General features: G+C 61.5%; 57 protein-coding genes (1 of these 57 cut by a window edge). 21 read left to right on the top strand and 36 right to left on the bottom strand.

The annotated features are described in order from the left end of the window. Together recG and JET17_RS00810 are read left to right on the top strand one after the other, a co-directional pair. Positions 1 to 1,562, top strand: partial view of an ATP-dependent DNA helicase RecG gene (recG, locus tag JET17_RS00815; RefSeq protein ID WP_012312114.1) — the 3' portion only. It extends 517 nt beyond the left edge of the window; only the last 1,562 of its 2,079 coding nucleotides appear in the window; the start codon falls outside the window, past its left edge; it ends in the stop codon at positions 1,560 to 1,562. A gap of 78 nt (positions 1,563 to 1,640) precedes the next feature. Next, positions 1,641 to 3,044 (top strand): aminoacyl-tRNA deacylase and HDOD domain-containing protein, encoded by a 1,404-nt coding sequence (locus tag JET17_RS00810; protein WP_012312113.1) that lies wholly within the window; start codon positions 1,641 to 1,643, stop codon positions 3,042 to 3,044. Between the two features lie 32 nt (positions 3,045 to 3,076). Here the strand turns inward: JET17_RS00810 and JET17_RS00805 are convergent, their stop codons facing one another. The 4 genes from JET17_RS00805 to JET17_RS00790 form a co-directional block, all read right to left on the bottom strand. Continuing rightward, positions 3,077 to 3,454 (bottom strand): helicase, encoded by a 378-nt coding sequence (locus tag JET17_RS00805; RefSeq protein WP_012312112.1) that lies wholly within the window; start codon positions 3,452 to 3,454, stop codon positions 3,077 to 3,079. A gap of 146 nt (positions 3,455 to 3,600) precedes the next feature. Next, complete coding sequence (locus JET17_RS00800; RefSeq protein WP_012312111.1) at positions 3,601 to 3,900, bottom strand: HU family DNA-binding protein; 300 nt, start codon at positions 3,898 to 3,900, stop codon at positions 3,601 to 3,603. A gap of 188 nt (positions 3,901 to 4,088) precedes the next feature. Further along, on the bottom strand, positions 4,089 to 5,237 hold the full coding sequence (locus JET17_RS00795; RefSeq protein ID WP_012312110.1) for an NAD(P)/FAD-dependent oxidoreductase: 1,149 nt from the start codon (positions 5,235 to 5,237) through the stop codon (positions 4,089 to 4,091). Positions 5,238 to 5,271: 34 nt separating this feature from the next. Next, positions 5,272 to 5,439 (bottom strand): rubredoxin, encoded by a 168-nt coding sequence (locus JET17_RS00790; RefSeq protein ID WP_012312109.1) that lies wholly within the window; start codon positions 5,437 to 5,439, stop codon positions 5,272 to 5,274. Between the two features lie 131 nt (positions 5,440 to 5,570). Between JET17_RS00790 and JET17_RS00785 the strand changes: the two genes are divergently transcribed. Together JET17_RS00785 and ubiA are read left to right on the top strand one after the other, a co-directional pair. Continuing rightward, positions 5,571 to 6,128 carry a chorismate--pyruvate lyase family protein gene (locus JET17_RS00785; RefSeq protein ID WP_012312108.1) on the top strand — a complete coding sequence of 186 codons (558 nt, stop codon included), beginning with the start codon at positions 5,571 to 5,573 and terminating at the stop codon, positions 6,126 to 6,128. Further along, a complete protein-coding gene (gene ubiA / locus JET17_RS00780) occupies positions 6,128 to 7,018 on the top strand; it encodes a 4-hydroxybenzoate octaprenyltransferase (protein WP_012312107.1) in 891 nt (296 codons plus the stop codon). Before JET17_RS00785 ends, ubiA begins: the two co-directional genes overlap by 1 nt. Before the next feature lie 72 nt (positions 7,019 to 7,090). Here the strand turns inward: ubiA and JET17_RS00775 are convergent, their stop codons facing one another. Further along, a complete protein-coding gene (locus JET17_RS00775; protein WP_012312106.1) occupies positions 7,091 to 7,462 on the bottom strand; it encodes a hypothetical protein in 372 nt (123 codons plus the stop codon). A gap of 174 nt (positions 7,463 to 7,636) precedes the next feature. Between JET17_RS00775 and phoB the strand changes: the two genes are divergently transcribed. The 3 genes from phoB to JET17_RS00760 all read left to right on the top strand — a co-directional run bounded on the left by phoB (position 7,637) and on the right by JET17_RS00760 (position 11,227). Next, a complete protein-coding gene (gene phoB, locus JET17_RS00770) occupies positions 7,637 to 8,326 on the top strand; it encodes a phosphate regulon transcriptional regulator PhoB (RefSeq protein ID WP_012312105.1) in 690 nt (229 codons plus the stop codon). A gap of 136 nt (positions 8,327 to 8,462) precedes the next feature. After that, positions 8,463 to 9,770 (top strand): phosphate regulon sensor histidine kinase PhoR, encoded by a 1,308-nt coding sequence (gene phoR, locus JET17_RS00765; RefSeq protein ID WP_012312104.1) that lies wholly within the window; start codon positions 8,463 to 8,465, stop codon positions 9,768 to 9,770. A 116-nt stretch (positions 9,771 to 9,886) separates the two neighbouring features. Further along, the gene (locus JET17_RS00760) at positions 9,887 to 11,227 is read left to right on the top strand and encodes a hemolysin family protein (protein WP_012312103.1); all 1,341 of its coding nucleotides are present in this window, start codon (positions 9,887 to 9,889) and stop codon (positions 11,225 to 11,227) included. Between the two features lie 33 nt (positions 11,228 to 11,260). Here the strand turns inward: JET17_RS00760 and JET17_RS00755 are convergent, their stop codons facing one another. The 8 genes from JET17_RS00755 to JET17_RS00720 form a co-directional block, all read right to left on the bottom strand. Beyond that, positions 11,261 to 12,163: a peptidoglycan DD-metalloendopeptidase family protein gene (locus JET17_RS00755; RefSeq protein WP_012312102.1), complete on the bottom strand. Its 903-nt coding sequence runs from the start codon at positions 12,161 to 12,163 to the stop codon at positions 11,261 to 11,263. 225 nt (positions 12,164 to 12,388) lie between these two features. Next, positions 12,389 to 13,291: a response regulator gene (locus JET17_RS00750; RefSeq protein ID WP_012312101.1), complete on the bottom strand. Its 903-nt coding sequence runs from the start codon at positions 13,289 to 13,291 to the stop codon at positions 12,389 to 12,391. Between the two features lie 165 nt (positions 13,292 to 13,456). Continuing rightward, entirely contained in the window at positions 13,457 to 14,227 is a 771-nt protein-coding gene (gene phoU / locus JET17_RS00745) for a phosphate signaling complex protein PhoU (protein WP_012312100.1), read from the bottom strand. Between the two features lie 131 nt (positions 14,228 to 14,358). After that, positions 14,359 to 15,192, bottom strand: coding sequence for a phosphate ABC transporter ATP-binding protein PstB (pstB, locus tag JET17_RS00740; RefSeq protein WP_012312099.1), 834 nt, complete (start codon positions 15,190 to 15,192; stop codon positions 14,359 to 14,361). Positions 15,193 to 15,294: 102 nt separating this feature from the next. Next, positions 15,295 to 16,965, bottom strand: coding sequence for a phosphate ABC transporter permease PstA (gene pstA, locus JET17_RS00735; protein ID WP_012312098.1), 1,671 nt, complete (start codon positions 16,963 to 16,965; stop codon positions 15,295 to 15,297). Positions 16,966 to 16,982: 17 nt separating this feature from the next. Continuing rightward, positions 16,983 to 19,271, bottom strand: coding sequence for an ABC transporter permease subunit (locus JET17_RS00730; RefSeq protein WP_012312097.1), 2,289 nt, complete (start codon positions 19,269 to 19,271; stop codon positions 16,983 to 16,985). Positions 19,272 to 19,409: 138 nt separating this feature from the next. Further along, positions 19,410 to 20,408, bottom strand: a complete 999-nt coding sequence (locus tag JET17_RS00725) for a phosphate ABC transporter substrate-binding protein PstS (protein WP_012312096.1) — start codon at positions 20,406 to 20,408, stop codon at positions 19,410 to 19,412. Positions 20,409 to 20,573: 165 nt separating this feature from the next. Next, on the bottom strand, positions 20,574 to 21,863 hold the full coding sequence (locus JET17_RS00720; RefSeq protein WP_012312095.1) for an MFS transporter: 1,290 nt from the start codon (positions 21,861 to 21,863) through the stop codon (positions 20,574 to 20,576). 357 nt (positions 21,864 to 22,220) lie between these two features. Between JET17_RS00720 and JET17_RS00715 the strand changes: the two genes are divergently transcribed. After that, positions 22,221 to 22,619, top strand: a complete 399-nt coding sequence (locus JET17_RS00715; RefSeq protein WP_003253317.1) for an acyl-CoA thioesterase — start codon at positions 22,221 to 22,223, stop codon at positions 22,617 to 22,619. A 71-nt stretch (positions 22,620 to 22,690) separates the two neighbouring features. Next, positions 22,691 to 23,587 carry a D-hexose-6-phosphate mutarotase gene (locus JET17_RS00710; RefSeq protein ID WP_012312094.1) on the top strand — a complete coding sequence of 299 codons (897 nt, stop codon included), beginning with the start codon at positions 22,691 to 22,693 and terminating at the stop codon, positions 23,585 to 23,587. Between the two features lie 86 nt (positions 23,588 to 23,673). Here the strand turns inward: JET17_RS00710 and JET17_RS00705 are convergent, their stop codons facing one another. From JET17_RS00705 to purE, 4 genes are all read right to left on the bottom strand, one after another. After that, positions 23,674 to 24,207, bottom strand: coding sequence for a DUF3299 domain-containing protein (locus JET17_RS00705; protein WP_012312093.1), 534 nt, complete (start codon positions 24,205 to 24,207; stop codon positions 23,674 to 23,676). A 48-nt stretch (positions 24,208 to 24,255) separates the two neighbouring features. Further along, positions 24,256 to 24,501: a GlsB/YeaQ/YmgE family stress response membrane protein gene (locus JET17_RS00700; RefSeq protein ID WP_012312092.1), complete on the bottom strand. Its 246-nt coding sequence runs from the start codon at positions 24,499 to 24,501 to the stop codon at positions 24,256 to 24,258. 108 nt (positions 24,502 to 24,609) lie between these two features. Beyond that, complete coding sequence (locus JET17_RS00695) at positions 24,610 to 25,692, bottom strand: 5-(carboxyamino)imidazole ribonucleotide synthase (protein WP_012312091.1); 1,083 nt, start codon at positions 25,690 to 25,692, stop codon at positions 24,610 to 24,612. A 10-nt stretch (positions 25,693 to 25,702) separates the two neighbouring features. After that, the gene (gene purE, locus JET17_RS00690) at positions 25,703 to 26,194 is read right to left on the bottom strand and encodes a 5-(carboxyamino)imidazole ribonucleotide mutase (protein ID WP_012312090.1); all 492 of its coding nucleotides are present in this window, start codon (positions 26,192 to 26,194) and stop codon (positions 25,703 to 25,705) included. A 269-nt stretch (positions 26,195 to 26,463) separates the two neighbouring features. Between purE and JET17_RS00685 the strand changes: the two genes are divergently transcribed. Continuing rightward, entirely contained in the window at positions 26,464 to 27,084 is a 621-nt protein-coding gene (locus JET17_RS00685) for a hypothetical protein (protein ID WP_012312089.1), read from the top strand. Here JET17_RS00685 and JET17_RS00680 read toward each other — a convergent pair. Beyond that, entirely contained in the window at positions 27,076 to 27,993 is a 918-nt protein-coding gene (locus tag JET17_RS00680; RefSeq protein ID WP_012312088.1) for a LysR substrate-binding domain-containing protein, read from the bottom strand. The two genes, JET17_RS00685 and JET17_RS00680, sit on opposite strands and share 9 nt — an antisense overlap. A gap of 182 nt (positions 27,994 to 28,175) precedes the next feature. On the opposite strand from JET17_RS00680, the gene aspA reads away from it, so the two are divergent. The 4 genes from aspA to JET17_RS00660 all read left to right on the top strand — a co-directional run bounded on the left by aspA (position 28,176) and on the right by JET17_RS00660 (position 33,007). Continuing rightward, positions 28,176 to 29,600 (top strand): aspartate ammonia-lyase, encoded by a 1,425-nt coding sequence (aspA, locus tag JET17_RS00675; RefSeq protein ID WP_042111854.1) that lies wholly within the window; start codon positions 28,176 to 28,178, stop codon positions 29,598 to 29,600. A 156-nt stretch (positions 29,601 to 29,756) separates the two neighbouring features. Then, entirely contained in the window at positions 29,757 to 30,749 is a 993-nt protein-coding gene (locus tag JET17_RS00670) for an AraC family transcriptional regulator (protein WP_012312086.1), read from the top strand. Positions 30,750 to 30,860: 111 nt separating this feature from the next. After that, on the top strand, positions 30,861 to 31,904 hold the full coding sequence (locus JET17_RS00665) for a histone deacetylase family protein (RefSeq protein ID WP_012312085.1): 1,044 nt from the start codon (positions 30,861 to 30,863) through the stop codon (positions 31,902 to 31,904). Continuing rightward, entirely contained in the window at positions 31,904 to 33,007 is a 1,104-nt protein-coding gene (locus JET17_RS00660; RefSeq protein ID WP_012312084.1) for a polyamine ABC transporter substrate-binding protein, read from the top strand. Before JET17_RS00665 ends, JET17_RS00660 begins: the two co-directional genes overlap by 1 nt. A 97-nt stretch (positions 33,008 to 33,104) precedes the next feature. Here JET17_RS00660 and JET17_RS00655 read toward each other — a convergent pair whose 3' ends face one another. From JET17_RS00655 to JET17_RS00635, 5 genes are read right to left on the bottom strand one after another with little or no spacing between them, the layout of a single operon-like run. Continuing rightward, positions 33,105 to 33,737, bottom strand: coding sequence for an SCO family protein (locus JET17_RS00655; protein WP_012312083.1), 633 nt, complete (start codon positions 33,735 to 33,737; stop codon positions 33,105 to 33,107). Then, positions 33,734 to 34,627, bottom strand: coding sequence for a heme o synthase (cyoE, locus tag JET17_RS00650; RefSeq protein ID WP_012312082.1), 894 nt, complete (start codon positions 34,625 to 34,627; stop codon positions 33,734 to 33,736). Before cyoE ends, JET17_RS00655 begins: the two co-directional genes overlap by 4 nt. Further along, positions 34,612 to 35,685 carry a COX15/CtaA family protein gene (locus tag JET17_RS00645; RefSeq protein WP_012312081.1) on the bottom strand — a complete coding sequence of 358 codons (1,074 nt, stop codon included), beginning with the start codon at positions 35,683 to 35,685 and terminating at the stop codon, positions 34,612 to 34,614. Before JET17_RS00645 ends, cyoE begins: the two co-directional genes overlap by 16 nt. Before the next feature lie 10 nt (positions 35,686 to 35,695). Next, on the bottom strand, positions 35,696 to 36,280 hold the full coding sequence (locus tag JET17_RS00640; RefSeq protein ID WP_012312080.1) for a hypothetical protein: 585 nt from the start codon (positions 36,278 to 36,280) through the stop codon (positions 35,696 to 35,698). After that, positions 36,246 to 36,986, bottom strand: coding sequence for an SURF1 family protein (locus JET17_RS00635; RefSeq protein ID WP_042111038.1), 741 nt, complete (start codon positions 36,984 to 36,986; stop codon positions 36,246 to 36,248). Before JET17_RS00635 ends, JET17_RS00640 begins: the two co-directional genes overlap by 35 nt. A gap of 51 nt (positions 36,987 to 37,037) precedes the next feature. Between JET17_RS00635 and JET17_RS00630 the strand changes: the two genes are divergently transcribed. Beyond that, positions 37,038 to 37,241 (top strand): twin transmembrane helix small protein, encoded by a 204-nt coding sequence (locus JET17_RS00630; protein ID WP_012312078.1) that lies wholly within the window; start codon positions 37,038 to 37,040, stop codon positions 37,239 to 37,241. Positions 37,242 to 37,376: 135 nt separating this feature from the next. On the opposite strand, the gene JET17_RS00625 is transcribed toward JET17_RS00630, so the two are convergent. From JET17_RS00625 to coxB, 4 genes are read right to left on the bottom strand one after another with little or no spacing between them, the layout of a single operon-like run. After that, positions 37,377 to 38,264, bottom strand: a complete 888-nt coding sequence (locus JET17_RS00625) for a cytochrome c oxidase subunit 3 (RefSeq protein WP_012312077.1) — start codon at positions 38,262 to 38,264, stop codon at positions 37,377 to 37,379. A gap of 16 nt (positions 38,265 to 38,280) precedes the next feature. Continuing rightward, positions 38,281 to 38,847 carry a cytochrome c oxidase assembly protein gene (locus JET17_RS00620; protein WP_012312076.1) on the bottom strand — a complete coding sequence of 189 codons (567 nt, stop codon included), beginning with the start codon at positions 38,845 to 38,847 and terminating at the stop codon, positions 38,281 to 38,283. 10 nt (positions 38,848 to 38,857) lie between these two features. Next, positions 38,858 to 40,447, bottom strand: a complete 1,590-nt coding sequence (gene ctaD / locus JET17_RS00615) for a cytochrome c oxidase subunit I (RefSeq protein ID WP_012312075.1) — start codon at positions 40,445 to 40,447, stop codon at positions 38,858 to 38,860. Between the two features lie 43 nt (positions 40,448 to 40,490). Beyond that, a complete protein-coding gene (gene coxB, locus JET17_RS00610; protein WP_012312074.1) occupies positions 40,491 to 41,618 on the bottom strand; it encodes a cytochrome c oxidase subunit II in 1,128 nt (375 codons plus the stop codon). 369 nt (positions 41,619 to 41,987) lie between these two features. Between coxB and JET17_RS00605 the strand changes: the two genes are divergently transcribed. Further along, complete coding sequence (locus JET17_RS00605) at positions 41,988 to 42,629, top strand: hypothetical protein (RefSeq protein ID WP_012312073.1); 642 nt, start codon at positions 41,988 to 41,990, stop codon at positions 42,627 to 42,629. A 116-nt stretch (positions 42,630 to 42,745) separates the two neighbouring features. Further along, complete coding sequence (locus JET17_RS00600; protein ID WP_012312072.1) at positions 42,746 to 43,834, top strand: hypothetical protein; 1,089 nt, start codon at positions 42,746 to 42,748, stop codon at positions 43,832 to 43,834. 2 nt (positions 43,835 to 43,836) lie between these two features. Here JET17_RS00600 and JET17_RS00595 read toward each other — a convergent pair whose 3' ends face one another. The 6 genes from JET17_RS00595 to prlC form a co-directional block, all read right to left on the bottom strand. After that, a complete protein-coding gene (locus tag JET17_RS00595; RefSeq protein ID WP_012312071.1) occupies positions 43,837 to 45,363 on the bottom strand; it encodes a SulP family inorganic anion transporter in 1,527 nt (508 codons plus the stop codon). Between the two features lie 192 nt (positions 45,364 to 45,555). After that, positions 45,556 to 46,275, bottom strand: a complete 720-nt coding sequence (locus JET17_RS00590; RefSeq protein ID WP_012312070.1) for a carbonic anhydrase — start codon at positions 46,273 to 46,275, stop codon at positions 45,556 to 45,558. 271 nt (positions 46,276 to 46,546) lie between these two features. Then, complete coding sequence (locus JET17_RS00585; protein ID WP_012312069.1) at positions 46,547 to 47,605, bottom strand: PA0069 family radical SAM protein; 1,059 nt, start codon at positions 47,603 to 47,605, stop codon at positions 46,547 to 46,549. Between the two features lie 65 nt (positions 47,606 to 47,670). Further along, positions 47,671 to 49,665 (bottom strand): M3 family metallopeptidase, encoded by a 1,995-nt coding sequence (locus tag JET17_RS00580; protein WP_012312068.1) that lies wholly within the window; start codon positions 49,663 to 49,665, stop codon positions 47,671 to 47,673. 98 nt (positions 49,666 to 49,763) lie between these two features. Next, complete coding sequence (locus JET17_RS00575) at positions 49,764 to 50,045, bottom strand: YheV family putative zinc ribbon protein (protein WP_012312067.1); 282 nt, start codon at positions 50,043 to 50,045, stop codon at positions 49,764 to 49,766. Beyond that, positions 50,042 to 52,129 (bottom strand): oligopeptidase A, encoded by a 2,088-nt coding sequence (prlC, locus tag JET17_RS00570; RefSeq protein WP_012312066.1) that lies wholly within the window; start codon positions 52,127 to 52,129, stop codon positions 50,042 to 50,044. Before prlC ends, JET17_RS00575 begins: the two co-directional genes overlap by 4 nt. A 66-nt stretch (positions 52,130 to 52,195) precedes the next feature. Here prlC and JET17_RS00565 point away from each other — a divergent pair, with 66 nt between their 5' ends. Further along, positions 52,196 to 52,744, top strand: a complete 549-nt coding sequence (locus tag JET17_RS00565) for a gamma carbonic anhydrase family protein (RefSeq protein ID WP_012312065.1) — start codon at positions 52,196 to 52,198, stop codon at positions 52,742 to 52,744. Between the two features lie 20 nt (positions 52,745 to 52,764). Further along, positions 52,765 to 53,415 carry an HAD family hydrolase gene (locus JET17_RS00560; RefSeq protein ID WP_042111853.1) on the top strand — a complete coding sequence of 217 codons (651 nt, stop codon included), beginning with the start codon at positions 52,765 to 52,767 and terminating at the stop codon, positions 53,413 to 53,415. A 55-nt stretch (positions 53,416 to 53,470) separates the two neighbouring features. On the opposite strand, the gene JET17_RS00555 is transcribed toward JET17_RS00560, so the two are convergent. Further along, complete coding sequence (locus JET17_RS00555) at positions 53,471 to 54,544, bottom strand: aminopeptidase (protein WP_042111852.1); 1,074 nt, start codon at positions 54,542 to 54,544, stop codon at positions 53,471 to 53,473. Between the two features lie 84 nt (positions 54,545 to 54,628). Between JET17_RS00555 and JET17_RS00550 the strand changes: the two genes are divergently transcribed. Then, the gene (locus tag JET17_RS00550; RefSeq protein WP_012312062.1) at positions 54,629 to 55,042 is read left to right on the top strand and encodes a hypothetical protein; all 414 of its coding nucleotides are present in this window, start codon (positions 54,629 to 54,631) and stop codon (positions 55,040 to 55,042) included. A gap of 55 nt (positions 55,043 to 55,097) precedes the next feature. Continuing rightward, entirely contained in the window at positions 55,098 to 55,511 is a 414-nt protein-coding gene (locus tag JET17_RS00545; RefSeq protein ID WP_012312061.1) for a hypothetical protein, read from the top strand. A 39-nt stretch (positions 55,512 to 55,550) separates the two neighbouring features. Here JET17_RS00545 and JET17_RS00540 read toward each other — a convergent pair whose 3' ends face one another. Together JET17_RS00540 and JET17_RS00535 are read right to left on the bottom strand one after the other, a co-directional pair. Then, positions 55,551 to 55,781, bottom strand: coding sequence for a DUF1161 domain-containing protein (locus JET17_RS00540; RefSeq protein WP_012312060.1), 231 nt, complete (start codon positions 55,779 to 55,781; stop codon positions 55,551 to 55,553). 73 nt (positions 55,782 to 55,854) lie between these two features. Continuing rightward, the gene (locus JET17_RS00535) at positions 55,855 to 56,280 is read right to left on the bottom strand and encodes an OsmC family protein (protein ID WP_012312059.1); all 426 of its coding nucleotides are present in this window, start codon (positions 56,278 to 56,280) and stop codon (positions 55,855 to 55,857) included.

Genomic DNA, 56,280 nt, shown 5'->3' with positions numbered 1-56,280 from the left:
TTGGCCCACGCAGCCTGCCGGATTGGTTGCCGGACGAACTGGCCCGGGACTACCACCTGGCACCGCTGGACGATGCCATCCGCTACCTGCACAACCCGCCGGCCGATGCCGACCTTGATGAGCTCGCCGAAGGCCAGCACTGGGCCCAGCACCGCCTTGCCTTCGAAGAGCTGCTCACCCACCAGCTGTCGCAACAGCGCCTGCGTGAAAGCCTGCGCAGCTTGCGCGCACCGGTTCTGCCCAAGGCCAAGCGCCTGCAGTTGCAATACCTGGCCAACCTGGGCTTCAAGCCGACGGGCGCACAGCAGCGGGTAGCCGATGAAATCGCCTACGACCTGAGCCAGGCCGAGCCGATGATGCGCCTGGTACAGGGTGATGTCGGCGCCGGCAAGACCGTAGTTGCCGCACTGGCGGCGCTGCAGGCACTGGAGGCCGGCTACCAGGTGGCGCTGATGGCGCCCACCGAGATTCTCGCCGAGCAGCACTACATCACCTTCAAGCGCTGGCTGGAGCCGCTGGGCCTGGAAGTCGCCTGGCTGGCCGGCAAGCTCAAGGGCAAGGCCCGCGCCAGCGCCCTGGAACAGATCGCCAACGGTGCGCCGATGGTGGTGGGTACCCACGCGTTGTTCCAAGAAGAAGTGCAATTCAAGCACCTGGCCTTGGCGATCATCGACGAACAGCACCGTTTTGGTGTGCAACAACGTCTGGCCCTGCGCAAGAAGGGTGTCGCAGGCGAACTGTGCCCGCACCAGCTGATCATGACCGCCACCCCGATCCCGCGCACGCTGGCGATGAGCGCCTATGCCGACCTCGACACCTCGGTGCTCGACGAATTACCGCCAGGGCGCACGCCGGTAAATACCGTGCTGGTGGCCGACAGCCGGCGTTTCGAAGTGGTCGAGCGGGTGCGCGCCGCTTGCGCCGAAGGGCGCCAAGCCTATTGGGTCTGCACCCTGATCGAAGAGTCCGAAGAACTTACCTGCCAGGCAGCCGAGAGCACCTACGAGGAGCTGGGCAGCGCCTTGGGGGAACTGCGCGTGGGCCTGATCCACGGGCGCATGAAACCCGCGGAAAAGGCCGCGGTGATGGCCGAATTCAAGCAAGGCGACCTGCAACTGCTGGTCGCAACCACGGTGATCGAAGTGGGTGTGGACGTCCCTAACGCCAGCCTGATGATCATCGAAAACCCTGAACGCCTGGGCCTTGCCCAACTGCACCAGTTGCGCGGCCGGGTAGGCAGGGGCAGCGCGGTGAGCCACTGCGTGCTGCTGTATCACCCGCCGCTGTCGCAGATCGGCCGCGAACGCCTGGGAATCATGCGCGAAACCAACGACGGCTTCGTCATCGCTGAAAAGGACCTGGAGCTGCGCGGCCCGGGCGAGATGCTCGGGACGCGCCAGACCGGCTTGTTACAATTCAAGGTCGCCGACCTGATGCGCGATGCCGACCTGTTGCCAGCCGTGCGCGACGCCGCACAAGCCCTCATTGCACGCTGGCCCGAGCACGTCAGCCCGCTGCTCGACCGCTGGCTGCGCCACGGCCAGCAATATGGCCAAGTGTGACGTCAGTACCAGAATGGATCCAGCTTTGCGACCAGACTGGTTATACTTCGCGTTTAAAAGAATCAGTGGATACGGACCATGACTGAAGCTGCCCTGGACACCGCAACCCCACACGCACCGTCTGTTATCCGGCTGTTGCTCGAAAAACTGGGCGTTGCCTATCGCGAGGTGCCAGAGCATACGCAACTGCCGGCTGCTTCACGGGTACAGGCGATCCTGCTCGATGACGAAATCGGCGCATTGATGGTGCTGTTCCCGCAGAGCAAGCTGCTGGACCTCAATCGTCTGGAAGAGCTGACGGGCCGCAAGCTCAAAGCCGTGCCGGTACAACGCCTGAAGCAGATGCTCGACAAGCACCATCTGAAGGCCTTGCCTGCGATTCCGGCACTGACCAGCTCGCCCTGCCTCTATGAAGGCAAGTTGCTCGATGCCGAACGCCTGTTGATCCAGTCCGGCGAAGCCGGTCTGTTGCTGGAAATCCAGCGTGACGACTTCAAGCGCATGATGCAAAAGGCCAGCGCTGGCACTTTCGGCCAACCCGTAAGGGAAATCCGCCCCAATCTCGACCGCCCGGATGATGACTCCAGGGAGATTACCCTTGCAGTGCAGGCATTCACCGCCCGCCGCATCCAGAAGCGCCTGGAAGAAACCATAGAGATCCCGCCACTGGCCGATACGGCGCAGAAAATCATCAAGCTGCGGGTCGACCCCAACGCCAGCATCGACGACATCACCGGTGTGGTCGAAACCGACCCGGCTCTGGCCGCACAAGTCGTCAGCTGGGCAGCCTCGCCCTATTACGCTTCCCCAGGCAAGATCCGCTCGGTGGAAGATGCCATCGTCCGCGTCCTTGGCTTCGATCTGGTGATCAACCTGGCCCTGGGCCTGGCATTGGGCAAGACGTTGAGCCTGCCCAAGGACCATCCGCAACAGGCGACGCCGTACTGGCAACAGTCGATCTACACCGCGGCGATCATCGAAGGCCTGACCCGGGCCATGCCCCGTGCCGAACGCCCTGAGGCCGGCCTGACTTACCTGGCCGGGCTGCTGCACAACTTCGGCTATCTACTGCTGGCCCATGTGTTCCCGCCGCACTTCTCGCTGATCTGCCGCCATCTGGAGGTCAACCCGCACCTGTGCCACACCTATGTGGAGCAGCACCTGCTGGGTATCAGCCGCGAGCAGATTGGCGCCTGGCTGATGAAGCTGTGGGACATGCCCGAAGAGCTGTCGACCGCGCTGCGCTTCCAGCATGATCCTGCCTATGACGGCGAATACTCGGCGTACCCCAACCTGGTGTGCCTGGCGACCCGTCTGCTGCGCTGCCGCGGCATCGGCTCGGGGCCGCAGGAGGCGATCCCTGACGAGTTGCTGGAGCGCCTGGGCGTTACCCGGGAGAAGGCTGAGGACGTCGTGAACAAGGTGCTCGAGGCCGAGAGTTTGCTGCGCGAACTGGCGTCGCAGTTCAACGCACCGCACTGAAAACTTTGGGGCTGCACTGCAGCCCCAGCTATTCAGCCTTTTTTCTTCTTCGGTTTCAGGTATTTCATCAAACCCTGGAACCACATCACCAGTGCCGGATTGCCCTTGATCTGGATGCTCTTGTCCTGAATGCCCTGCATGAACGCCAACTGCTTGTTGCCCGCCTGCATCGTGGCGAAGCCATAGGCAGCGTCCTTGAAGGCAATAGCAAAGGCTGGCTGCGGATGAGCGCCGCCTTTGCTGCTGATGCGCTCGCCATTGACGATGAAGTGCCGGGCAACCTTGCCATCGAGCGTCTGCATCTGGAACACCAGGTCCTTGTCCTTGAGTTGCTGCTGAAAAGCCGGGTTGTTACGGCTGGCCCGGGCCATCAACAGCCCCAAGGCCCAGAGAAGAAAGCGGAACTTCATCAACGCGCCTCGAATAAAAAATGACTGAGCTGCGCAGTTTATCCGTTTCCTGAACTATTTACGCAGACTCGCAGCACGATGCTTTCCGAAAGCACAACGGGCGCCCTGAGGCGCCCGTTGACCAGAGGCTGCAAGTCAAACGTCGGTCATTTGGCTTTCTTGGCCGGCTTGGCGGGCACATTGACGCTCTCACGCAGGTTTTTGCCAGGCTTGAAGGCCACAGTATTGCTGGCCTTGATTTTCACCGGCTCACCGGTCTGAGGATTCTTGCCGGTACGGGCGCCGCGATGCCGTTTTTCAAAAGTGCCGAAGCCGACGAGGGTCACGGTGTCTTTGTCCAGCGCACCGGTGATGCTGTCGAGAATGGCATTGAGCACCTGATTGGCCTTTTCCTTGGTCAGATCGGCCTTTTCGGCGATGACGGCGGCGAGTTCTGGTTTACGCATAATGAAGCCTCTTTGACGGGAATTCTTGTTGTTATTGCCGTGCTGCCCGTGAGGCAGCGTTCAAGGCACCGCAGGCTCTAATCTGCGGCAGACGGAAGTGAGAATGGCACGCCGACCGGGGCCGCGCCAGTATCTGGGCGGCCATTGTGCGGTCAACTACAGGATAAATCCGACAGAACGCCCGCTGTTTACGCCATCAGCGCAGGCAGCTGCCGGTTCAGGGCCAGTTTTTCCGTGACGGCGCTGCCTGTCAGGGCATAGCCCAGCAGCTGGCCGTCAGCAGCGTGACAGAGCACTTTCAGGTCACTGCCCTGCCCTTGCACCTGCCAGTTACCTTCACGACCAGGTGGCAGTGGCGAAACCACCAAAGGGCAAGCAGGTGTTTTCACAGTAATGGGCATCGGCCCGTAACTGACCTGCGTCGGGTTGCCTGTCAGCGTCTGGGCCAAGGCTCGCGCGCAGGCCATCAACGGCATCACATAGAGCAGGTTGATGCCTTCGACCTCTGCGCAGTCGCCCAGCGCGAAAATGTTGCCGTGGGAGGTGCGCAGTTGGCGGTCCACGACTACGCCGCGGTTGGTCTGCAGGCCGGCTGCAGCGGCAAGGTCGGTGCGTGGGCGCAGGCCGATGGCCGATACCACCAGGTCGCAGGCGATCACGCTGCCGTCGGACAAGTGCGCCTCAAGGCCTTCGCTAACCCGCTGCAGGCGAGTGAGTACGGGGCCCAGGTGAAAACGCACGCCCAGCCCTTGCAACCCGCTCTGAACGGCAGCGGCAGCGGCAGGATGCAACAGGGTCGGCATGACCTGCTCGCACGGTGCCACCACATCGACCTCAAAACCACCCAGGCGCATGTCATTGGCGAACTCGCAGCCGATCAGGCCGGCTCCGAGGATCAGAACACGCTGCTTGCCAGCTGCGGCAGCACGCAAACGTGCGTAGTCTTCCAGATCATTGACCGGGAACACATGATCAGCCCCGTCGCCCTCGACCGGCACTTGCACGGTCTGCGCACCCCAGGCCAGCACCAGATCGCGATACTCCACCGCTTCTTCGCCAATCCACAGGCGCTTGTGGCCAGGGTCGATACCGCTGATACGCGTGTGGGTGCGGATAACCGCCTTGAGTTGCTCGGCCATGGCCCCCGGCTCGGCCATGCACAGGCCATCCGCGTCCTTTTGCTTGGCGAAGCCAGTGGAGAGCATGGGCTTGGAATAGGAGCGACCGTCGTCGGCCGTAATCAGCAGCAGCGGCGTCTCGCCATCGAGCTTGCGAAACTCACGGGCCAGGTTGTAGCCGGCCAGGCCGGTCCCAATGATGACCACGGGGGACGTCATTTCGTGCTTTCCTCTTGGTTGAACAGCATTGCGATCAGCCGATGGCGATCATTTCAAAGTCGCTTTTGCCAACGCCGCAATCGGGGCACAGCCAATCTTGCGGCACATCCTCCCAGCGGGTACCCGGCGCGATGCCGTCATCCGGCCATCCTTGGGCCTCGTCGTAGATCAGGCCACAGACAATACACTGCCACTTCTTCATGATTTGTCGTTCCTCGGTACAGGCTCAGGCTTTGTCATGCGGGCTCAGGGCCCTTACGCGGGCATTATGCAAGCAGTTGGGGCAATCATGCTAAGCTCGCCGCCTCTCTGGCTGTAATCAAGCATATCGACGTGTCGTACGAATCCCCGCAAGCAGCCGCTGTCGCGTGGCTGGCGTATCCACAACTGGCGGTCGATACCGACCAGCCTGCCCTCGACTGGCTGTTCGACGAAGGTTCCCTGACTCGCCGCCTTACCCGACTGTCTCACGATCATTTCAGCGTGACTCCGCTGTTCGAGGGCTGGCAGGCGCTGCGCGATGACGAATGCCTGGCGCTGGGTATCGCGCCAGGCGCTGAAGGCTGGGTGCGCGAGGTGTACTTGCGCGGCCATGGTCAGCCTTGGGTCTTCGCCCGCAGCGTGGCCAGCCGTAGCGCCCTGGAACGCGGCGGTTTGCACCTGGAAACCTTGGGCAGCCGTTCGCTGGGCGAGTTGTTGTTCTGCGACCAGGCGTTCATCCGTCACCCCATTGAAGTGTGCACTTATCCACAGCAGTGGTTACCTGTCGAAGCGGCCCATGCAGGGTTGTGGGGGCGGCGCTCGCGCTTCGAGCGCGATGGCCTCGATCTGCTGGTGGCCGAAGTATTCCTGCCGGCACTGTGGCAAGCAGCCAAGGAGGAAAACTGCTGATGTACCTGCAACTGCTCAAGTCGCTCAACCGCGTGCACCCGCGCGCCTGGGACTTCATCCAGCTCAGCCGCATGGACCGGCCGATCGGCATCTACCTGCTGCTGTGGCCGACCCTGACGGCGGTGTGGATTGCAGGCCTTGGTTCGCCCACCTTGGCCAACGTGCTGATCTTCGGCCTAGGCGTGGTGCTGATGCGTGCCGCTGGCTGCTGCATCAATGACTTCGCCGATCGCAAGGTCGATGGCCACGTCAAACGCACCGCCGACCGCCCGCTGGCCAGTGGGCGGGTCAAGCCACGCGAGGCGCTGGCGCTGTTCGGGATCCTGGTGGCGGTGAGCTTCCTGCTGGTGCTGTGTACCAACAGCAAGACCGTGTGGCTGTCATTCGGCGCGGTGGCTTTGGCGTTCTGTTACCCGTTCATGAAGCGCTACACCTATTACCCGCAGGTGGTGCTGGGGGCTGCGTATTCCTGGGGTATCCCCATGGCCTTCACTGCCGCCGGCGGCGAGTTGCCGGCCAGCGCCTGGCTGCTGTACATCGCCAACCTGCTGTGGACGGTGGGCTACGATACCTACTACGCCATGGTCGACCGGGACGATGACCTGAAAATCGGGGTGAAATCGACCGCGATCCTGTTCGGCGAATCCGACCGGATGATCATCCTGACCCTGCAGATGCTGTCGCTGGGCTGCCTGTTGCTGGCGGGGAGCCGCTTCGAGCTGGGTGGCTGGTTCCATCTTGGGCTGCTGGGCGCCGCCCTGTGCTTTGCCTGGGAGTACTGGTCGACGCGCAAGCTGGACAGAGAGTCGTGCTTCAAGGCGTTTCTTCACAACCACTGGGCGGGGCTGCTGGTGTTCATGGGTGTGGTGCTCGATTACGCCCTGCGCTGAACACAACCCCGGCAAGCCACCCTGTGGGAGCTGGCTTGCCGGCGATCGGGTCGCAAATCGGGCCCAGCCATCTCAAGGCTTGGCGACGTGCCAGACGTCTTTCAAGCCATCACCTGTCATGTCCCCAGCCTTTTTGTCCTTCACAAAGGTATAAAGAGGCTTGCCGTCATAAGCCCACTGTTTCTTGCCGTCGTCGCGCATCACCACCGACCACTTGTCCTTGGCAGGCTCGTCATCGGCCTTGACCAGCAGCGGCGGCCAGTTGGCGGCGCACTCACCGTTGCACATCGACTTGCCGCCAGCATCCTTGTCGAAGGTGTACAACGTCATACCCGCATGGTCGACCCACATGCCGTCCTTCTCCATGGCATGGTGGGCCGACGCTACCCCGGGCAGTGCCATTGCAGCACAAAGGGCCATCCAGCTCAGCGTGTGTCGTGTCATTGGAATCACCGTGAATTCGGGGGTGGAGTGAGTTCGAACAGCCGCCGCGGCAGCCCCTTCTAGCCTAGCCCAGTCATGCAATGTCGCCAGAATGGCCAACGCCCTGTCACACAGCTGCAATAATTCCGTTATCTAATGCGGGCCAGACACGACATTCCAGGAGAGGTTTACAGCATGGTTGGCAGAAACATTCTGATCGTCGACGACGAAGCGCCCATTCGCGAGATGATCGCCGTTGCATTGGAAATGGCCGGCTATGACTGCCTGGAAGCCGAGAACTCCCAACAGGCCCACGCAATCATTGTCGACCGTAAACCGGATCTGATCCTGCTCGACTGGATGCTGCCGGGCACCTCCGGCATCGAGTTGGCTCGCCGCCTCAAGCGCGATGAGCTCACCGGCGATATCCCGATCATCATGCTCACCGCCAAGGGCGAAGAGGACAACAAGATCCAGGGCCTGGAAGTCGGCGCCGACGACTACATCACCAAACCCTTTTCGCCTCGGGAACTGGTGGCGCGCCTGAAAGCCGTACTGCGCCGCGCTGGCCCGAGCGACAGCGAAGCCCCGATCGAAGTCGGCGGCCTGCTGCTCGACCCGATCAGCCACCGCGTGACCATCGACGGCAAACCGGCCGAAATGGGTCCCACCGAATACCGCCTGCTGCAGTTCTTCATGACCCACCAGGAACGCGCCTACACCCGGGGCCAGTTGCTCGACCAAGTCTGGGGCGGCAACGTCTACGTCGAGGAGCGCACCGTCGATGTGCACATCCGCCGCCTGCGCAAGGCACTGGGTGAAGCCTACGAAAATCTGGTACAAACCGTCCGGGGCACTGGCTACCGCTTCTCGACCAAAAGCTAGCTGCGAGCTTCAAGCCTCAAGCTGCAAGGAAAACAAGCAGCATCCAGGCTAGACAAAGGACTATCAGCATCACCGATCCGCTTCATCTTGCAGCTTATCGCTTGCAGCCTGCGGCTGGATCCGAAGGATCTGTCAATTGAACCAGAACTGGCACGCAACCCTCATTCGCCACCTGCTCCTGCTGATCACTGTCTGCTTGATAGGCGGCCTGGTCAGCGGTTTTTACGGATGGAGCCTGGCCATCGGCCTGGGCTTCTACCTGGGCTGGACCCTCAAACAGTTGCTGCGCCTGCATGACTGGCTGCGCAACCATCAGCCCGACGAGGCACCGCCCGACGGCTATGGCCTGTGGGGCGAGGTGTTCGACAGCATCTACCACCTGCAACGACGCGACCAGCGCGTACGCGGCCGTCTGCAGGCAGTGATCGACCGGGTGCAGGAGTCCACCGCCGCACTGCGCGACGCGGTGATCATGCTCGACAGCGACGGTAACCTGGAATGGTGGAACCGCGCCGCAGAAACCCTGTTGGGCTTCAAGACGCCGCAGGATGGCGGCCAGCCGGTCACCAACCTGGTACGCCACCCACGCTTCAAGGAATACTTCGAGTCGCAAAACTTTGCCGAACCGCTGGAAATTCCCTCCCCCATCAATGACCGCATGCGCGTGCAACTGCACCTCACCCGCTACGGCAACAACGAACACCTGATGCTGGTGCGCGACGTTACTCGCATCCATCAGCTCGAACAGATGCGCAAGGACTTCGTGGCTAACGTCTCGCACGAGTTGCGTACACCGCTGACGGTGATTGCCGGCTACCTGGAAACCCTGCTGGATAACGTCGAAGACGTTAACCCCCGCTGGAACCGGGCGTTGCAGCAGATGAGTCAGCAAGGTTCGCGCATGCAGACGTTGCTCAACGACCTGCTGCTGCTGGCCAAGCTGGAAGCGACCGATTACCCGTCGGACAACCAGCCGGTGGCAGTCGACACCCTGCTCGGCGCGATCATGAACGACGCCCAGGCGCTGTCCGGGCCGCGCAACCAGCGCATTACCCTGGAGGCCGCGCCGGGCCTTCGCCTCAAAGGCAGCGAGTCAGAGTTGCGCAGCGCTTTCTCCAACTTGGTGTTCAACGCGGTGAAGTACACCCGGGACGAAGGCAACATCCGTATCCGCTGGTGGGCCGACGACCAGGGCGCCCACCTGTCAGTGCAGGACTCGGGAGTCGGTATCGACGCCAAGCACCTGCCGCGGCTGACCGAACGTTTCTACCGCGTCGACTCCAGCCGCGCCTCCAACACCGGAGGTACCGGCCTGGGGCTGGCGATCGTCAAGCATGTGCTCATGCGCCATCGCGGGCGCCTTGAGATCAGCAGCGTACCGGGCCATGGCAGTACCTTCACCTGTCACTTTGCCCCCGCACAACTGGCTAACGGTGACGCTTGATTCCAAGGGCCACTTTGCTTTTGCTGCCCCAGCCGCTACATTGACCCCCCTGTGCCAGCAAAAGCTGGCACTTTTTTTCTACCTTTCCCAAAGACGGACCCCGTAAAAAATCCATCATGGACCCTTCCCCTGGTATCAGCCTCACCTCGTTATTCGCCGATTTCGGCATGATTCTCTTTGCCCTGTTCCTGGTGCTGCTCAACGGCTTTTTCGTAGCCGCCGAGTTCGCCATGGTCAAGCTGCGCTCAACGCGTGTCGAATCCATTGCAGAGCAGCACGGCTGGCGCGGCAGCATCCTGCGCAAGGTACATAACCAGCTCGACGCCTACCTGTCGGCCTGCCAGCTGGGTATCACCCTCGCCTCTCTGGGCCTTGGCTGGGTCGGTGAGCCGGCATTCGCCCACCTGCTAGAGCCGCTGCTGGCGTACCTGGGCGTGGACACGCCAGAGTTGATCAAGGGTGTCTCGTTCTTCGTCGCCTTCTTCGTCATCTCGTACCTGCACATCGTGGTCGGTGAGCTGGCGCCCAAATCCTGGGCGATCCGCAAGCCCGAACTGTTGTCGCTGTGGACTGCGGTGCCGCTTTACCTGTTCTACTGGCTGATGTACCCGGCCATCTACCTGCTCAACGCCAGTGCCAACACCATCCTGCGCTTTGCCGGCCAGGGCGAGCCTGGCCCGCACCACGAGCACCATTACAGCCGTGAAGAGCTCAAGCTGATCCTGCACTCCAGCCGTGGCCAGGACCCGAGCGACCAGGGTATGCGTGTACTGGCCTCGGCCGTGGAAATGGGCGAGCTGGAAGTAGTCGACTGGGCCAACTCGCGCGAAGACATGGTCAGCATCGACGCCCATGCGCCACTCAAGGAAATCCTGGCTCTGGTGCGCCGCCACAAGTTCAGCCGCTATCCGCTGTACGACGCCGAGCGTGAGGAGTTCACCGGGCTTTTGCACATCAAGGATCTGCTGCTGGAACTGGCCGAGCTCGAGCACCTGCCCGAAACCGTCGACCTCGAAGACCTGGCCCGCCCACTGGAGCGTGTATCGCGGCACATGCCGTTGTCCCAGCTGCTGGAGCAGTTCCGCAAGGGCGGTGCGCACTTCGTGCTGGTCGAGGAAGCCGATGGCAAGGTGATCGGCTACCTGACCATGGAAGATGTGCTGGAAGTGCTGGTGGGCGACATTCAGGACGAACACCGCAAGACCGAGCGCGGCATCCTGGCCTACCAGCCAGGCAAACTGCTGGTGCGTGGCGACACGCCGCTGTTCAAGGTGGAGCGCCTGCTGGGCATCGACCTTGACCACATCGAAGCGGAAACTCTGGCCGGGCTTATCTACGAAACGCTCAAGCGCGTGCCTGAGGAAGAGGAAGTGCTGGAAGTCGAAGGCCTGCGCATCATCATCAAGAAGATGAAAGGGCCCAAGATCGTGCTGGCCAAGGTGCTCAAGCTCGACTGAACTGGCGGGGCCGCTTGGCGGCCCCTGACAATTTCAGGGATTACCCGCAGTAAAGTTCGGCAAACCGCCAATCGGCCGGTCGAACTGGAAGGGGATCGACTCCAGCGCCAAGCCGACGTTGCGCTGCACCACGAAATGCAGGTGGGGGCCAGTGCTGTTGCCAGTATTGCCCGACTTGGCCAACGCCTGCCCCAATGCCACCTGCTGCCCCTCGGCCACTACCACTGAACCGCGCATCAGGTGCAGATACACTCCCATCGTGCCGTCCGGGTGAAGAATGCGCACGAAATTGCCTGAGGGGTTGGTACCTCGTCCGCTCTGGTTGTTCTCGATCTTCACCACCATCCCACCCCTCGCCGCAATGATCGGGGTGCCCTCCGGCATGGCGATGTCCATGGCATGACGGCCCTTGGGACCGTAATGGCTGAAGCGGCCGTTGGGCCCTTGAGTCAGGCGGAAAGGGCCGCCTTTCCATGGGAAAGGATAACGATAAGCCTGCGAGCGCTGACCGGGGTCACCCATGGCGTACTGAAATTTGCTGGCATAACGGAGCGGCCCGCCGGGTGCCGCCAGCACCGAGCTGAGCACCTTGGTCGAGCGTGGCCCGACTACGGCCCGCACGATCCGCGGGCCGTTGCCGCCGAAGGCATTGGCCAACTGATCGACGCGCAGTTCAACCTGCATGGGCACGTACAGCTCATTGCGCACCAGGAAGCGTACGCCGCCAGGAAACGGCTCGGTTTGCAGGCGTACCTGACCCTCTAACTGCTCGAACATCGGCTCGCGCAGCTCCAGCGCTTTGGCACCTGGGCTAGGGCGCTCGGAATAGGAAGCCACGCCGAAATTGTCGGTGGTCTTGTAAATGGTCATGCCCAGGCTCGACGCCGAGGCCGTGAGCAAGGCACAGAACAGCAGCAAGCGGGCGGCGGCGGGCATGATGGTGGCTTTTTGACAGTGGCGTTCTGTCGAAGCCTAGCAGTGGGATCCGGGAGCGGTATGACAGTTGGTCGGAAGACCGCCGCAGCCCTGTAGGAGCGGCCTTGCGTCGCGAAAGGGCTGCAGCGCAGCCCCAGCCATGCTTGCCGCGCCGCAAAACGGGGGACGCTGTACAGCGCTTTCGCGGACGCAAGGCCGCCCCTACAGAATCGGAGTACGACGAAACTAGGCGCCGGGGGTGAAGTGCTTCTGCGTGGTGCCGCGGGCAATCAGCCGCGACAGGTAGTCGAGCTTCTGCGCATCTTGGTCGACGAATTTGAAGGTCAGTTGCAGCCAGTCGCTTTCAGGTTTCGGCTCCAATGCCGCAATGGCATGCAGGTAACCGTTCAGGCGAGCAACTTCAGCGCTCTCGCCCTGCTCAAGGTCCAGTACAGCGCCTTCGAGCACCTGTGGCAGCACTGCACTGCGTCGTACCACCAGCAGCGCCTCCTTGAGGCTCAGCGCCTTGATCACACAAGGCTGAGTACCACTGGAAAGGCGCAGCTGGCCTTGTCCACGCCCGGTCTGCGCAGCGGCTGCGGCGGCCGTCTGCGGTTTCGGTGCATTGATCAACGGCTTGGCCGGCACAGCCGCAGCAGGCGGGGCCTTGACCGCTTCTGGTTTGCCCCCGGTCAGCGCGCTCAACGAATCGTTGGCGAACGCCGAATTCACCCGCGCCTGGCCACCGGCGACCAAACTTTCAAGCTTGCCGATCTTGGTCAGGGCTTTCTTCACCTTGGTCAGCAACTGCTCGTTGGTAAATGGCTTGCCAACGAAATCGGAGACGCCCGCCTGAATGGCCTGGATGACATTTTCCTTATCGCCGCGGCTGGTCACCATGATGAACTGCAGGTTCTTCATCTCTGGCTGCTGTCGGCACCAGGTCAGCAGTTCAAGGCCGGACATTTCGGGCATTTCCCAGTCGCACAGCACCAGGTCGAAGGTTTCCTTGCCCAGCATGGTCATGGCCTTGCGGCCGTTGACCGCATCCTCGATGACCATGCCCGGGAAGGCATTACGCAGGCACTTCCTCACCAGATCACGGATGAACGGGGCGTCATCCACGACCAGCACATTGACTTTACTCATCGATACTCCTCTTGAATCCCGTCTAGCCTACCGTCGATTGGTGGCCATTTGCCAACACCTAGATCACGCCGGGATCTCTTTGCATCGTTCGCGGGTGCCTGCTGACTGCTCAAGCGCAAACGAAAACGCCCGGCGAAGGCCGGGCGTCGATGCTCGGGAGCAATCTTATTTATCGTCCGGTTCAGCCGGAACATTAGCAATTTCAGCCTCATCGCCAGCCGTGCCCTGAACTTCGGCTTTCATGCGCTTGAGGCCCATGTGACGTACGTCGGTACCGCGCACCAGGTAGATCACCAGTTCCGAGATGTTGCGTGCGTGGTCGCCGATACGCTCCAGCGAACGCAGGGCCCAGATGACGCTCAGTACCCGCGAGATCGAGCGCGGGTCTTCCATCATGTAGGTCACAAGTTCACGCAGGGCGGTCTTGTACTCGCGGTCGATGGTCTTGTCGTACTGGGCCACCGACAGAGCCAGGTCGGCATCGAAGCGGGCGAAGGCATCCAGTGCATCGCGCACCATGTTGCGTACCTGGTCGCCAATGTGGCGCACCTCGACGTAGCCGCGCGGCGATTCGCCTTCTTCGCACAACTGGATGGCGCGGCGGGCGATCTTGGTCGATTCGTCGCCAATACGCTCCAGGTCGATCACCGACTTGGAGATGCTGATGATCAACCTCAGGTCGGAGGCCGCCGGCTGGCGACGGGCGAGGATGCGCACACACTCCTCGTCGATGTTGCGCTCCATCTGGTTGATCTGCTCGTCGACTTCACGCACCTGCTGGGCCAGGCCCGAGTCGGCTTCGATCAGTGCGGTAACCGCGTCATTGACCTGTTTCTCGACCAGCCCGCCCATGGCCAGGAGGTGGCTGCGCACCTCTTCGAGTTCAGCGTTGAACTGCTGGGAAATGTGGTGCGTCAGGCTTTCTTTGTTGATCATCGTTTCGCTCCGCGAAGCTGCAAGCTGCAAGCCTCAAGTAGTTCGTGTCGTTTCCTGGCTCCGCGCTAGCTGCTTTTTTTTGAAGCTTGAAGCTTGCAGCCCAAAGCCTGCAGCCGCGCCCAAAAGCGCCGTTAGCCGTAGCGACCGGTGATGTAGTCTTCGGTCTGCTTCTTCGCCGGGTTGGTGAACAGGGTGTCGGTATCACCGAATTCGACCAGTTTGCCCATGTACATGAACGCGGTGTAGTCCGAAACACGGGCCGCCTGTTGCATGTTGTGGGTCACGATAACGATGGTGTACTTGGATTTCAGTTCGTAGATCAGCTCTTCGACCTTCAGCGTCGAGATCGGGTCCAGTGCCGAGCAAGGCTCGTCGAGCAGCAGTACTTCAGGCTCGACGGCGATGGTACGGGCGATGACCAGACGCTGTTGCTGGCCGCCGGACAGGCCCAGCGCGGAGTCGTGCAAACGGTCTTTCACTTCCTCCCACAACGCAGCGCCCTTGAGCGCCCACTCGACCGCTTCGTCCAGCACGCGCTTCTTGTTGATGCCCTGAATACGCAGGCCATACACCACGTTCTCATAGATGGTCTTGGGGAACGGGTTTGGCTTCTGGAACACCATACCCACGCGACGGCGCAGCTCGGCCACGTCCTCGCCCTTGCGGTAGATGTTGTTGCCGTACAGGTTGATGGCACCTTCAACACGGCAACCGTCAACCAGGTCGTTCATGCGGTTGAAGGTGCGCAGCAGCGTCGACTTGCCACAGCCCGAAGGGCCGATGAAAGCCGTCACGCGCTGCTTGGGGATGTTCATGCTGACGTCGAACAACGCCTGCTTGTCGCCGTAGTACAGGCTAAGGCCGGGTACTTCGATAGCCACGGTCTCTTCGGCCAGACGCAGGCTCTGCTTGTCGCGGCCCAGGGCAGCCATGTCGATGCCGTGGGTGTGGGATTCTTGCTGCATGGTCTCACTCCGTTTGTAGCTGCAAGCTTTAAGCTGCAAGCTGCAAGTTAGGGCAAAGCGGCACTCCTTTTGGAGCTTGCCGCTTGTGGCTTAAAGCTTCAATCAGTGGTCCAGGGCCTTGTACTTCTCGCGCAGGTGGTTACGGATCCACACCGCCGAGAGGTTGAGGGTGGCGATCACCATCACCAGCAGCAGCGCAGTGGCGTATACCAGCGGTCGCGCGGCCTCGACGTTGGGGCTCTGGAAGCCGACGTCGTAGATGTGGAAGCCCAGGTGCATGATCTTCTGGTCCAGGTGCAGGTACGGGTAGTTACCGTCCAGCGGCAACGACGGCGCCAGCTTGACCACACCCACCAGCATCAGCGGCGCTACTTCACCAGCGGCACGGGCCACGGCGAGGATCATGCCGGTCATCATTGCCGGGCTGGCCATTGGCAGCACGATTTTCCACAGGGTCTCGGCCTTGGTCGCGCCAAGCGCCAGCGAGCCTTCACGCACGGTGCGTGGAATACGCGCCAGGCCTTCCTCGGTGGCCACGATCACCACCGGCACGGCCAGCAGCGCCAGGGTCAGCGATGCCCACAGCAGGCCTGGCGTGCCCAGGGTCGGTGCCGGCAGCGATTCGGGGAAGAACAGGCGGTCGATCGAACCACCCAGCACGTAGACGAAGAAGCCCAGGCCGAACACGCCGTAGACGATGGCCGGAACCCCCGCCAGGTTGTTCACGGCGATGCGGATCAGGCGCGTCACCGGGCCTTGCTTGGCGTATTCGCGCAAGTAGACCGCCGCCAGCACGCCGAACGGGGTGACGATCACGGCCATGATCAGGGTCATCATCACGGTACCGAAAATCGCCGGGAAGATACCGCCTTCGGTGTTGGCTTCACGAGGATCGTCGCTGAGGAATTCCCAGACCTTGGCGAAATAGGTGCCCATCTTGGTAAAGCCGGACATGGCGTTAGGCTGGATGGCGTGCACGACCTTGCTCAGGTTGATCTCCACTTCGCGGCCGTTGCCGTCGCGAGCGACCAGGCTGTCGCGGGAGAAGGCCTGATGCAGGCTGCTGAGGCGGTCTTCGATGGCCTTGTAGCGGCTGTTCAACTCGGCGCGTTCGGCATCTATGTCGGCCTGGGCCGTAGCGTCCAGCTTGCCTTCCAGTTCCAGCTTGCGGCCTTGCAGGCGCAGGCGCTCAAGACCATGGTTGATGGCACCGATGTCTTTTTTCTCAAGCTGCTGCAGCTCGCTGTTGAGCTGGTTAGCGCGTTTCAGGCGTGCCTGCAGCTCGTTCCAGGCGCCAGCGCCCTCGGCGACCACGCGGCCTTGTTCCTTGACGCTCACCAGGTAGCCGTAGAAGTTGCCCCATTCGCGGCGCTCCAGGGCGATCAGGTCGACCGGACGCTGCTCGTCGACCAACCATTCACCGACCACCCAAGTGAAGTCACTGCCGTTGAGGTCACGGTTACCCACCTTGATCAGCTCACGGGTCATGAACTCCGGGCCTTCGTCCGGCACCGGCAGGCCGGCACCCTTGAGGCGAACGCGGGGCACTTCTTCTTTCTGAACCACTTCACCGACGATGACGTGGTCACCCTGGCCCGGCACCTTATAGGTGGCCTGGACCAGGTCGGCGGGCCAGAAGTGGCCCAGGCCGCGTACGGCAATCACGGCCAGCAGGCCGACGGTCATGATGACCGCCATGGCGACCGCGCCACCGCTGATCCAGACGCCTGGGGCGCCGCTCTTGAACCAGCCTTTGAGGGAATCCTTTTTCACGGATCTCTACCTTTCTATCAAAGCGACGAGTATTTCTTGCGCAGACGCTGGCGAATCAGCTCGGCCAAGGTGTTCATGATGAAGGTGAACATCAGCAGCACGAGAGCAGCGAGGAACAGCACACGGTAATGGCTGCCGCCGACTTCGGATTCGGGCATCTCCACCGCCACGTTGGCGGCCAAGGTACGCATGCCTTCGAACAGGTTCATCTCCATCACCGGGGTGTTGCCGGTGGCCATGAGCACGATCATGGTCTCGCCCACCGCTCGGCCCATGCCGATCATCAGCGCCGAGAAGATACCCGGGCTGGCAGTGAGGATGACCACGCGGGTCAAGGTCTGCCACGGCGTCGCACCCAGGGCCAGGGAGCCCAGGGTCAGGCTGCGCGGAACGCTGAACACGGCGTCTTCGGCGATCGAGTAAATGTTCGGGATGACCGCAAAGCCCATGGCGATACCCACTACCAGGGCGTTGCGCTGGTCGTAGGTGATACCCAGGTCATTGGTGATCCACAGGCGCATGTCGCCGCCGAAGAACCAGGTTTCCAGGTACGGGCTCATGGTCAGGGCGAACCAGCCGGTGAACAGGATCACCGGGATCAGGATGGCGGCTTCCCAACCATCCGGAACGCGCAGGCGAATCGACTCAGGCAGGCGGCTCCAGGTGAATCCCGCCAGCAGGATGCCGAACGGCATCAGCAGGAACAGGCTGAACACACCCGGCAGGTGCCCTTCCAGGTACGGCGCGAGGAACAGGCCAGCGAAGAAGCCGAGGATCACCGTCGGCATCGCTTCCATCAGTTCGATCACCGGCTTGACCTTGCGGCGCATGCCCGGGGCCATGAAGTAAGCGGTGTAGATAGCTGCAGCGATGGCCAGCGGTGCCGCCAGGATCATCGCGTAGAACGCGGCCTTGAGGGTACCGAAGGTCAGGGGCGACAGGCTCAGCTTAGGCTCGAAGTCGGTGTTCGAAGCCGTCGACTGCCAGACGTACTTGGGCTCGTCGTAGTTCTCATACCAGACCTTGCCCCACAGCGCGCTGAAGGAGATTTCCGGGTGCGGGTTCTTCAGGTTCAGTGGCAGCAGCTTGCCGCCCTCTTCGATGAGGATACGATTGGCACGCGGCGACAGGGCCAGGATACCTGGGCCTTCGGCAGCAGGCTCGACCAGCAGGGTGCGGTGCGCGGTGCTGTGGAAGACGCCCAGCTTGCCTTCGGCGTCCAGGGCGATGAAGCCCTTGCGGCGCTCTTCGGCGTCGATCTGGACGATCGGCGCCTTGCCCATCTGGAAGGTACGGATCTGCTTGAAACGCGATTCGCCATCCGGGTCACGGGCCATGAACCACTGGGCCAGGCCGCCTTTGGAGTCACCGATGATCAGCGAGATGCCGCCGACCAGTTGCGCGGTGGCGGTGATCTCGGTGTCAGCGCTCTCGGACAGCTTGTAGCGGCCATTGAGGCTCTTGTCGCGCAGGCTGAAGACATCTGCGGTGGCTCGGCCGTTGATCACGTACAGCCACTGCTGGCGCGGGTCGATGAAGATGTTCTTCACCACCTCGGTCATTTGCGGCAGCTCGATGCGGTTCTGCTCGGTGGTGACCTCTTCGGTCATCAGGTTTTCGGTGCGCGTCAGCTCGACCACCTGCAGATGCGCGCCGGTGGAACCGGCCAGCATCAGAGTATCGCCGTTTACGTTGACGCTGACGTGCTCCAGCGCGCGGCCCTGCTCATCCAACACGAACGGCTCCGGGCCATACGGGTAGTCGATGCCTGGAGTGATGGTCTTTTTGTTGTCCGGGTAGGTGATCTTGTAGGTGTGGTGGAATACCAGCGCCTGACCATTGGACAAGCCCAGCACTACCAGGGGGCTGCCCGGCTGGTCGGTGCTGATCGAGCTCACCTGGGTGCCTGCCGGCAGCGGCAGGTCGACGCGGTTTAGCTCGTTCCCGGTCTTGGTATCGAAGAACAGTGCCTGCCCCTTGTCCGAGACACGCATGCCGACCAGGTTCTGCTCTTCGAGCGCGATCATCAGCGGCTTACCGGCATCCTGCTGCAGCCAGGTCGGCTCCAGGGCCTTCTTGCTGGTCAGCTCGGCGCCCTGGAACAGCGGCAGCACCACGTAGGCCAGATAGAAGAAGATCAGCGTGATGGCTGCCAGCACGGCAAGCCCGCCCACCAGTACATACCAGCGGGTCAGGCGGTCCTTGAGCGCGCGCATGCGGCGCTTGCGTTGCAACTCGGGCGTATTGAAATCAATCCGCTCGGGAGGGGATTTTTGGGTCATGGTGGAGTTGGCCAGATCATTCATGCGCACACCCTAGCGGTCCCGTATGACAAAAACATGACAGTGCGTTGACGCAAAAAAGCCCGCCGCTCAGGAGCCCTGGCTTCGGACCGAGAATTCGTGGAAAAGACCGGCTTCAGTGCCGGCCTTTTCCTCAGTTACTTACTTCTTTGCAACGTTACCGGCGTGGGACAGGCCCAGGTCAGCCAGGGTCTTGTCGACCACCTTGGCCGGCAGCGGAATGTAGCCGTCCTTCACCACGACCTGCTGGCCAGCCTGCGACAGCACCAGCTTGACGAACTCGGCTTCCAGCGGGGCCAGAGGCTTGTTCGGGGCCTTGTTGACGTAGACGTACAGGAAGCGCGACAGCGGGTAGGTGCCGTTCAGGGCATTGGCCTCGTTGTCTTCGATGAACTCGCCACCTTCCTTCTTGGCCAGACCTACGGTCTTGACGCTGGCAGTCTTGTAGCCGATACCCGAGTAGCCGATGCCGTTCAACGAGGAGCTGATCGACTGCACGACCGACGCCGAGCCGGGCTGTTCGTTGACATTAGGCTTGAAGTCACCTTTGCACAGAGCCTCTTCCTTGAAGTAACCGTAGGTACCCGATACCGAGTTACGGCCGAACAGCTGAACTGGCTTGTTGGCCAGGTCGCCGGTCACGCCCAGGTCGCCCCAGGTCTTGACGTCAGCCTTGGCGCCGCACAGACGAGTGGAAGAGAAAATCGCGTCGACCTGAGCCATGGTCAGGCCCTTGATCGGGTTGTCTTTGTGTACGAACACGGCCAGGGCGTCGACGGCGACCGGGATGGCGGTCGGCTTGTAGCCATACTTCTGCTCGAAGGCCTGCAGCTCGACGTCCTTCATCTTGCGGCTCATCGGGCCAAGGTTGGCGGTGCCTTCGGTCAGCGCGGGTGGCGCAGTGGAGGAGCCGGCAGCCTGGATCTGGATGTTGACGTTCGGATATTCCTTCTTGTAGGCCTCGGCCCACAGAGTCATGAGGTTCGCGAGGGTGTCGGAACCGACGCTGGAGAGGTTGCCCGAAACACCAGTGGTCTTGGTGTAGGTCGGGATCGCAGGGTCGACGGCGGCTACCGCGTTGGCGGTTGCAACGCCAGCGGCGGCAAAGGTGAGGGCCGCCATCAAACGCTTCAGTTTCATGCCTTGCTCCTAGCAGGAATATTGGGATGTTGGATGGATCGGGCCCAAGTATCTGCAGGCCGCATGAACACGATATGACTCCAATATGACAATTGGATGAAAGGCCATCACTGGATACCCAGGATGGCCTTTCAAAATGTTGCAGGAGCGGGGGCTAGAGCACTATCAGCGTTTTTTCGACAGCAAGTACAGCCCGACAACCAGACCGACGGCGCACAGGCCCGCTACGTAATAAGCAGGCGCCATCGGACTGACCTTGAGCAGCGCGGTCACCACCATCGGCGTCAAGCCGCCGAAAATGGCATAGGCCACGTTGTAGGAGAACGACAGGCCGCTGAAGCGCACTGCCGCCGGGAACGCCTTGACCATCACATAGGGCACCGCGCCGATCACGCCTACGCACAGGCCGGTGATGGCATACAGCGGGAACAGCAGTTGCGGGTGGGTCGGCAGGCTGTGGTAGAAGGTCCAGGACGTCACCAGCAGCAACAGGCTGCCGATCACGAAGACGCGGCCGGCACCAAAGCGGTCGGCCAGGCTGCCAGAGCCGATGCAGCCAAGGCTAAGCAGCACGATCGCCAGGCTGTTGGCCTTGAGTGAGTCGGTGGGGCTGATGTGGTAGATGCTCTGCAACAACGCCGGTGTCATCAGGATGACCACTACGATGCCGGCAGAAAGCATCCAGGTCAGCAGCATCGACAGGATGATCGGCCCGCGGTGATCACGCAGCACGGCCCGCAGCGGCAGCTCTTCGGCAAGCGCCTTGCGCTGCTGCATCTCGGCGAATACCGGAGTTTCGTGCAGCCAGCGGCGCAGGTACACCGAGAACAGGCCGAACACGCCGCCAAGCAGGAACGGGATACGCCAGGCGTAGTCGGCGACTTCTTCAACGCTATAGACCGTGTTGATCAGTGTCGCCACCAGCGAGCCAAGCAGAATGCCAGCGGTCAGGCCGGCGGTCAGGGTGCCGCAGGCATAGCCGGTATTGCGCGCTGGCACATGCTCGGACACGAACACCCAGGCGCCAGGCACTTCGCCCCCGATCGCCGCACCCTGGATCACGCGCATCAACAGCAACAGGATCGGTGCCCACATGCCGATCTGGGCATAGGTCGGCAGCAAGCCCATGATCAGCGTTGGCAGGGCCATCATGAAGATGCTCAGGGTGAACATCTTCTTGCGCCCAAGCAGGTCGCCGAAGTGGGCCATGATGATGCCGCCCAGCGGCCGGGCCAGGTAGCCAGCGGCGAAAATGCCGAAGGTCTGCATCAGACGCAGCCACTCGGGCATGTCGGCCGGGAAGAACAGCTTGCCGACCACCGTGGCGAAAAACACGAAAATGATGAAGTCGTAGAACTCAAGGGCTCCGCCTAACGCGGACAGTGAGAGGGTCTTGTAGTCACTGCGGGTCAGCGGCCGCGAGGGCTGCTCGATACTGCTCGGCACGGAGGTCATTGCTTGTTCTTCTCTTGTAGGGCATGCAGGCCGCTTGGCACGCGGCTTCTGGCGGTGACAGGCGAAGATAGCAAATTGCCGGGGCGTGCTGAAAGCGATACAAAATCCATACAGATATTCATGACTGCACGGTCGTCGCTGAGCGTTTGGCTATATATACTGCCCGTTCGTAGGAAAACGTTGCCGCCACGGTGGGATGTTGTGCGAAAACGCCGGTCTTTTAAGTCAGGCGGTTTCGCAGAATTTCCCTACGGCCGTCCAGCGAAACGAAATCGGCGTAGTATGTTTCAAGCTGAATCGTTTACTCGGCCTTTGCGCCACACCAACGAAAGCGTCACGGGTCAGAGGCCCCACCGCATGATTGAGCTCGAACAAGAAGATCCTATCCCGCAAGGCGACCTGGCCCTGCAAATCACTGCGTTGCCCCGCGAAACCAACGGTTTTGGCGACATCTTTGGCGGCTGGCTGGTCGCCCAGATGGACCTGGCAGGCACTGCCATGGCGAGCCGCGTCGCGGGTGGCCGGGTGGCGACAGTGGCCATTGACCGCATGGCCTTCCTGGTGCCTGTGGCCGTGGGCGCACAACTGTCGTTCTATACCCAGACGCTGGAAATCGGCCGCAGCTCGATCCAGATGATGGTCGAAGTGTGGAGCGACGACCCGCTGTCCAGCGAATGGCGCAAGGTTACCGAAGCAGTGTTCGTCTTCGTCGCCATCGATGGCAGCGGCCGCACCCGCTCGGTGCCTCGTCGCTAAGCCATACGAGCGGTAAACTCATTGCAAGCCACCGGGTCGAAGGCCCACAGGCAATCAATGAGACGAGCGCAATGGCTACCTTCCAGGTTGTAACCGAGCAACACGGCGAACTCAACTGCTGGCGTATCACCAGCGACCGTGCCGAACTACTGATCGCCCAGCAGGGCGCGCAGATCCTCAGCTACCAGCACATTGGCGAGCCGCCGCTGCTGTGGCTGAGTGACCAGGCCATGTTCCGTCAGGGTAAGTCGGTGCGCGCAGGTGTGCCGGTGTGCTGGCCGTGGTTCGGTAACCTGCAGCGCAACCCCGAATCCGTCCAGGGCATGTACCGTGGCACACAGGCTCCCGCCCATGGGTTGGCCCGCACACGGGACTGGCAACTGCTGGGCATCGAAGAAGCAGCCAGCGCGCTGCGCATCGAATTCGAACTGCCGGAGGCCCAGGGCGACCTGCCGGAGTGGCCACATGATGTGGAGCTGAAGCTGCTGATCGTCATGGGTGATGCGCTTGAACTGACCCTCACCAGCCGTAACAGGGGCAATACCCCTGTCACCATCAGCCAGGCCCTGCACAGCTATTTTGCCGTCAGCGATGTGCGTCAGGCGCGGGTCGAGGGTGTCGACGGGCTGGGCTACATCGAGACTCTGGCTGACTGGGAACAGCGCCAGCAGCAGGGTGCGCTGACGTTCACCGGTGAGACCGATCGCATCTACCTGAATACGCCTGCGCAACTGGGCATTGTCGACCCGCACTGGAACCGGCGCATTACCCTGAGCAGCAGCGGTTCACGTTCAGCGGTGATCTGGAACCCATGGACCGACAGAGCCCAGGAATTGCCTGACATGGCCGATGATGGCTGGCAGCGAATGCTGTGCATCGAGACGGCGAATGTCTGGGACGATGTGGTGGAGTTGAAGCCTGGGGCGTTCCATTCGCTGCAAGTGGCAATTGGCAGCGAAGCGCTTTGATTCAACTGCCTGGGACCGCTGTGCGGTCCTTTCGCGACACAAGGCCGCTCCTACGGAGATCGCGCATACCTGCAGGTGCAGCCCCTTCACAGGTCAGCGTCCTCCACCACCCTCACCTTCCCGGCTTCCAGAGCATACGCCGCATCGGCCAGATCGTTGCTGACCTTTTCCACCTTCAACGTCCCGCTGACCCACAACGGCGTGTAGATGTCATCGATCTTCAAGCCCTTCGGATAGCGCACCAGCACCAGCTGGTTGGGTGGCGGCGGCGGTACATGGATGCAGGCGCCCGGGTAAGGCACCAGGAAGAACAGCGTGCTGTTGCCCTTGGCATCGCTTTCAAGCGGCACGGGGTAACCGCCAAGACGAATTTCTTTGCCGTTCATGGCGGCCACGGTCTTGGTCGAGTACATAACCGCCGGCAGGCCCTTGCTTTGCTTCAAGCCGCCCTTGTCGGTAAAGGTACCCATCGCCTCCGGCGAGTTGTGGTCGATCTCGGGCATCTGTTCGAGGGCTTTCTGGTCCGACTTGGGCATGAGCTCGAGCCAGTCGGTTTCAGGCAGTTCGGCATGGGCCAGGGTGCTGGCCAGAAGCATGGGGATGAGAAAAAAGGCACGCATGAAAATGCTCGGCAACTCGGATGAATTGCCGGGCATTCTAACCAGAATTCAGCGTTTCTTGATGAATCCGAAGATCACCAGCAGGACGATGGCACCGACCAGCGCGCCGAAGAAGCCCGCTGCCTGCCCGGCCTGGTAAATCCCCAAGGCCTGGCCGCCATACGTGGCGATCAAGGAGCCGGCGATACCCAGCAGGATGGTCATGATCCAGCCCATGCTGTCGTCGCCGGGCTTGATGAAGCGCGCCAGCAGGCCAACGATGAGGCCGATGAAGATAGTTCCAATGATGCCCATGGCAATCCCTCTGCAGTGAAGATGGAGCAAGCCAAAGCCTAGACAGCGCTTTGGCTTGTTGCCATTTCAGAGGGCGAACCGCTTGCAGAAGTTCGATCAGATGCCCGATCAGTTGCCGATCAAGGCCTCTACTTCGGCAATCTTGCGCTCGAGGGTGGCCATATCCTGGCAACGCAGGGTGGCGTGACCGACCTTGCGCCCGGCCTTGAAGGCCTTGCCATAGTGATGCAGGTGGCAGTCATCGATGGCAATGACCTTGTCTACTGCCGGCACCTCACCGATGAAGTTGAGCATGGCGCTCTCGCCGACCTTGGCAGTCGAACCCAGCGGCAGGCCGGCAACAGCGCGCAGGTGGTTTTCGAATTGGCTGCACTCGGCACCTTCGATGGTCCAGTGGCCGGAGTTGTGCACACGCGGCGCGATCTCGTTGGCCTTGAGGCCACCGTCGACTTCAAAGAACTCGAAGGCCATCACACCCACATAGTCCAGCTGCTTGAGCACACGGCCGACATAATCTTCGGCCAGGGCCTGCAGCGGGTGCGCCTGGCTTGCCACAGACAGGCGCAGGATGCCGCTCTCGTGGGTGTTATGCACCAACGGGTAGAAGCGGGTTTCGCCATCGCGTGCTCGCACGGCCACCAAGGACACTTCGCCGGTGAACGGCACGAAGCCTTCCAGCAGGCACGGCACGCTGCCCAGCTCGGCAAAAGTACCCACCACATCCTCAGGCGTGCGCAGTACCTTTTGGCCCTTGCCGTCGTAACCCAGGGTCCGGGTCTTGAGCACAGCCGGAAGGCCGATACTGGCCACCGCCGCATCAAGGTCGGCCTGCGAGAGAATATCGGCGAAGGCCGGGGTAGGAATGCCCAGGTCGCGGAACATGCTCTTCTCGAACAGGCGGTCGCGGGCAATGCGCAGCGCTTCGGCGCTCGGGTACACCGGGACGAACTGCGAGAGGAAGGCCACGGTCTCGGCCGGGACGCTTTCGAACTCGAAAGTCACCAGATCGACTTCGTCCGCCAGCTGGCGAAGGTGGTCCTGGTCGCCGTAGTCGGCACGCAGGTGTTCGCCAAGTGGCGCAGCGCAGGCGTCCGGCGCCGGGTCGAGGAAGGCGAAGTTCATGCCCAGCGGGGTTCCCGCCAGAGCCAGCATGCGGCCCAGCTGGCCGCCACCGATAACACCGATCTTCATGGGTTCAGCCTCAAGCCTGACGTGGGTCTGGATTGTCCAGCACAGTGTCGGTCTGCTCGGTGCGGAACTGCTTGAGCGCCGCGTGATACTGCGGGTATTTGGCACCGAGAATGCTAGCCGACAGCAGCGCGGCGTTGACCGCACCGGCACGGCCGATGGCCAGGGTGGCAACCGGCACGCCGGCAGGCATCTGCACGATCGACAGCAGCGAGTCGACACCCGACAGCATCGACGACTGTACCGGCACACCCAGCACCGGCAGGTGGGTCTTGGCAGCGCACATGCCAGGCAGGTGCGCAGCGCCACCAGCGCCAGCGATGATCACCTCGATGCCACGCTCTTCGGCCTCTTCAGCGTACTGGAACAGCAGATCCGGGGTGCGGTGGGCGGAAACCACCTTCACTTCGTAGGGAATGCCGAGTTTTTCCAGCATATCGGCGGTGTGGCTAAGGGTGGACCAATCGGACTTGGAGCCCATGATCACGCCAACCAGTGCACTCATCGTCGAGCCTCTCCTGCAAGCGCCTTCTGGCGCGCTAAAAGCAACAAGCCACGCAGGTGGACCGGCGTGGCTTGTCATACGGATTCTGAATCGACCGGGTCGGCCGAAGGCGCGGGATTGTAGCGTATTTCAAGTCGGCCCGCCCACCCCCACAAGCACATGTCGGATCAAAGGGCAAGCTGTCTCGTGGGACAACTTTTTCCGACTGCCGAAAGGCATTCCAGGTGGTGACGATCGCGCCGCCAATTCAATCCACCCGGAGAATCGCCATGCCCAAGACCCTCACGCTCTTTTTCAGCCTTCTGCTGTCCCTGCAGCTGCCTTGCGCCGTAGCGGCCAAGTCGCTGGTTGTGACCGTTTACCTTCACGACGAACTGACCAGCATCAGCGACGAGCAATTGCACAACGATTACTTTCAGCACTGGATCGATGAGATGCGCAGTTTCACCGCCCACCCCACGGAACTGATCTTGCGACGCAACGTGCCGGGCATCACCGATATTGATTACCAAGGCCTGCCATCCAGTCAGATTCTTGAGGCATTCACCCAAGGAGTGCTTGAACTAACCTCGAACCATCCCTTCTCTCTCATGAACAAACACCTGCTGATGACGCGCAACAGCTATGACCACAGCGGGCTGAACTACAATGCGGGCCTGGCCTACTTCAAACAGAACACCGCCATCGCTTCATTGGCCGCTTACAGTAGCGCCGCCCATGAAATCGGCCATCTGCTTTCAGCCACGCATGAAGACGCCGAACTGAAGTTCAACGGGTGGGTCTGCGAAACCTACACACATCCCCGAATTCCGGCCCGATCGAACTGCTACCAGTACAGCGACAAGAACCGGGCGAACATCGCCGACTACCTCAAATACAACTCACGCTGAACCTTCACCTTGAGCTCCAGCGGACTCGAGCTTGCGCCATAGCAGACGCACGTTGGCCTTGCGCACCAGTGCACAGCGATACAAGCGGATTTCCAGGGGCACATGCCACTGGGCCCCTCCGCAGATCACCAGCTCGCCACGCTCCAGTTCACCACGCATCGAAAGCCGGGGCACCCAGGCAACGCCCATGCCTTCCAACGCCATGCTCTTCAAACTGTCGGCCATAGCTGTCTCATACACCGTGGTGTAGCGCAAATTGCGTTGGCGCAGCAGCAGGCTCACGGAGCGGCCAAGGAAGGCGCCCGCACTGTAAGCAAGCAACGGCACGCTGGCATCGCCCTCAAGGTCGAACATCGGCTTTCCATCGGCCCCCACGGCGCAGACGGGAAGCATTTCGGTGGTCCCCATGTGCAGCGAGGGAAAGATTTCGGCGTCCATCTGCAGCGCCGCATCCGGGTCGTAGAAAGCTAGCATCAGATCGCAGCCACCTTCGCGCAGCGCGTGCACGGCATCCCCCACGTTGGTCGCCACCAGCCGTGTGGCGATGTTCAAACCATCGTTGCGCAGTTGTGCAACCCAGCGAGGGAAAAAGCCTGATGCCAGCGAGTGCGCCGCCGCCACCTGGATCACCTCGCCCTGGCCACCTTCAAGATGATGCAAATGGCGTAGAACTTCGCTCAACTGGTCGACAACTGTCCGCGCTGTAACAAGAAAAAGTTGACCAGCCGCCGTCAGCTCGATGGGTGTGCGGGAACGATTCACCAGCGTCAGACCAAGCGCCGCCTCAAGGCTACGAATCCGTCGGCTGAAGGCCGGTTGGGTGACGAAACGGCGCTCCGCTGCCTGGGAAAAACTACGGGTGGCGGCCAGCGCACTGAAGTCTTCCAGCCATTTGCTTTCTAGGTTCACTAAGCGAATCTCCCGGCATGCACCAAAATGGAACACGCTCGAATGTCAATTGGCGTCACATCAAACACTATGCCGTTTGTGCATAGGTTAGCGTGCAACAGCATTGGCCGCAAAATCCCCTTAAGGCCTAGGATTGGCGCCATTCCGGCATGTGCCGGGTCAAAATCGAGATGATATCCATCATGTCCTCCGCTGCATCGTTCCGCGTCGAAAAAGATCTGCTTGGTACCCTTGAAGTCCCTGCCGATGCCTACTACGGCATCCAGACTCTGCGCGCTGCCAACAACTTCCATCTCTCCGGTGTTCCGCTGTCGCACTACCCGAAGCTGGTCGTGGCACTTGCCATGGTCAAGCAGGCCGCTGCCGACGCCAACCGCGAGCTGGGGCACCTGAGCGATGCCAAGCACGCCGCCATCAGCGAGGCCTGCGCCCGCCTGATCCGCGGTGACTTCCACGACCAGTTCGTTGTGGACATGATTCAAGGTGGCGCTGGTACTTCCACCAACATGAACGCCAACGAGGTCATCGCCAACGTCGCGCTGGAGGCCATGGGCCACCAGAAGGGTGAGTACCAGTACCTGCACCCGAACAACGATGTGAACATGGCGCAGTCGACCAACGACGCTTACCCGACCGCGATCCGTCTGGGCCTGCTGCTGGGCCACGACGCGCTGCTGGCCAGCCTCGACAGCCTGATCCAGGCCTTCGCTGCCAAAGGTAAAGAGTTCGACCACGTACTGAAGATGGGTCGTACCCAGCTGCAGGACGCCGTGCCAATGACCCTGGGCCAGGAATTCCGCGCCTTCGCCACCACCATGACCGAAGACCTGCAGCGTCTGCGCTCGCTGGCCCCGGAACTGCTGACCGAAATCAACCTGGGCGGTACCGCCATCGGCACCGGCATCAACGCCGACCCTGGCTACCAGGCCCTGGCCGTACAGCGCTTGGCGACCATCAGCGGCCAGCCGCTGGTACCGGCTGCCGACCTGATCGAAGCCACCTCAGACATGGGCGCCTTCGTGCTGTTCTCCGGCATGCTCAAGCGTACTGCGGTGAAGCTGTCGAAGATCTGCAACGACCTGCGCCTGCTGTCCAGCGGCCCACGTACCGGCATCAACGAAATCAACCTGCCAGCGCGCCAGCCAGGCAGCTCGATCATGCCAGGCAAGGTCAACCCGGTCATCCCGGAGGCCGTCAACCAGGTTGCCTTCGCCATCATGGGCAACGATCTGGCACTGACCGTCGCCGCCGAAGGTGGCCAGCTGCAGTTGAACGTGATGGAGCCGCTGATCGCCTACAAGATCTTCGACTCGATCCGCCTGCTCCAGCGTGCCATGGACATGCTGCGCGAGCACTGCATCGTGGGCATCACCGCCAACGAACAGCGTTGCCGTGAACTGGTCGAGCACTCGATCGGCCTGGTCACCGCCCTGAACCCATACATCGGCTACGAAAATGCCACCCGTATTGCCCGCGTAGCCTTGGAAACCGGCCGTGGCGTGCTGGAACTGGTACGCGAAGAACAGCTGCTGGACGAAGTGATGCTCAACGACATCCTGCGTCCGGAAAACATGATCGCTCCACGTCTGGTTCCGCTGAAGGCGTAACCCGGCTGCTGCAACAGTCTCACCAGGTTTGAGGGACTAGACACCTCTCGACCTTTCAAGGGCCCGAGCGCACGCTCCGGGCCCTTTTTTTCGCCCGCGAAATCCCGGCACACAACTTGCTCTGTAATGTCCCCCGGCCCCACGGAAATACCGAGCATGCTGCACAGCCACCTGACCACCCTCAACGCGGTTTCGCTGATCCTCAACCTGTTTCAGGAACAGGGGTGCGAGGCTGCTGCGCTGCTGGCTGGCAGCGGTATAGGCCCGGCAGACCTTGGCCATGCCGATGCGCGCATCACTACCCAGCAAGAGCTGCAGGTATGCGCCAACGCCGTGGCACGGCGTGAAGACATAGGCCTGGAGCTGGGCAGACGCATGCATGTGTCGTGCTACGGCATGCTTGGTTACGCCCTGCTCTCCAGTGCCACTTTGGGTGACGCCTTGCGCCTGGCTTTGCAGTATCCGGCACTGCTGGGAACAGTCTTTCGCTTACGCCTGATAGACGATGGCCAGCGTATCTGGCTTAGCGCTGATGAATATCGCGACCTACCGGCGCTGGCCGCTTTCAATGCCGAGTTCTGCCTGGTGTCGCTGAAAGTAATCTGTGACGACCTTCTGGGCCGCCCACTGCCCCTGTTCGGCGCCCGTTTCGGGCATGCCCGACCTGCCTACCACAAGCGCTATAGCAGTGCCTTCCCCTGTCCGCTCGGCTTTGACGCGCATGACAACGCCTTTGCTTTCGAGCGGCGCTGGCTGGACACCCCGCTACCTCTCGCCGACCCGATCACCCACAAAGCCATGAGCGAGCGCTGCCGGCGCCTGAACCTTGAATTCACCGGGCGCCAGGCCTGGCTGGGGCGGATACGCCAATTACTGCTGCAGCAACTGGACGCGGCCCCCGGCCTGGAGGGCTTGGCGCAGCAGATGAACTGTTCGTCTCGCACCTTGCGCCGGCACCTGCAGGCGCTTGGCAGCAGTTATCAACAACTGCTCGATGAGCTTCGATTCGAGCAAGCCAAGCAGTTGCTGGCCGATGACCAGATGCCGATATACCGGATTGCCGAGCGCTTAGGGTTCAGTGAGACGGCGAGCTTTCGGCATGCGTTCCAGCGTTGGAGCGGTGTGGCGCCCAGCCATTTCCGAGGTTGATCACGGCCAGCGAGCTTGGCCACATCGATCCCCTTTTGGCCGTTTGCGTCGTTCTCCCGCGCCCGGCAGCCCGTGAAAATGGGCCAACGCCAGAACCACCGGAGAACAACAATGCTGACGATCTATTCCGATGACCACCGCCTGCACCACGGCCGCTGCGAGCTGATCGACGGCAAGCTGATGCCCTGCTTCGAAATGCCTTCGCGCGCCGACCATGTGCTCGAGCAGGTGAAAAAGCGCAACCTCGGTGATGTCCAGGGCCCGACCGACTTTGGCCGTGCACCGCTGCAGCGCATCCACAGCGCCGACTATCTCGACTTCTTCGAAGGCGCCTGGGCACGTTGGGCCGCGCTGGGTCAGGAAGGCGACCTGCTGCCCTTCACCTGGCCGGCACGCACCTTGCGCCAAGTCAAACCCACCGGCCTGCATGGCGAATTGGGTTACTACAGTTTCGATGCCGGCGCGCCCATCACCGCAGGCACATGGCAGGCCGCCTACAGCGCAGCACAGGTTGCCCTCACCGCCCAGGCTGCAATCGAGCAAGGCGCCCATGCCGCCTTCGCCCTGTGCCGCCCACCAGGGCATCACGCCGCCGCCGAAGTGATGGGAGGTTACTGCTACCTGAACAACGCCGCGATCGCTGCCCAGGCCTTCCTCGACCAAGGCAGGGCCAGGGTGGCCATCCTTGACGTCGACTACCACCATGGCAATGGCACCCAGGACATCTTCTACCAGCGCGATGACGTGTTCTTCGCCTCGATCCACGGCGATCCGCAAGACGAGTTTCCGTTCTTCCTCGGCTACGCGGACGAAACCGGCGCAGGCGCGGGCGAAGGCTGCAACATCAACTATCCGCTGCCAGCGGGCAGTGACTGGGCCGCCTGGAGCGCCGCGCTGGAAGACGCCTGCGAGCGCATCGCAGACTACGACGCCGACGTCCTTGTCATCTCTCTTGGCGTGGATACCTTCAAGGATGATCCTATCTCCCAGTTCAAGCTGGACAGCCCGGACTACCTGAAGATGGGCAAACGTATCGCCCAACTCGGCAAGCCGACCTTGTTTGTGATGGAAGGCGGCTACGCAGTGGAAGAAATCGGTATCAACGCGGTCAATGTGCTGGAAGGTTTCCAGCTCGCCCAGCCAGGAGCCCGATAATGGTCCGACTTAAGTGCCTGCTCGCCCCACTCATAGCAACCACCCTGTTCACCGGTGCCTTCCAGGCACAAGCCGAACAGCGCACCTTGCGCGTGTACAACTGGTTCGATTACATCACCCCGCAAACCTTGACCGGTTTCCAGAAGGACAGCGGCGTCAAGCTGGTCTACGACATCTTCGACACCAACGAAGCCCTGGAAGCGAAGCTGCTAACAGGCAACTCCGGCTACGACGTGGTAGTACCGTCCAACGTGTTTCTCGCCAAGCAGATCGAGGCGGGGGTGTTCCAGCCACTGGACCGCAGCAAGCTGCCGAACTGGCAACACTTGGACCCGGCACTGATGAAGCTCATCGAGGCCAACGATCCGGGCAACAAGTTCGCCGTGCCCTACATGTACGGCACGGTGCTGATCGGCTTCAACCCGGACAAGGTCAAGGCGGTACTTGGCGACACGGCTCCCGTGGACAGCTGGGACCTGCTCTTCAAGGAAGAGAACATCGCCAAACTCAAGCAGTGCGGCGTAGCGCTGCTTGACTCGCCATCAGAGATCCTGCCTCTGGCGTTGCAATACCTGGGGCTGGACCCCAACAGCAGCAAGCCGGATGACTACAAGCAAGCCGAAGCTCTGCTGCAGAAGATCCGCCCCTACATCACCTACTTCCACTCTTCCAAGTACATGGCAGATATCGCCAACGGTGACATCTGCGTTGCCGTTGGTTATTCCGGTAGTTTCTCCCAGGCAGCAAACCGCGCCCGGGATGCGAAGAACGGTGTGGTGGTGGACATGCGCCTGCCCAAGGAGGGGGCGCCGATATGGTTCGACATGCTGGCGATTCCGAAGGGCGCCGCCAACCCGGAGGATGCGCATACGTTCATCAACTACCTGCTGCGCCCAGAGGTGATTGCCCCGATCAGCGACTTTGTCGGCTACCCGAACCCGAACAAGGATGCGACGGAAAAGGTCAGCCCTGCGATTCGCAATAATCCCAACCTGTATCCGACAGCCGAAGCGATGGCCAAGCTGTATACGCTCAAGCCTTTGACGCGTGAGGCAGAGCGGGCGAGGACGCGGGCCTGGACCAGGATCAAGTCCGGGACTTGATACCGTCTTGCAACAGGACCGCGCGCTCCTGCAGGAGAGCGCGGTTCCTTGTTGAGCGGCCTTGTGTCGCGATGGCCTGCAAAGCAGGCCAGCAATCTCAATCCCGCTTAACAAGCCCCGGCAACTGCGCCACCAGCTTCTGGTTGTTGAACGGCGCCCGTATGAACCCACGCTGACGCCCATCAGGCCCGACAATCGCCAGGTTACCGCTATGATCCACGGTATATCCGGGCTTGCTGGTATCCGCCGGAATGAACGGAATGCTCAAGGCATTAGCCAGCTTCTGGGTATCCTCGATCGACCCCGCCACGCCGACGAAATCCTTGTCGAAATAACCCAGGTACTGCTTGAGCTGGTTCGGCGTGTCGCGGTTCGGATCGACACTCACCAGTACCACCTGCAGCCGGTCGGCCGCTTCCTTGGACAGCTCGCTCTTCACCTGCCGCAACTGGGCCAGGGTGGTGGGGCAGATATCCGGGCAATAGGTATAGCCAAAGAACAGCAGCGACCATTTTCCCTTGAGATCGTCCAGCTGCACCGGCTGGCCGTCCTGGTTGGTCATGGTCACGTCGGCAACCGTGCGGCTCTGCGGCAGGAGGATGATGCCGGCGTCGATCAGCTCGGTGGGGTTTGGCTGGTCACTGCCATTTAGCACCTTGTTGACGGTCAGGCCCATGATCAACGCGACCAGGGCAACGAGGATGAAGACGGTTTTCTGGGTTCGGGTCATAGGTTCAGCAACAGGTAGTGGTCAACAAGCAACGCAATGAACAGCGCGAACAGGTAGCCGATAGAGTACTTGAACGTGCCGATCGCCGCGTGCGGCCGGCTGCCACGGTACAACACCCAGGCCCATTGCAGGAAGCGCAGGCCAAGGGCGAGGGCGCAGACCAGATACAGCGGGCCGCTCATGTGGATGGCGTAGGGCAGCAAGGTCACCGCCAGCAGTATCAGGGTGTAGAGCAGGATGTGCAGCTTGGTGTAGCGCTCGCCGTGGGTTACCGGCAGCATCGGGATATCGGCCTTGGCGTACTCCTCCTTGCGGTGAATGGCCAGGGCCCAGAAGTGTGGCGGCGTCCAGGCGAAGATGATCAGCACCAGCAGCAAAGGCTCGGCACTGACATGGCCACTGACTGCCACCCAGCCGAGCAGCGGCGGCGCCGCGCCTGCGAGGCCACCGATAACGATGTTCTGCGGCGTCGCACGCTTGAGAAAGCCGGTATAAAGCACCGCATAGCCGAGCAGGGAGGCAAGCGTCAGCCAGGCGGTAAGGGCGTTGGTGAACATCAGCAACAGTGCCATGCCCAGCAGCGCCAGGGCGAGGGCGAACAGCAACGCCGGCAGTGGCGCGACCCGGCCCTCGGCCAGCGGCCGCTTGTGGGTGCGGGCCATCAGCGCATCGATGCGTCGGTCCAGTACATGGTTGACCGCCGCAGCGCCCCCCGCGCACAGGGCAATGCCGAGGTTGCCGAACAGCAGCACGCTCCAAGGTACCCCGGCACGGGTCGCCAGGAACATGCCCACCAGCGAGGTGATCAGCATCAGCACCACCACCTTGGGCTTGGTCAGCTCCAGATAGTCGCGCCAGCCTGCACGCTGCGCACTTAGAAGCGTCGCCACGAGTCGGTCCTCAAGTGATGGGCCGCGCCCACGCCTGTCACCGGCGTCAGGCGCCAGCCTTGGCCCACGCGCACCTTGTCGACGACGCGGATACGGTAGTTGACCAGCACCATGCTCAGCAGCAACAGTGCGCCGCCTGCGTTATGCGCCACAGCCACTGCCAGAGGCAGGTGCAACAGCACATTGCTGATGCCCAGGCCTACCTGCAGCGCCAGCACCAGCAGTACCAGGCGCCCCAACCCAGGCAAGCCACAGCGGTGCAGCTTCCAACTGAGCATCAGCAGCACACCAGTGACCAGCAGCGCGCCCAGGCGGTGGCTGATATGGATGGCCGTGCGCGCATCGCTGTCCAGTTGCCCGCCCAGGTAGTTCGGGCCGACGTGCTGGGTCAGGTGGAAACCGTTGCTGAAGTCCGCTGCCGGCCACCACTGGCCATGGCAGGTCGGCAAGTCTGTGCAGGCAACGGCCGCATAGTTGGAACTGACCCAGCCGCCCAAGGCAATCTGGCCAATAACCACCAGCAGCGCCAAGGCAGCAATCCGCCGCAAGCTCAGCGGTAATTTCGGCAACGGTGCAAAGGCCCGTGACAGACGCAGCGACAGGAGGAACAACAAGGCCAGGGTAGTAAAGCCACCCAGCAGATGTGCGGTGACGACCTGCGGCCACAGCTTGAGGGTCACTGTCCACATGCCGAATGCCGCCTGGGCCAGTACAACGCCCAGCAACAGCACCGGCAGGCGGTAGGGCTGGCCGTCGCGCGAATGCCGGCGCACGGCCTGGAAGGCGAGCAAGGCAATCACCAAGGCAAGCGTGCCGGCAAAGTAACGATGGACCATCTCGGCCCAGCCCTTGGCGACCTCCACCGGGTGCTCTGGGAAGTGCAGCTCGGCATGGGCCAGCTGCGCGTCGGTTTTCGGCACGCTGATGAAGCCATAGCAGCCAGGCCAGTCGGGGCAGCCCAGGCCAGCATGGGTCAGACGGGTATAGGCACCGAGCAGTACGACCAGCAGCGCCAGCAGGGTGGCGAACACAGCGAGGCGGAATCCGGGTCTGGCCATGGCAGGGCTCCTAGCCGATGTTGGACAGCTTGAGCAGGTGACGCAGGTCATCCAGTACATGCTTGCCGCTGACCTTGCCGTCATAGCGCAGCACCAGGTTGCCGTGGGGGTCGACGATCCACAGTTGCGGCGCGGGGTTTCCTACCTTCTGAAGGTAGCGCTGTGTATCGAGTGGATAACGCTGCAGCTGTGGGTACTCGCGCCCCAGCAAGTCCTGGTAGTCGGCACTCAACGGTTGGGCAGCGGCCAGGGCATGGCTGGCACGGCTGGCGTCCCGGCCAAGGCCAATTTGGATCTGCCGCGCCAGGTAAACCAGGCGCTGGCAGTCTTCGGCACAGCTTTCTGGGGCGCTGACCAGCAGTTGCCAACGTGCGTCTTCGCCAGCGATGCCGATTTCGCTGCGGCTCTGGCCATTGCCGATCATCGTACCGTGATAGCTTCGGCCTTCCGGCACCCAGAACTTGAGCTTGTACATGCTGGTGGCCAGGATCATCGGGCCGAGCACCACCAGCAGAATCAGGATCAGCTGCAAACGCCCGCGGGCTCTGGGTTTGCGACGTTCAGGCATGTCCAGTGGAGTGGTGGTGGCGGCCATTGCGGTTCTCCTTTTTGTTGTGCCAGCCAAAGTAGAGGTAGAGCAGCACCAGTGCGGTGGCCAGGGCGAACCATTGCACGGCATAGCCCAGGTGTTTCTCCGGCCCCATGGCCACCACTGGCCAGTCCAGGCGGTAAGCCGCCGGGCCGGGCTGCAGGCGCAGTTCATGGGCAAATCCTTCGCGCTGGAGCTGTTGCCACAGTTGTGCAGGGTTCACGGCCGTCAGCAGGTGCGGCCACTGGCCCCCAACGGGGTCGGGGTGCAATTGAAAGGTGCTGCCGGGTGCTACGTATACCGAGGCATCCAGGGCCAGAGCCTGCGCAGGGGTGTCGAAGGGCACCGGTACGCGGCGGTCGGGCCAGGGCAACCACCCGCGGTTGACCAACAGCCACAAGCCGCTGGGCTGGTCGAGAAAGGGCTGCAGCAACTCGACGCCTGCCTGGCCGTCGCGCATGCGATTGTCCAGCAGCACGCTGTGCTCGGCATCGAAGCGGCCGTAGAGGTGCACACGGCGGAAGGCGGTATCGTTGCTCAACTGCAACTGGGCCGCGGAAAGCGGCGCGTCGACGCTGCGCTCGGCATGGTTGGCCAGCAATGCGCGCTTTTCGTCGGCTCGGCCCAATTGCCAGCAGCCAAGGGCAATCAACCCCGGCAGTAGCGCAAGCACTACCAGGGTGGGTACCCAGCCCGGGCGAAACGGCCTCACGGGCGCCTCGCTATACTTATCCACATCACCGCATCCCCCTGGAGAAACGCCATGCTCAAGGCCGCGATTGTCATGATGCTGTTGGCCACCATTGCCAGCCTGTTTAGCGGCCTGGTGTTTCTGGTCAAGGACGATGAGAACTCGACCCGCCTGCTCAAGGCACTGACCGTGCGTGTCACCTTGGCCTGCCTGACCATCGCCTTGGTTGCTTATGGCCTCATCAGTGGCCAGTTGGTCTCCCACGCTCCTTTTTAAGCTTCTCTGCGCCACTTGTGTCGCGAAAGGGGTGCAGAGCAGCCCCGGCACTTTATGCGTTTGAGCCGACATCCAGGGTCCGCGCTGCGGCCCTTTCGCGACACAAGGCCGCTTCTACAAGGGCTGCGTCGCCCTTCACAGCACATACACAAAGATGAACAGCCCGACCCACACCACATCGACGAAGTGCCAATACCAGCTTGCCGCCTCGAAGCCGAAGTGTTTGTCCGGGTTGAAGTGCCCACGCAGGATACGCACGAACATCACGATCAAAATGATCGTGCCCAAGGTCACGTGGGCACCGTGGAAGCCTGTGAGCATGAAGAAGGTTGCGCCGTAGATCCCCGAGCCTAGCGTCAGGCCCAACTTGGTGTAGGCCTCGAAGTATTCGTAGGCCTGCAGCGCGATGAAGCTCAGCCCCAGCAGGATGGTGATCGCCATCCAGAGCTTCAGCGCCCCACGGTGGTCACGTCGCAGTGCATGATGGGCGATGGTGATGGTCACGCTCGAACTGACCAGCAAAATGGTGTTGATCAAAGGCAGGTGCCAGGGGTCGATGACGTCCTTGGGCGGCGGGAACAGCTTGGGGTCCGGGGTATTGAGCAGAGGCCAGGTGAATTCGAAACTGGGCCACAGCATATGTGCAACCCCCTTGTCGCCTTCACCACCGAGCCATGGCCCGGCCAGTACCCGTACGTAGAACAGTGCGCCAAAGAAGGCCAGGAAGAACATCACCTCGGAGAAGATGAACCAGCTCATGCCCCAGCGGAACGAGCGGTCCAGCTGCGCGCTATACAGCCCGGCGTGGCTTTCCTTAACCACCGCCCCGAACCAGCCGAACAGCATGTAGGCCAGCAGCAGCGCACCGACGAAGAAAATCAGCGGCCCATGGGAGTCGGGGTGGCCAGCCTTGAGGTCGTTGAACCACGTGCCAAGGCCGTACACCGTGATGAACATGCCGATGGTGGCAATGATCGGCCACTTGCTCTGCGCAGGGACGTAGTAGTGTTCATGACTTGCCATTGCTGTTCTCCTTCCCTTAACGGGCGCCCTGAACGTCCTGGGGCGCGACATGCGCGACCGGCGGGTGGCGAGCGGTGATGTCGAACAAGGTGTAGGCCAGTGTCAGGTGCTTCACGCTGGTCGGCAGGTCCCGGTCGACGATGAAGCGCACGGGCATCTCGATACGTTCGCCGGGCTGCAGCACCTGCTGGGTAAAGCAGAAGCACTCGGTCTTGTGGAAATACGCTGCGGCCTCGGCCGGTGTGATGCTGGGTACGGCCTGGGCGCTCATCGGCCGGTCAGTGGTGTTGTGAGCCACGAAGATCATCTGGTTGACGGCCCCCGGGTTGACCGCGAGCTGGTCGGCAGTGGCGTAGAAGTCCCAGACCATGTCGCCGGCATTGGTCGACATGAACTGCACCCGCACCGAACGCGTCGGATCGCTGACCTGGCTTCCCTCATACTGCCCGCCGGTCTTGCCATTGATGCCGAAGGCCCTGCACATGACGTCGTAGATCGGCACCAGGGCAAAGCCGAAGGCGAACATCACCACCGTCAGCATCAACAGGCGCAGCACCAGACGTTTGAGCGGTTGGCCGGTCATGGGCGGTTACCTATTTCACATCCGGTGGCGTCTGGAAGGTGTGATACGGCGCCGGAGAAGGGACCGACCACTCAAGCCCCTCTGCACCATCCCAGGGTTTGGCCGGGGCCGGCGCGCCGCCCCGAATGCACTTGATGACGATGAACAGGAAGAAGATCTGCGTGGCACCAAACATGAACGCACCGACCGATGACACCATGTTGAAGTCGGCGAACTGCAGGTTGTAGTCAGGAATACGCCGCGGCATGCCGGCCAGGCCAACGAAGTGCATGGGGAAGAAGGCCAGGTTCATACCGATGAATGACAGCCAGAAATGCAACTTGCCGAGGGTTTCGTCGTACATGTGGCCGGTCCACTTCGGCAGCCAGTAATAGGCCGAGGCGAAGATGCCGAAGATCGCCCCGGGCACCAGCACGTAGTGGAAGTGCGCCACCACGAAGTACGTGTCGTGGTACTGGAAGTCTGCCGGCGCGATGGCCAGCATCAACCCGGAGAACCCACCGATGGTGAACAATATGACGAAGGCGATGGCGAACAGCATCGGCGTCTCGAAGGTCAGTGAGCCTTCCCACATGGTGCTGACCCAGTTGAACACCTTCACCCCGGTGGGCACGGCAATGAGCATGGTCGCGTACATGAAGAACAACTCACCCACCACCGGGATACCGACCACGAACATGTGGTGCGCCCAGACGATGAACGACAGGAATGCGATCGCACCCGTGGCATAAACCATCGATGTGTAGCCGAACAGCGGCTTGCGTGAGAACGCCGGGATGATCGAGCTGACCGCGCCGAAGGCCGGCAGGATCATGATGTACACCTCTGGGTGGCCGAAGAACCAGAACACATGCTGGAACAGCACCGGGTCACCGCCACCGGCGGCACTGAAGAAGCTGGTGCCAAAGTGGATATCCATCAGCATCATGGTCACCACACCGGCCAGCACCGGCATCACCGCGATCAGCAGGAAGGCCGTGATCAGCCAGGTCCAAACGAACAGCGGCATTTTCATCAGGGTCATGCCCGGTGCGCGCAGGTTGAGAATGGTGGCTATGACGTTGATGGCCCCCATGATCGAGCTGATACCCATCAAGTGGATGGCAAAGATGAAGAAGGTCACGCTTGCGGGGGCATAGGTGGTCGATAGCGGGGCGTAGAAGGTCCAGCCAAAGTTCGGCCCACCACCAGGGCTGAACAGGGTCGATACCAGCATCAGGAACGCCGCCGGCAGCAGCCAGAAACTGAAGTTGTTCATCCGCGGCAGGGCCATGTCCGGCGCGCCGATCATCAGCGGGATCATCCAGTTGGCCAAGCCGACGAAGGCAGGCATCACTGCGCCGAATACCATGATCAGGCCGTGCATGGTGGTCATCTGGTTGAAAAATGCCGGCTCGACGATCTGCAGCCCGGGCTGGAACAGTTCGGCGCGTATCACCATGGCGAACGAGCCGCCAAGGAGGAACATGATGAAGCTGAACCACAGGTACATCGTGCCGATGTCCTTGTGGTTGGTGGTCAGCACCCAGCGCATCAGGCCCTTTGCCGGGCCGTGGGCATGCTCATGGCCGTGGGCGTGGTCGTCGATCACTGCACTCATGTCCTGTCTCCTGCAGCCCACTGACTGCCGCGAGTAACCCGGTTCATTGCGCTTGTGCCTGCTTGAGCGCCAGCACGTCCTTCGGTGTGACCATGTCGCCTTTGTCATTGCCCCAGGCGTTGCGCTCGTAAGTGACCACGGCGGCGATATCGACCTCAGACAGCTGCTTGCCGAAGGCCGCCATGGAGGTACCGGGCTTGCCGTGGAAGACGATGTTCAGGTGGGCATCCTTGGGGCCGGTGGCGATCTTCGAACCCTTGAGTGCCGGGAACATCGGCGGCAAGCCCTGGCCTTCGGCCTGGTGACAGGCCACGCAGGTGGTGTGATAAACCTTGTCGCCGCGCGCGACCAACTCTTCAAGGGTCCATTCCTTGCTGGTCAGCTCCTTGAGTTTGGCCGCTTCGGCCTTGCGCTCGCCGAGCCAGGTGTCGTAGTCGGCCTTGGATTTGACCTCCACCACCACCGGCATGAAACCGTGATCCTTGCCACACAGCTCGGTGCATTGGCCGCGATAGATGCCGGGCTTTTCGACACGCGTCCAGGCTTCGTTGACAAAGCCGGGGATGGCGTCACGCTTGACCGCGAAAGCCGGTACCCACCAGGAATGGATCACGTCGGCGGCCGTCACCAGAAAGCGCACTTTCGCCCCCACCGGCAGCACCAGCGGCTGGTCGACCTCAAGCAGGTAGTGCTCGTCCTTGGGCGCCTTGTTCTGGATCTGGTCGGCAGGAGTGGCCAGGTTGCTGAAGAACTCCACGTCCTGGCCCAGGTATTTGTAGTGCCATTTCCACTGGTAGCCCGTAACCTGGATATCAATGTCCGATTCGCTGGCGTCGTAGATATCGATCAGGGTCTTGGTGGCGGGGATGGCCATGGCCACCAGGATGAGCAAGGGGACCACGGTCCACAAGATTTCCACCCAGGTGTGCTCGTGAAAATGCGCAGCTTGCTGGCCGGTGGAACGGCGGTGGATGACCATGGACCAGAACATCGCGCCGAACACCACGACGCCGATGATCACGCAGATCCAGAAGATGGTCATGTGCAGGTCGAACACGGCGTTGGAGACTTCCGTCGCCCCCGGCGCCATGTTCACGGTCCAGGCGGCGTTGGCCTGACCTAAAACCAACCACAACAGGAGGCCCATCCAGACTGGTGGATGTCGCATCATTGCGGGTTCCCCTTCTAATTCTTGTTGTCCCGGAGGCGTGGCCTGCGGCAAGAGGGAACGGCGGTCAAGACTGCCTGGCTTCGACGACCGAGCCCCTGCGAAAAGCAGTCGGGCCTCATCAGCGAATCACGTTCAACCCGAGTATAGACAGCGACCAATGGCACGCAACGACGCAGGTGAAATGATCTTCATGAAATCGTGAAATCGCCTGCAAGGCCTGCTCTAGACGCTAAGTGGCATAATGGTGGCATCTGCATATATCCAACAGCGCACACGTTTGCGCGATTTATAACAAATGCGTCTTAGGTATTCTGTATACCGAGCTAATTTAGTGTCTTCCGTTTGAAACGTATTGTCCCTGGAGTTGTCATGAACATCGCTGCTGTACGCGAGCAAATAAGCCAAGCCCACGATCACGAACGCCATACTGGCCAACTGAAAGAGCGTCTCGAGCTGCAACTGCCCCACCTGCACCCCTCGATCCAACTGCCTGAGCAGGACGCACAGGGTACATTGGCGCGCTTCGTCAGCGCCTATATCGACCAGGTGCCGGAGTTGCTGGAGGCTGCCCACGCGGTGGCGCTCGAGGCCGGTATCGAGTCGCAGATCAAACCTGTACTGAAGATCGCCGAAGCCTATTTCCTGCAGCCGCCGAGCGTGATGCAAGGGCACGTGGGCCTGGACTGTCTGCTGGATGAAGCCTACCTGGCGCACCGTCTGGTGGAGGAGGTGAACGACCTTTATATCCGCCACTTCCAGCAACCACTGATCCCATTCGATACCACCATGGCCAACTTGATTGCCCATCAACTGATCGGAGAGACCTTCGCCAACCAGCTCGATGAGGTAGTGCACCACTCGGTGGATGAAATGCTGAACGAGGAAAGCTTTGCTACCGAATCAGTAGAAGCCTACCGGGAAACCTTGAGCAGCCCGAAGACTGGCGAGGCCTGGAAACGCTGGCCATGCCTGTCGCGCCAGCTGGGTGTCGAACTGGGCCAACCGGCCTGACCGCTGCCCACAGCCCCATGGGAACAGGCTCCAACTGATCGGCTGTACCGCGCACGGATAGATTCTTCCCCGCCCGTATCGGGTAGGCATTGACCTAACAAGGCGAGGAAGAAACCATGAGCATCAAATGGAACAGGCTTTACACGGACCTGTTACGCGGCAGCCGCTCCACCCTTTGGGGCAACTGGGCCCTCAACCCGGTCATCAAACCCGGTGCAGTGGGCATCATCGACCCGGCTTCCGGCGATTTCACCTTGGTCAACGAAGCGTTGCCCACCGTGCAGATTTCCAATGTTCAGCAAGGGCGCCGCTGGGCCATCAGCTCCAAGGACGTATCACGCAGGGAGACCAAGGCCAATGTTTCAGGGACGGTGATCGACCCTGCCACCGGGGCTCAGGTCAAGCCAGACCTGACGCTGGAGTGGAACTTCGGTAAAGAGGAGTCGATCGCTTCGGAGTTCGCCCTGCATGGTGAGCAACGTCTGAGTGACCTGGCCCTGATCCACGACCAGTACGATTGGCTATACGCACAGGCCGAGAAGGTCGGTATGGCCAGCGATGGCAGGATTGCAGAGGGTTTTGGCGTGGTAACGAGCGTCATTCTGGCCAATAGCGGCGTGAATGCCGGGGCCAAGAGCAAGAATGCCAAATTCTCCCTTTCGGGTTCGGCCAGCGGCCTGAACACCTTGCTGGGCGAAAACGGTATTTCAGGCAAAGGCGGGGCAACGTTCATTTCCACCCGCGATACCGCTTCAGTGGAATCGCATACGCTACCTGCGCAAGATGGCCAGGTTGCGACCATCCCGCTGCCTGTAGCCTACAGCTTTGCCTCTTTTGGCCCCGACAGGATGATCATTCCGATCTGGGTGCGCAAAGTTGGCAGCTTGCAACTGCATGTAGACAGCAAGGCCACCTCTGCCACCACCTACATCACCAAGGTATCGGTTGCATATGATCTGCCAGGTGAACGCCGCACCACGATTGGCCCGATTACCATTCCCGGCGGCCTGTCGCATAACTTCACCATTGCGCTCGGTGCCAGAAATCTCGACTTCAGCGCCGAATTCGTCAACCTGGGCGACAATCAAACACTCAAAAGGCATTGGGCCACACCGCTCAGCCAGTGGGTTGGCGGCAGCCGGACCATCAACCTGTATGGTACATGGCCCGGTTCGCCCTCCATCCGTGTCGTCGAGGAAGACTGACCTCAACACTCTGCCGCAGTGCGCAAGCCCCCCTCGATACGCCGCTTGAGTCCACGGGGCTCGATGATCAGGCGTGAACCACCGCTGCGCTGAGTACGCCCCCAGTCCTCCAGTAACTCCAGCACCGAGTGGTCGATGTAACTCAGGTTGGCCAGCGGTACGTGCAGCTGTGTGCCAGGGGGTACCGTTTCCAGCACCTGGGTCAGTGCCGGCACCTTGAGGAAGGTGGCGGCGCCCGTGAGCCGCAGCTCCATATGCCCCGGCCGGTCCAGGCTGAGCAGGTTGATCTTCAGGCGGGCTGCTTTGAGTGCCAGCTTTAGCAGCGTCAGGGCAAAGCCCAGCAGCACACCGGTCAGCAGGTCAGTGAAGATGATCGCCAGCGCGGTAGCTGCATAGGTGAACATAGGCATGCGACCGTAGCGGCCAAGCCCGCGAAAGGCCTTGAAGTCCACCAGCTTGATACCGGTGTAAACCAGCACACCCGCCAGGCTTGCCACCGGGATCTGCTGCAGCACACTGCTCAAGACCACCACGAAAGCCAACAGCCACAAGCCATGGAGAATCGCCGATGCACGGGTTTGCGCGCCTGCCTGCACATTGGCCGAACTGCGTACGATCACTCCGGTCATTGGCAGCGCGCCCAGTACACCGCACAGCATGTTGCCGATCCCTTGCGCGGAGAGTTCACGGTCGAAGTCCGAGCGCTGACCGCTGTGCATGCGGTCCACCGCAGCGGCAGACAACAGGGTTTCGGCACTGGCAATGAAAGCCAGTGCGAAGGCGGCCACCAGCAAGGTCGGGTCAGCCATTTGCAGCAAATCTTCGGGGCGCAGCCAGTCGATGGCCTCAGACAAGTCCGCCGGCACCTGCACACGATTGACGGGCAGTGCCAGCCACATGCTGAGCAGCGTCATCCCCGCAACACCGAGCAAGGCCCCAGGTACAAACCGCAAACGCTGAGGCCGCAAGCGTTCCCAACCCCACATCACAGCGATGGTCCCCAAACCGAGCAGGCCGGCCTGCCAGCCGCTGCCGGCACTCTCAAAGGGCAGGGCGCTAGCCACTGTAGCGGGGAACCCGATAAGGTTTTGCAAGCCCGAAGGCTGCGGCGCCGTGTCGAACATCACATGCACTTGTGACAGCACGATCAGCACACCGATACCTGCCAGCATGCCGTACACCACCGCCGGGGCGGTGACGCGGAACCAGCAGCCCAAGCGCAAGCGCCCGGCCAGCAATTGCAACAAACCCGCCAGCAGCAGGATCGGCCCGAGCATCGCCACGCCGTGTTGGCGCACCAGTTCGTACACCAGCACGGCCAAGCCCGCAGCAGGGCCACTGACCTGCAGTGGCGAACCGGCCAGAAAGCCCACCACGATACCGCCGATGATGCCGGTTATCAGGCCTTTGGCAGGTGGCATGCCCGAAGCGATCGCAATGCCCATGCACAAGGGCAGGGCCACCAAAAAAACCACAACCGACGCCAGCAATTCTCGCGGCAAGGCCGCTTTCAACTGTGTAATGTTCACCGTGTTTCTCCTTTCTCTGTCACATGGCCATTCCTCTGGCCATGGGCACGTTTGGCCCCTGACAAGCGCGCAGGCGCGGGCCGCCAGCGAGCATGCCGGCAAGGCAGTCAGGGAATTCAAGGCAGCCGAAGGCCGCGCCACACCCCTGCGGGGTGCAGCCGGCTATCAAGGTTCTAGCGGTGGATGGGTCGCTTAGTAGCGGCCTCTCGGAGTCGCGCAGGGCACCGGCTCACCGGCGGCCAGGGGCATGAAGCTGTCGCTGGCGGCATCGTAGGCTTCGATCCGGCTGGTCTCGATGTCATAGACCCAACCATGGATGTAAAGCTCGCCAGCCGCAAGGCGCGACGCCACCGACGGGTGGGTGCGCAGGTGGTGCAACTGGGCAATGACGTTTTCCCGGGTCAGCACCTGCATGGTTTCATGCTCGCTGCCGCAGGAGCAGTTGTTCTCGACCACGGTGCGTGCCACTTCGGCATGACGCAGCCAGGCGGAAACGGTCGGCATCTTGGCCAGCGATTGCGGGTTGAGTACCGCACGCATCGCGCCGCAGTCGGAGTGGCCACAGATGATGATGTGGTGTACGCCCAGCGCCGACACGGCGTACTCGATGGCGCTGGAAACGCCGCCGTTCATCTGGCCATAAGGCGGCACTACGTTACCGACGTTACGGGTCACGAACAGGTCGCCTGGCGAGCTTTGGGTGATCAGCTCGGGGACAATGCGCGAGTCGGCACAGGTGATGAACATAGCGCGCGGCGTTTGCGCGGTGGCGAGCTTCTTGAACAGCTCTTGCTGCTCGGGGAAGACGTCATGGTGGAAACGCAGGAAGCCGTCGACGATGTGCTTGAGGGCGGCATCGGCGCTCTCCGCGGGGGCCTGCGGAACGACCTTGGATGGGTCCTTGACGGGCATGATTCATCCTCTTGACGGTGAGTTGGTAAATCCATTTTACCGGTGAAAGATTCTGGCTATGCGAGGAATTAGATGACACGCACAGGCCATAGATCACAGTCTTCGTGGACTGGTTTCCTACGCTAGCGGGGAAAACTTAACTGAAACTTAATTCGGAGGCTCTAGAACGGGTGTTCCAGATATAAAAGGCGGGAACTGAATAATAGCAAAAACACATCAAAAGCCAAGAGCCCCGAATAAGATTACGTGCTTGGATTAGTTGCATTGAGGGTCAAAACAATGCCATCTGCCCACCGGGTGGACAGAATGCCGAGCAATCCAGCATTTGCGCCTCCCGCCCCTCCAAACCCAGCTTGCGCATGGCCTTGGCAAAGCGTTGCGCCAGCAGCTCTGCGAAAATGCCCTCACCGCGCATGCGCGCACCGAAGCGGCTGTCATACAGCTCGCCACCCCGGCTCTGGCGAATCAGGCTCAACACATGGCTGGCGCGCTGGGGGTAGTGGTCCTGCAGCCACTGCTCGAACAGCGGTGCCACTTCCATCGGCAGGCGCAACATCATGTAGGCTGCGTTCTGCGCGCCAGCCTCCTTGGCGGCTTCCAAAAGGTGCTCCAGTTCGCTGTCGTTGATCATGGGAATCATCGGCGAACACAACACGCCCACCGGCACACCCGCCTCGCGCAGCACCCGGATTGCCCGCAGCCTGGCCTTGGGCGAGGCCGCACGCGGCTCGAGCACCCGCTTGAGGTCGTCGTCCAGCGTGGTCAGGCTGATCATCACCCGCACCAACCGCTGGCTGGCCATTTCGGCCAGCAAATCCAGGTCACGCAATACCAGCGAACCTTTGGTGACGATGGTCACCGGGTGGCGAAAACGCAACAGCACTTCCAGCAAGCGCCGGGTCAATAGGTGCTCACGTTCGATCGGCTGGTAGGGGTCTGTGTTGGCCCCCAGGTTGATGGGGGCGCACACATAGCCAGGCTTGCTCAGTTGCTCGGCAAGCACCTCGGCGGCGTTGGTCTTGGCGATCAGTTTGGTTTCGAAATCCAACCCTGGGGACAAGTCCCAATAGGCGTGCGAGGGCCGGGCATAGCAGTAGATGCAGCCATGCTCGCAGCCTCGGTAGGGATTGATGGAGCGATCGAAGGGCAGGTCGGGTGAGGTGTTGCGGCTGATGATCGTCTTGGCCGTTTCAACTCGCACCTCGGTGCCTTGGGTCAGGGGAACCTCAACGTACCAGCCGTCATCCTCGGCCACCGAATGGCTCGGGGCGAAGCGGTTGTGTGGATTATGCGCCGTTCCACGGCCTTTCTGTGGTGCTGGAGAATTCATCGCCAAACCCTATACTGTACATATGAACAGTATAGGGGCAAGGCTTATCTTGCCAGTACCTCTGGTCAGGCCAGCCCGTGCCAACTCAGGTAGGGGGCATGGCTTGGGGCGCGCCCAAGAAACGCTTCAAGGCCCTCGCGCAGTGGCCGCGAGGCGCCAGGCTCGAACAATGCCTGCTGGAGCGCGTGGCCCGTTGCGCGGTCAAGCAAACCGTTCGTTTCAAAACGGGTAAAGAGGTCAAACGCGTGCACATCGGCCCACAGATAAGCGTAATAGCCCGCATCGTATCCGCTGACCAGATGGTCAAAAGCATGCGCGGGGTGCTCGAAATCTGCCAATGGCCAATAGCCGCATCGCTCACGGGCATCGTCAAGCCGCTGCTCAAGCGTTCTGCCGTCATACGGCGTGCCGTGCAGGTCCATGTCGAACAACGCCAGGCTCAGGTCGCGCCCAATTTCCTCGACCCCCTCCTGCTTGAACTGGTTCAGGTACTCTGCAGCGCCAGCCTTGCTCAGCCTGCCGCCAGATTGGTCCGGCACGGCGATGCTTGCCAAATACCCTGCATCCCAAACCCAGCGCTCCATTAACTTGCCGAACAGTTCCATGCCATCGGTGCCCAATTCCGAAACATTAGACATGACATTGTTGCTGGTGCGGACCAGCAGGTGATGCAAGGCATGGCCAAACTCGTGATAAAGCTTGCGCAGTGCCAGATGGTCCAAAAGCGGCTCACTGGCACCGAGGGCTGCCGGGATATCAACGTTCACCACCACCACCGCTGCATGGTAGATACCCTCGGCATCGACGCGCCGGTTGCGCACATACGTGGTGAACACGGCGTCGGCCTGCTTACCGGCGTGTTGCACGGCGTCCAGATAGAAGAGGCCGATATGCGCGTGGTCCTGCCAGACCTCGAAGGTCTGCACGCTGCCATCCCATACAGGCATTCGGGCAGGCCGCAGCTCAAGCTTAAACAGCTGCTGCGCCAGCCGGGTCAGTGCAGTAACCACAGCACTCAAGGGGAAGTGCTCGCGAAACACCTCACTCGGTTGCGCATGCTCCGACAATGCCTGCAGATGAATGACATCCCAAGGCTGCACGCGCGTGAGCCCCGTCACGAGAGCCTTCTGCCCTAAGCTCTCACGCCATCGTTGCATGGCCGGTTGCACGCTGGCTGCGAGAGTTTGTAGAAAACCCCGAACAGCGCTGACAGAGCCGGCACTTTTGCAATTCAGGCTCAGTTCGAGGTGGCTGGCAAAGCCGAGCAGACGCGCTTTTTCATCCAGCAGTTCAGCCAAACGCTGCAAGCGCGTACCGTTGTCCTCCTGCAGGCCAGTATTGACGCCACGGGTGTGGAAAGCACGGTAGAGCCTTTCGCGCAGGGGGCGATGCTTCGCTTGCCGAAGCACGGCCTCGGTTGGGGCGCTTTCGCAGGCAACCAGCCAACCTTGCAAGCCAGCCTCGCTGGCGCGCACGGCCAGCTCATCTCGCAACCGCTGCGAAAGACCAATCAGTTCGCGCTCGTCCTCGATCAGCAACCCCGGCCGGTCGATATTGCGTACAAAGGCCTCCCGCAACGTGCCTATCTGCGCTTGCAGCCCGGCGAGGCGGGCTTTGTCGTCGTCGTCCAGCGCTGCGCCGCTGGTTGCAAACCTGTCTAGATGCCTGCGCAAGGTAGCGCGCTTCATCGCGGCCAGGTTGACGCCGATGGCACTGCGCGCCAACCGTTCATACAAAGCGTGCAGCTTGCTGTCGGTAAATTTCTGCTCCGAGCGCGCAACTGTTCTGCCGTAGAACCCCAGAATGGATTCGGCCCAGTCCTGGTCCCGGCCCACGAAGGGAATCACGGCAAACAGCGTGCCCGACAACTGCGCGTCAAGTTCATCCACGGCGAGCACCAGGTCGTCCCAGGTCGGCTGCGCCTGCTGTCGTTCGATGATGCGCGCGATACCTTGCTCATGCGCCGAAAGCACATGGTCGAAAGCAGCGGCCATGTTTTCCAGCGTTATCGAAGGGAAATCAATAGGGGAGTTGCTGCCTGGCAGCAGGGGATTGTTCATGTTGCATCGCCTGTCTCAAGTGGGAGCGGGCGAGCATGCCTGCCTGGCGGAGCGGTAGAGCCTTGATCTTCTACCACCCCGACACAGGCGGGCGGGCCTTAGTCAGCCGGTTTCTTCAGCTTGGGATTGGGGAAGAACTGCACCGTCTGTACCTTGGCCGGCGCCGCCTTGGGCGCCAAGTGGTTGACCCGCGTCCCAAGCTCCTTGGGTACCGACAGCCCCTGTTCATTCAGGGTGTCGGTGAAGCCGCAGGCCACGCACTCTCGGTGCGGCACGTCGTCTTCGCTCCACATCATCAACTTGTCCGGCTCGCTGCACGCCGGGCAGACCGCCCCGGCGATGAAGCGCTTCTTGGTCTTGTTCACAGCTACCTCGCTCATGCCGCCGCGTCCTCGCTCAGCCCGCAGTGGCGCAGCAATGCATCGATGGAAGGCTCACGGCCACGGAAGTCGACGAACAGCACCATCGGCTCGCGCGAGCCGCCTCGGGCCAGAATGGCCTCGCGGAAGGCGCGGCCTGTCTCGGCGTTGAGCACGCCTTCTTCCTCGAACCGTGAGAAGGCATCAGCCGACAGTACTTCGGCCCATTTGTAGCTGTAGTAGCCCGCCGCGTAACCGCCAGCAAAGATGTGCGCAAAGCTGTTCGGGAAGCGGTTGTACGCCGGTGGGCGCATGACCGTCACCTCGTCGCGCACGCCTTCAAGCACCTGCAGCACACTGCGGCCATCGCCGTGGCTGGCGTGCAGCTCGAAGTCGAACAACGAAAACTCCAGCTGCCGCACCATCATCATGCCGGACTGGAAGTTCTTCGCCGCCAGCATCTTGTCCAGCAGGTCCTGGGGCAGGGCAGCCCCCGTTTCGTAATGGCCGGAGATCAGTGCCAGGCCTTCCGGCTCCCAGCACCAGTTCTCCATGAACTGGCTCGGCAACTCGACCGCATCCCAAGCCACGCCATTGATGCCGGACACGCCAGCATGCTCGATACGAGTCAGCAGGTGGTGCAGGCCGTGCCCGAATTCGTGGAACAGGGTCGTGACTTCATCGTGGGTCAACAACGCAGGCTTGCCAGGCGCAGCGGGAGTGAAGTTGCACACCAGGTTGGCCACCGGGCTTTGCAGCTCACCACCAGCGGTACGGCGGCGGTCGCGGGCACCATCCATCCAGGCACCGCCACGTTTGTTGGCGCGGGCATAGAGGTCGAAGAAGAAGCGGCCGACGTGCTGGCCGTTTTCCTTGATTTCGAACAGGCGTACGTCCGGGTGCCAGCTGTCGAAACCCTTGAGCTCGGCGATTTCGATGCCGTACAGGCGCTGGACGATGCTGAACAGGCCGGACAGCACCTTGTCGATCGGGAAGTAGGCGCGCAGGGTTTCCTGCGACACGCTATAGCGCTGCTCGCGCAGCTTCTCACCAAAGTAACCGGCGTCCCAACTGGCCAGCTCGGGGCAACCTTGCTCGGCGGCATAGGCCTTGAGCTGCTCCAGATCCTGGGCGGCAAACGGCTTGGAACGCTTGGCCAGGTCGCGCAGGAAGCTCAGCACCTGGTCGCTGGACTCAGCCATCTTGGTGGCCAGGCTCAGCTCGGCGTAGTTCTTGTAGCCCAGCAGCCCGGCCAGCTCCTGGCGCAGATCGAGGATCTCGCGCATCACCGGGCCGTTGTCGAACTGGCCGGCATTCGGGCCCTGGTCGGAGGCGCGGGTGCAGTAGGCCGCGTACAGCTCTTCACGCAGGGCGCGGTCACTGGCGTAGGTCATAACCGCATAGTAACTGGGGAATTCCAGGGTGATCAGCCAGCCATCGAGGCCTTTGGCCTGGGCGGCAGCAGCCATCTGCGCCTTGGCCGAATCAGTCAGGCCGGCAAGCGCGGCTTCGTCGGTAACGTGCTTGGTCCAGGCCTGGGTGGCGTCGAGCAGTTGGTTGGAGAAACGGCTGCCCAACTCGCTGAGCTTGCTCTGTACTTGGGCGTAACGCTGCTGCTGGGCGGGTGGCAGGTCGATACCCGACAAGCGGAAATCACGCAGTGCATGCTCGAGGATGGTCTTTTGCGCCACATCGAAACCTGCGGCCTCAGGGCTGTTGGCCAGTGCCTCATAGGCCTCGAACAGCGCACGGTTCTGGCCCAGTTCGGTAGAGTAGGCACTGAGCACCGGCAGGCAGGACTCGTAAGCCTCACGCAGCTCTTTGCTGTTGCACACCGCATTGAGGTGGCTGACCGGGCTCCAGGCAGCGCCCAGGCGGTCATTGAGCTCGTCCATGGCCAGCACCAGGCCGGCCCAGGTGGGGTTCTTGCCTTGCTTTTCGAGGATCTGGGCAATGGCTTTACGGTTATCGGCCAGGATCTCTTCGATCGCCGGCAGCACGTGTTCGGCACGGATCGCCGAGAAGGGCGGCAGATCATAAGACTGCAGAAGCGGGTTGTTCGCACTCACGGTTTGGCTACCTTGGCAGAAGAAACACTGCCCCATCTTAATTACAATCGACGCCGACCGCAGCAGGCAGCCTGCCTATCGGCACAGATGAGAGACCCTATCATGGCCATTCGTAGCTTCCAGCAACACACTCCGAAAGTTGGGCCACGGGCCTTCGTCGACCGTTCGGCAGTAGTTCTGGGTGACGTGGAAATCGGTGAAGACAGCTCTGTATGGCCTTTGACGGTGATTCGCGGCGACATGCACCGCATCAGCATCGGTGCAAGGACTAGCGTGCAGGACGCCAGTGTGCTGCACATTACCCACGCCGGCCCGTTCAACCCGGACGGCTTCCCGCTGATCATCGGCGACGACGTGACCATCGGTCACAAAGTCATGCTGCATGGCTGTACCCTGGGCAACCGCATTCTGGTCGGCATGGGCAGCACGATCATGGATGGCGCCATTGTCGAAGACGAGGTGATCATCGGTGCCGGTAGCCTGGTACCGCCGGGCAAGCGCCTGGAGAGCGGCTACCTGTACGTGGGCAGCCCGGTAAAACAGGCACGGCCACTGACCGACAAGGAACGCGCCTTTTTCCCTTATAGCGCCGGTAACTACGTGAAGCTCAAGGACCAGCACCTGGCCGAAGGCTACGACCGCCCGGAATGAACCTGACTACCGAGACCACCATGCACCAGCAGAATATCCTTTTCGACCTTGACGGCACCCTGACCGACCCGCGCCTGGGCATTACCCGTTCGATCCAGTATGCCCTGGCCAAACTGGGCATCGACGAGCCGGACCTGGCGCGGCTCGAGCACTTCATCGGCCCACCCCTGCTACAGGCCTTCATGCAGTTCTACCGCTTCGATGAAGCCAAGGCGTGGGAGGCGGTGAACTTTTACCGGGAACGCTTCCGTGTCACCGGCCTTTACGAAAACCTGGTCTTCGAAGGTGTACCGGAACTGCTCCAGGCCCTGAACGGTCAGGGCCGCACGCTTTACATCGCGACGTCCAAGCCCTGGGAGTTCGCCCGTGAGATCGCCAGGCACTTCGCCTTCGATCATCACTTCAAGGTGATTTACGGCAGCGAACTGGACGGCACTCGTACCAACAAGGTCGAGCTGATTCGCCACCTGCTGGACGAGGAAGGGCTGGACCCGGCGCAGACCCTGATGATCGGCGACCGCAAGCACGACCTGATCGGGGCACGCAGCAATGGGTTGCAGGCAGTGGCAGTGGGGTATGGGTTCGGCAGCGAAGAAGAACTGAAGGCCCACACGCCGGAATTCCACTACGCCACCTTGGCTGAGATGCATCAGGCGTTCATCAAGGCCTAAGCGCGCATGTAGGAGCCGGCTTGCCGGCGATGGGCCGCAAAGCGGCCCCCAGCGCTCACTGACTGGCCACCAATCGAGCCAACACCGCCTTGCGCTGTTCGGCCGGCAACCGTCCTAGCGCTTCTACCTTCTGATAGAAGCGTACCCAATCCCCCCCAGCCTCGCGAAACACCACCGCAAACGCCGGCACCCATTGGTCATACAGCCCAAACGGCAATAGCTTGGCATTGCTCATCGGCCCATACATCCAGGCGTCATAACGCTTGTCCCCAGCCCACTGGCTATCTCGAACCTGTCGATAATCGCGCCTCAACCGCTCGAATTCTGCCTGCTTGGCCGCACGTTTGTGTGCGTCATCCAGCGGCCCTGCATAGAGCGCCTGCAGCCGCTCGCGGCTGGCCAGAATCAGCCGTATGAACTGGTCACGCTGCAGGCTCTGCTCACCCTGAGTCGCTTCAAGCCCACGGGCGGCGCGCCATTGCCGCGTTCCTTCCTGCTCGACGAATGTGGCGAAGGACTCGTTGAACTCCGTGTCGTCCTGCACATAGAGGCGCTGATGCGCCAGTTCGTGGAAGATCAACGCGGCCAGGCGCTCATCACCCCAGCCGACCATCGACGACAGGATCGGATCGTCGAACCAGCCAAGCGTCGAATAAGCCTCGACACCGCTCACATAGACATCCATGCCTGCCTGACGCATCACCGCCGCCGCGCCGCGGGCCGCGCCCTGTTGGTAATAGCCGCGGTAGGCGACGCAACCGGCAATAGGGAAACAGTGCGTCACCGGTTGCAGCGAGAGCTCAGGCGTAGCAAACACATTCCACACCACATAGGGCCGCCCAAGGTCGGCATACACCCGATAGCTACCGTTGTCCGGCAGGCCCAGGCGCTTGCTGGCGAACAGCCGCGCCTGCTCGGCGTGTTGCAGACGGGCCCGCAACTGCGGGCTGCTGGCCGGGTCAGCGAGTACCCGCTCCACCGGCTGACGTGCACGCAACAGTTGCCACTGGCCATCGGCCAACTGGCCGTAATAGGAAAGACTGCTGCAACCACTCAGCAGAAAGGCGCCCAGCACGGGAACCAAAGTGCTGAAAACACGGTCGAGTGGCCCAGGGCCTGAGCGCCTCAAAAGAAAAAACCAGACCATCTTGGGCTATCCATTCGCTCACGGTCGATGCGCTCCAAGACTATCTCGCCAAGGGGGAGTTTCGCCATGCGTGCACTGTTCGTCGCCGGCTCAATGTTGCTGATGTCTGCCTGTTCGACCCTGCCCGATCCGGACCCGAACCAGGCATGGATCGACCTCACCCCGCACGACGAAACCTCGCTGCACGCGGTGCAGGTGGACGAGCGCGATTGGGCAGACACCCGCTATTTCGAGGTTCAGCCCGGTAGCCACGAGCTGACCGTCCGCTACCAGTTCCCGGTCACACCCAGCAATATCGGCCCGGTCGGGGAACCTTTGTGGCGCGACTGCCAGCTCAATCTGACCTTCAAAGACTTCAACGCCGGCCAGCGTTATCAACTGCAAGCGGGCAGCATCGGCTTCCGGCCCTGGATCAAGCTCTATGACCACCAGCAGAAACTGGTCAGCCAAGGCCTGCCAGCGGGCTGCCAACGCACCTGAAGCCCGCAAACGGCGCTATGCTTGTAACTTGTGAATCGCAAGTGGGAGTTTCGCCATGCGCCAGCCCATGATGCTGATGGCCCTCAGTGCATTGGGGGCATGCGCCAGCCCCTTGCCCCCCGTAGACCCCAAGCAGGCCTGGGTCGACCTCTACACCATCACGCCCGGCCGAGTCATCATGGCGGACAAGCTCGACGGCAAGCGCCTGGAGGACGGCCGTTACTTCCAGGTCACGCCCGGCAAGCACGAACTGGTGGTGCGCTTCGATTATGAAATTTACGGGGGCGGCATGATGAGCCAGCCCAGGGATCGAACCTGTTACCTGACCGTGCGCTTTGACGATTTCAAGGCAGGCGAACGCTATCGTCTGGAGGCGCGTGCACCAGTAATGGAACCGCAAGTGCTTTTGTATGACGCCAGCCGCACAGTGGTGGTCAACGAACCCAGCAATGTGTTCTGTATTCCCTGAAACCGGGGGCTGCTTCCCAGCCCCGGTTCCCATTAGCGATCATCCGTTCTTCTGATAAATGATCTTTTTGGTCCCGCCATCACAGCTGCCAACGATCATGTTCTGGTCCTTGACCTCACTGTTGGGCACGATCTCCAGCGTGTACGACGGCACACCCTGAGCCTGGATCTTGGCTTCGATCTCGGCCTTCAGTTCCTCGCACGGTTTGACCGCCGCCAAGGCAGAAGTGGCCAGCAGAGACGCCAACACAGCGATTGCGACGCGTATCATGGCACGGCTCCTGGATGGGCAGCTGCGCTGCCGATGCTGTTTAGACTACAGCAAACCGAAGCTGTTGCGCCGCCTAGCCCACCAAGGTGGCGTCCAGGCTGATCTTCGCGTTCAACACCTTGGACACCGGGCAGCCAGCTTTGGCCTTGTTGGCAATGTCCAGAAACTGGGCTTCACTCGCGCCAGGCACCTTGGCCTTCAGCACCAGGTGCACAGCAGTGATGGCGAAGCCATCGGGCTGTTTTTCCAGAGTCACTTCAGCGATCGTATCGATACGGTCGGGCGTCAGCCCCGCCTCGCCGAGCATCATCGACAGCGCCATCGAGAAGCAGCCAGCATGGGCCGCGCCGATCAACTCCTCTGGATTGGTGCCGGGCGAGCCTTCGAAGCGGGTGTTGAAACCATAGGGGTTCTGCTTTAGCGCGCCGCTTTCAGTCGAAATAACGCCTTTGCCGTCCTTCAGGCCACCTTGCCAGATAGCCGATGCAGTCTTTTTCAT

Origin of the sequence: Pseudomonas putida, from assembly GCF_016406145.1 — a bacterium.
GTDB classification, from domain to species: Bacteria; Pseudomonadota; Gammaproteobacteria; order Pseudomonadales; family Pseudomonadaceae; genus Aquipseudomonas; species Aquipseudomonas putida_E.
The sequence above is the reverse complement of the archived record's forward strand: the minus strand, read 5'-3'. Positions and strand labels throughout refer to the sequence as shown.

Coding starts and splice junctions, on each gene's coding strand:
- JET17_RS00810 (WP_012312113.1), top strand. CDS start 1,641: ATGACTGAAGCTGCCCTGGACACCGCAACCCCACACGCACCGTCTGTT.
- JET17_RS00805 (WP_012312112.1), bottom strand. CDS start 3,454: ATGAAGTTCCGCTTTCTTCTCTGGGCCTTGGGGCTGTTGATGGCCCGG.
- JET17_RS00800 (WP_012312111.1), bottom strand. CDS start 3,900: ATGCGTAAACCAGAACTCGCCGCCGTCATCGCCGAAAAGGCCGATCTG.
- JET17_RS00795 (WP_012312110.1), bottom strand. CDS start 5,237: ATGACGTCCCCCGTGGTCATCATTGGGACCGGCCTGGCCGGCTACAAC.
- JET17_RS00790 (WP_012312109.1), bottom strand. CDS start 5,439: ATGAAGAAGTGGCAGTGTATTGTCTGTGGCCTGATCTACGACGAGGCC.
- ubiA (WP_012312107.1), top strand. CDS start 6,128: ATGTACCTGCAACTGCTCAAGTCGCTCAACCGCGTGCACCCGCGCGCC.
- JET17_RS00775 (WP_012312106.1), bottom strand. CDS start 7,462: ATGACACGACACACGCTGAGCTGGATGGCCCTTTGTGCTGCAATGGCA.
- phoB (WP_012312105.1), top strand. CDS start 7,637: ATGGTTGGCAGAAACATTCTGATCGTCGACGACGAAGCGCCCATTCGC.
- JET17_RS00760 (WP_012312103.1), top strand. CDS start 9,887: ATGGACCCTTCCCCTGGTATCAGCCTCACCTCGTTATTCGCCGATTTC.
- JET17_RS00755 (WP_012312102.1), bottom strand. CDS start 12,163: ATGCCCGCCGCCGCCCGCTTGCTGCTGTTCTGTGCCTTGCTCACGGCC.
- JET17_RS00750 (WP_012312101.1), bottom strand. CDS start 13,291: ATGAGTAAAGTCAATGTGCTGGTCGTGGATGACGCCCCGTTCATCCGT.
- phoU (WP_012312100.1), bottom strand. CDS start 14,227: ATGATCAACAAAGAAAGCCTGACGCACCACATTTCCCAGCAGTTCAAC.
- pstB (WP_012312099.1), bottom strand. CDS start 15,192: ATGCAGCAAGAATCCCACACCCACGGCATCGACATGGCTGCCCTGGGC.
- JET17_RS00730 (WP_012312097.1), bottom strand. CDS start 19,271: ATGAATGATCTGGCCAACTCCACCATGACCCAAAAATCCCCTCCCGAG.
- JET17_RS00725 (WP_012312096.1), bottom strand. CDS start 20,408: ATGAAACTGAAGCGTTTGATGGCGGCCCTCACCTTTGCCGCCGCTGGC.
- JET17_RS00720 (WP_012312095.1), bottom strand. CDS start 21,863: ATGACCTCCGTGCCGAGCAGTATCGAGCAGCCCTCGCGGCCGCTGACC.
- JET17_RS00715 (WP_003253317.1), top strand. CDS start 22,221: ATGATTGAGCTCGAACAAGAAGATCCTATCCCGCAAGGCGACCTGGCC.
- JET17_RS00710 (WP_012312094.1), top strand. CDS start 22,691: ATGGCTACCTTCCAGGTTGTAACCGAGCAACACGGCGAACTCAACTGC.
- JET17_RS00705 (WP_012312093.1), bottom strand. CDS start 24,207: ATGCGTGCCTTTTTTCTCATCCCCATGCTTCTGGCCAGCACCCTGGCC.
- JET17_RS00700 (WP_012312092.1), bottom strand. CDS start 24,501: ATGGGCATCATTGGAACTATCTTCATCGGCCTCATCGTTGGCCTGCTG.
- JET17_RS00695 (WP_012312091.1), bottom strand. CDS start 25,692: ATGAAGATCGGTGTTATCGGTGGCGGCCAGCTGGGCCGCATGCTGGCT.
- purE (WP_012312090.1), bottom strand. CDS start 26,194: ATGAGTGCACTGGTTGGCGTGATCATGGGCTCCAAGTCCGATTGGTCC.
- JET17_RS00685 (WP_012312089.1), top strand. CDS start 26,464: ATGCCCAAGACCCTCACGCTCTTTTTCAGCCTTCTGCTGTCCCTGCAG.
- aspA (WP_042111854.1), top strand. CDS start 28,176: ATGTCCTCCGCTGCATCGTTCCGCGTCGAAAAAGATCTGCTTGGTACC.
- JET17_RS00670 (WP_012312086.1), top strand. CDS start 29,757: ATGCTGCACAGCCACCTGACCACCCTCAACGCGGTTTCGCTGATCCTC.
- JET17_RS00665 (WP_012312085.1), top strand. CDS start 30,861: ATGCTGACGATCTATTCCGATGACCACCGCCTGCACCACGGCCGCTGC.
- JET17_RS00660 (WP_012312084.1), top strand. CDS start 31,904: ATGGTCCGACTTAAGTGCCTGCTCGCCCCACTCATAGCAACCACCCTG.
- JET17_RS00655 (WP_012312083.1), bottom strand. CDS start 33,737: ATGACCCGAACCCAGAAAACCGTCTTCATCCTCGTTGCCCTGGTCGCG.
- JET17_RS00645 (WP_012312081.1), bottom strand. CDS start 35,685: ATGGCCAGACCCGGATTCCGCCTCGCTGTGTTCGCCACCCTGCTGGCG.
- JET17_RS00640 (WP_012312080.1), bottom strand. CDS start 36,280: ATGGCCGCCACCACCACTCCACTGGACATGCCTGAACGTCGCAAACCC.
- JET17_RS00630 (WP_012312078.1), top strand. CDS start 37,038: ATGCTCAAGGCCGCGATTGTCATGATGCTGTTGGCCACCATTGCCAGC.
- JET17_RS00625 (WP_012312077.1), bottom strand. CDS start 38,264: ATGGCAAGTCATGAACACTACTACGTCCCTGCGCAGAGCAAGTGGCCG.
- JET17_RS00620 (WP_012312076.1), bottom strand. CDS start 38,847: ATGACCGGCCAACCGCTCAAACGTCTGGTGCTGCGCCTGTTGATGCTG.
- ctaD (WP_012312075.1), bottom strand. CDS start 40,447: ATGAGTGCAGTGATCGACGACCACGCCCACGGCCATGAGCATGCCCAC.
- coxB (WP_012312074.1), bottom strand. CDS start 41,618: ATGATGCGACATCCACCAGTCTGGATGGGCCTCCTGTTGTGGTTGGTT.
- JET17_RS00605 (WP_012312073.1), top strand. CDS start 41,988: ATGAACATCGCTGCTGTACGCGAGCAAATAAGCCAAGCCCACGATCAC.
- JET17_RS00600 (WP_012312072.1), top strand. CDS start 42,746: ATGAGCATCAAATGGAACAGGCTTTACACGGACCTGTTACGCGGCAGC.
- JET17_RS00590 (WP_012312070.1), bottom strand. CDS start 46,275: ATGCCCGTCAAGGACCCATCCAAGGTCGTTCCGCAGGCCCCCGCGGAG.
- JET17_RS00585 (WP_012312069.1), bottom strand. CDS start 47,605: ATGAATTCTCCAGCACCACAGAAAGGCCGTGGAACGGCGCATAATCCA.
- JET17_RS00580 (WP_012312068.1), bottom strand. CDS start 49,665: ATGAACAATCCCCTGCTGCCAGGCAGCAACTCCCCTATTGATTTCCCT.
- JET17_RS00575 (WP_012312067.1), bottom strand. CDS start 50,045: ATGAGCGAGGTAGCTGTGAACAAGACCAAGAAGCGCTTCATCGCCGGG.
- prlC (WP_012312066.1), bottom strand. CDS start 52,129: ATGGGGCAGTGTTTCTTCTGCCAAGGTAGCCAAACCGTGAGTGCGAAC.
- JET17_RS00565 (WP_012312065.1), top strand. CDS start 52,196: ATGGCCATTCGTAGCTTCCAGCAACACACTCCGAAAGTTGGGCCACGG.
- JET17_RS00560 (WP_042111853.1), top strand. CDS start 52,765: ATGCACCAGCAGAATATCCTTTTCGACCTTGACGGCACCCTGACCGAC.
- JET17_RS00550 (WP_012312062.1), top strand. CDS start 54,629: ATGCGTGCACTGTTCGTCGCCGGCTCAATGTTGCTGATGTCTGCCTGT.
- JET17_RS00545 (WP_012312061.1), top strand. CDS start 55,098: ATGCGCCAGCCCATGATGCTGATGGCCCTCAGTGCATTGGGGGCATGC.
- JET17_RS00540 (WP_012312060.1), bottom strand. CDS start 55,781: ATGATACGCGTCGCAATCGCTGTGTTGGCGTCTCTGCTGGCCACTTCT.
- JET17_RS00535 (WP_012312059.1), bottom strand. CDS start 56,280: ATGAAAAAGACTGCATCGGCTATCTGGCAAGGTGGCCTGAAGGACGGC.